This window comes from Xanthomonas sacchari (genome assembly GCF_024266585.1).
Taxonomy (GTDB): domain Bacteria; phylum Pseudomonadota; class Gammaproteobacteria; order Xanthomonadales; family Xanthomonadaceae; genus Xanthomonas_A; species Xanthomonas_A sacchari_C.
This window is the reverse complement of record NZ_CP100647.1, coordinates 657,094-713,153: the sequence shown is the minus strand read 5'-3', so window position 1 is coordinate 713,153 and position 56,060 is coordinate 657,094. Positions and strand designations below refer to the sequence as shown.

Below are 56,060 nucleotides of genomic sequence, written 5' to 3'. Positions count from 1 at the left end.
GGCGGCGCAGGCGGTGGCCGCCGAGGCCGGCGTTCCTGTGGTCTCGGTCGCGCATCTGGGCGACCTGCTTGCATTCATCGACGGAAACGCAGACCTTGTCGGCTTCCGCGAACCGCTGCTGGCCTACCGCGCCCGCTACGGTTGCGCTTCGTCTGGCTGACAGCAGGGGGCTGCCACGATGCCGATCCCGTCACGCAATCGCGTCCTGCCGGCGCTGTTGGCGCTGCTGACCGTGCCGGCCGCCGCGCAACAGGCGCCGGCCCCGTCCAAGAAGCTGTATTGCTGGAACCAGGGCGGGCAGCGCACCTGCAGCGACGCGCTGCCGCCGGAGGCGGTGAACCAGGCACGCGACGAGTTCAACGCCAGCAGCGGCATGCGCAGCGCCGCTGTCGGGCGTGCGCTGAACGCCGAGGAACGCGCCACAGCCGCCGCCGATGCCGCGCAGCAGCGCGCCGACCAGGCCGCGCTGGAGACCCGCAAGCGCACCGACCAGGCGATGCTGCTGTCGTACCAGACCGAGGACGAGCTGCGCCGGGTGTTCGCCGAGCGCATCGGCATCATCGACAACAACATCAACACCGCCCGCTACAACGTCGACAGCCTGCGCCAGGGCCTGGTCGGCCTGCTCGCCAGCGCCGGCGCGCGCGAGCTGACCGGGCAGAGCGTGCCGGCCAAGACCACCGACGACGTGCAGCAGCGGCATCGCGCCTTGCTGTGGCAGTTGCGCATGCAGAAGAACTTCGAACAGCAGCGGCTGGGCCTGGATCAGGAGATCGAGGACGCGCTGCAGCGCTACCGCGCGGCCAGGGGCGCCGGCCCGGCAGCGGCGGCGACCACCGCCGGCGGCTGAGGCGGCGCGCAGCCCCGCGCCTGGCCGAGGCCGGGCGCGTGAGCCCCCTCAGAAGGTCGGCGCCAGGCCCGGCAGCAGCGCCTGCAACTGGGCGCGGAACAGCGCCTTGATCCGTTCCAGCGCCGCCGCCGTGTCGGCCTCGAAGCGCAACACCAGCACCGGCGTGGTGTTGGAGGCGCGCACCAGGCCCCAGCCATCGGGGAAATCGGCGCGCAGGCCGTCGATGGTCAGCAACCGCGCGCCGGCGAACGGCGAGTCCTCCTGCTGCGCCTGGGCGACCAGGTCGGCGACCAGCGCATGCGCGTCCTGCCCGTCCACCGGCAGCTTGATCTCCGGCGTGGCCACGCTCTCGGGCAGTTCGGCCAGCACCTCCGAGGGCGCCTCCTCGCGCTGGGCCAGGATCTCCAGCAGCCGCGCCGCCGCGTACAGGCCATCGTCGAAGCCGTACCAACGTTCCTTGAAGAAGAAATGGCCGCTCATCTCGCCGGCCAGTTCGGCGTCGGTCTCGCGCATCTTCGCCTTGATCAGCGAGTGCCCGGTCTTCCACACCAACGGGCTGCCGCCGTTGCGCAACACGTAGTCGGACAGCTTGCCGGTGCACTTGACGTCGTAGATCACCAGCGCGCCGGGATTGCGTTGCAGCACGTCGGCGGCGAACAGCATCAGCAGGCGGTCCGGATAGATCACCGCGCCGTCCTTGGTGACCACGCCGAGGCGGTCGGCGTCGCCGTCGAAGGCCACGCCCAGGTCGGCGTCGAAGCGCCGCACGGTCTGCACCAGGTCCTCCAGGTTGTGCGGCTCGCTGGGGTCGGGATGGTGGTTGGGGAAGGTGCCGTCGACATCGCAGTACAGCGGCACGACCTCGGCGCCGATCGCCTCCAGCAGCCGCGGCGCCAGTTCGCCGCCGACGCCGTTGCCGGCATCGGCCACGACCTTGAGCGGGCGGTCCAGCTGCACGTCGTCGGCGATGCGCTGGATGTAGTCGTCGCCGACGTCGCGCTGCTGCAGCCGACCCGGTTCGTCGGCCACCGGCAGGCGGCCGGCGCTGATCCGCGCATGCAGGTCGGCGATGGCCGCACCGGACAGGGTCTCGCCGCCGACCACGATCTTGAAGCCGTTGTAGTCGGCCGGGTTGTGGCTGCCGGTCACCGCCACGCAACTGCCGGCGCGCAGGTGGTAGGCCGCGAAGTACACCACCGGGGTCGGCGCCAGGCCGATGTCGGTGACATGGCAGCCGGCGCGGCGCAGGCCTTCGATCAGCGCGGCCGACAGCTCCGGCCCGGACAGGCGGCCATCGCGGCCGACCACCACCTCGTTTAGCCCCTGCTCCTGCATCACCGCGCCGATCGCCTGGCCGATCAGCGCCGCGACCTGCGGGCTGAGGTCGCGGCCGACCACGCCGCGGATGTCGTAGGCGCGGAAGATCCCCGGCGCCACCGTGAACGTCGGCACCGGCCTGGGCGGCGCGGCCTCCTCGGTGGCCGGTGGCGGCGGCGGGGGCGGCTCCTGGCGTTGCAGGCTCTGCTGCAAGGTGTGCTCTTCGACGGCCGCCGCGCCGGCGCGGCGCACCCGCGGCTGCGGCAGGCGCCCGCGCGCGGCCAGCAACAGCAGCGCGCCCAGCACCGCGCACAGGCCGGCGACCAGCAGGCAGGGCAGCGCGTCCAGCCCCAGCGGACCGGCTTCGGTATCCGGCAGCGAGGCGACCATGCGCAGGCCGCTGTCGCCGACCGGGCGCGACAGCGCGTCGGCGCGGTCGTGCAGCGCAGTGTTGCCAGCGGCAACCACGTCGTAGTTGCCCTGGCGCAGGGCCAGGTAGCCGGTGCCGGGCACCGACGCCTGCGCGACCGGGTCGGTCAGCAGCGCCAGCGGCAGGCGCAGGTAGACCACCCCGGCGTTGTCGCCCAGCGACACCGGCGCAGCCAGCCCCAGGCGCGGGCCGCCGCCGTCGCGGATCACCGCGCTGGCGAGCTTGTCGGTCAGCAGGGCCTGCTCCAGCAGCGCCAGGCGGCCGTAGCCGAAGCGCGGCGCATCGGCGTAGCCCGGCTCCAGGTCAGCCGGCAGCACCTGCGCATCCTCGGCCTGCGGCCAGTCCGCACGCAGCGCCTGGGCGGCGGCCGCGGCGTCGCCACGGCGCAGGGCCGCCTGCACGGCCGGCTGCTGCAGGCGCTCGGACAGGCGTTTGCCCACGCCCGCCAGCGCCTGCTGGGTCTGCGCCACCGCCGCATCGCGGGCCTGCTCCAGCGTGGCGGCGGCCTGCTCGGCCCGCCATTGCTCGACCCCGCTCCAACCGAACCAGACGACCAACAGCACCAGCAGCACCGTCAGCAGAGGCGCCACCTTGCGCAAACCGTGCGGCACCGGCCGCGCTTGTGTTGCCTCGCTCATGCAGACGATCCCCTGTCAGCGCACTCCGGTATGGCCGAATCCACCCGATCCCCTGGCGCTGTCGGCGAAAGTATCCACCACCTGCAGGGCGACGCGCACAACCGGCATCACCACCAGTTGCGCGATGCGATCGCCGGGGGCGATGGTGAAGTCCTCGCGGCCGCGGTTCCAGACGCTGATCAGCAGCGGTCCCTGGTAATCGGCATCGATCAGGCCGGTGCCGTTGCCGAGCACGATGCCGTGGCGGTGGCCCAGGCCCGAGCGCGGCAGCACCACCGCGCACAGCTGCGGATCGGCAATGTAGATGGACAGGCCGCTGGGAATCAGCGCGGTGTCCCCCGGGGCCAGGGTCAGCGGCGCCTCGGTGGCCGCGCGCAGGTCGAGTCCGGCGCTGGCTTCGGTGGCGTAGTCGGGCAGCGGCCAGCTGTCGCCGAAGCGCGGATCGAGCAGCTTGACCTGCAGCGGATAGGGCGTGGGAGTGCTCATGCGTGCAGCCTCTGCGCGATCAGGTCCAGCAATTGTTCGGCCAGCTGCGTCTTGGAGACCGCCGGGAAGTCGCGTTCGCCGTCCTGCCAATAGGCGGTGGCCGCGTTCTGGTCGCTCTCGAAGCCATTGCCGGCCACCCCCACCCGGTTGGCCACGATCAGGTCCAGGTGCTTGTCGGCGAGTTTGCCACGGGCGTAGCGCTCGATGTCGTGGGTCTCGGCGGCGAAGCCGACCACCAGCTTCAGCGCCTGGGTCTGCGCGGCGACCTCGGCCAGGATGTCCGGGGTCCGGGTCAGCTCCAGGGTCAGGGTCTCGCCGCTCTTCTTGATCTTCTGCGCCGCCACGTGTTTGGGCGTGTAATCGGCGACCGCGGCGGTGCCGATGTAGACGTCCGCCGGCAGCGCGCCGAGCACCGCCTCGCGCATCTGCGCGGCCGAGCGCACGTCGATGCGCTGCACGCCGTCGGGCGTAGACAAATGCACCGGGCCGCTGACCAGCACCACCTCGGCACCCTGCCGGGCCGCGGCCGCGGCCAGCGCGTAGCCCATCTTGCCGCTGCTGCGGTTGCCCAGGTAGCGCACCGGATCCAGGTCTTCGTAGGTGGGGCCGGCGCTGATCACCACGCGCAGCCCGCGCAAGACGCCGGTGCCGGTGCCGGTGCCGGAACGCGACGGGACGGCGGCGGTGGTCGGCGTGGCGCGCTGGCTCGCGCCGCCCGCCAGCGCGGCGACGATCTGCTCGGGTTCGGCCAGGCGGCCGGGGCCGGACTCGCCTTCGGCCAGCGGCCCGTCGTTCGGGCCGACCACCTGTGCGCCGCGCGCGCGCAGGGTGGCGATGTTGGCCTGGGTGGCCGGGTGCAGCCACATGCGGTGGTTCATCGCCGGGCACAGCGTCAGCGGCGCGGTGCTGGCCAGGCACAGCGTGCCCACCAGGTCGTCGGCCAGCCCATGGGCCAGCCGCGCCAGCAGGTCGGCGGTGGCCGGCGCCACCACCACCTGCTCGGCCCAGCGGGCCAGCTCCAGGTGGCCCATCGCCTGCTCCGCCCCGCTGTCCCACAGCGTGGTGCGGGTGAGCTGGCCGGACAGCGCCTGGAAGCTCAGCGGAGTGACGAACTGCTGCGCGCCGGCGGTCATCGCCACCTGCACTTCGGCGCCGGCCTCGCGCAGGCGCCGCACCAGTTCCAGCGCCTTGTAGGCGGCGATTCCCCCGCCGACGCACAACAGCACACGTCGCCCCTGCAGGGGCCTCTCGAAAATCGGGGTCACGTCGGGAATGTCCTACCCATACAAGGACGATTAGCTTACCCGATGGCTTTTGGCGGCCTGATACCGTTGCGCCATGTCGGCCGGCACCCTGGCGATATGCACATCTCCGACTGGCCCTGCGAAGAACGTCCCCGGGAAAAACTGCTGGCGCGCGGTCCCCGGGCCCTTTCCGACGCCGAACTGCTGGCGATCTTCCTCGGCTCCGGCCTGCCCGGCAGCGACGCGGTGCGCACCTCGCGCGAGCTGCTGCACCGGCACGGGCCGCTGCGCACCCTGCTGGACCTGTCGCCCGGCGACCTGGTGCGCCTGCCCGGGCTGGGGCCGGCGCGGGCCTGCCAGCTGTCGGCGGCGCTGGAACTGGGCCAGCGCCACCTGGCCGCGGAACTGCAGCGCGGCGACACCCTCAGCAACCCGATCACCGCCGGCCGCTACTTCGCGCAACGCCTGCGGTCGCGGCCGTACGAAGTGTTCGCCGCCTTGTTCCTGGACACCCGGCACCGCTGGCTGGCCTTCGAGGAACTGTTCCAGGGCACCCTGGACGGCGCCGAGGTGCACCCGCGCGAGGTGGTCCGGCGCGCGCTCACGCTCAACGCCGCGGCGGTGATCATCGGCCACAACCATCCGTCCGGAAACCCGGAACCCTCGCCCGCCGACCGCGCGGTCACCCAGCGGCTGAAACAGGCGCTGGACCTGATCGACGTGCGCCTGCTCGACCACTTCATCGTCGGCGACGGCGTGCCGGTGTCGATGGCGTCGCGCGGCTGGGCCTGAACGGGTGCGCATGGCGGGCCGTGCCGGGGGGGCGCCGGTCCCGGCAGGGCCGGCCCCGGCCCGCGCAGGCGCAGGCGCAGCGGGCCCCGGAGCCGGGCGGGGCCGGCGCGGCGCCACGGCTGAGGTCGGGCTGAACCCGGGACGGGCCGGGAGGCGGCGGGTCGGGTAAAATCGCCGGTTCCGCGCTTCAAGCAGAGATCTCGTGAAATCCCAACTCCGCGCCCTGATCGGTCAAGGCATCGAAGCCTTGCGCGCCAATGGCACCCTGCCGGCCGACACCCTGCCGCCGGACTTCGTGGTCGAGCGGCCCAAGACCCGCGAGCACGGCGACTTCGCCACCAACGCGGCGATGCTGCTGGCCAAGGCCGCGCGCACCAATCCGCGCGCCCTCGCCCAGCAGCTGGTGGACGCGCTGCCGGCCAACGACGACGTGAGCCAGGTCGAGATCGCCGGCCCCGGCTTCATCAATTTCCACCTCGGCCCCGGCGCCTACCAGCGCGAGGTGCTGACGGTGCTCAAGCAGGGCGAGGACTACGGCCGCAGCCTGGTCGGCAACGGCCGCACCGTGGGCGTGGAGTACGTCTCGGCCAACCCGACCGGGCCGCTGCACGTCGGCCACGGCCGCGCCGCGGCCATCGGCGACTGCCTGGCGCGCCTGCTAGAGGCCAACGGCTGGAACGCCAAGCGCGAGTTCTACTACAACGACGGCGGCAACCAGATCGAGAATCTGGCCCGCTCGGTGCAGGCGCGCGCCCAGGGCAAGACCCCGGACAGCCCGGACTGGCCGGAGGAAGGCTACCGCGGCGACTACATCCAGGACGTGGCCGACGCCTACCTGGCCGGCGCCGCAGTGGACCTGGAGGGCCACGTGGTCACCGGCGCCAGGGATCCGCAGGACCTGGACGCGATCCGCCGCTTCGCCGTGGCCTACCTGCGCAACGAGCAGAACCACGACCTGGCCGCGTTCGGCGTGGATTTCGACATCTACTTCCTGGAAAGCTCGCTGTACCGCGACGGCAAGGTCGAGGAGGCGGTGCAGAAGCTGATCGCCTCCGGCCACACCTACGAGGACGGCGGCGCGCTGTGGCTGAAATCCACCGATTTCGGCGACGACAAGGACCGGGTGATGCGCAAGTCCGACGGCACCTACACCTACTTCGTGCCGGACGTGGCCTACCACCTGAGCAAGTGGCAGCGCGGCTACGTGCGCGCCATCACCGAACTGGGCGCCGACCACCACGGCTCGCTGGCGCGGGTGCGCGCCGGCCTGCAGGCGATGGACCTGGGTATCCCCAAGGGCTGGCCGGAGTACGTGCTGCACCAGATGGTGACGGTGATGCGCGGCGGCGAGGAAGTGAAGCTGTCCAAGCGCGCCGGCAGCTACCTGACCCTGCGCGACCTGATCGAGGAAGCCGGCCGTGACGCCACGCGCTGGTTCCTGATCGCGCGCAAGCCCGATTCGCAACTCACCTTCGACATCGACCTGGCCCGCCAGCAGAGCAACGACAACCCGGTGTTCTACGTGCAGTACGCGCATGCCCGCGTGTGCAGCCTGCTGCGCCAGGCGCAGGAGAAGAAGCTGGACTACGACCAGGCCGATGGCCAGGCGCAACTGAACCGGCTGAACGACGCGACCTCGCTGGAACTGATGCAGGAACTCTCGCGCTACCCGGAAGTGGTGGAGAATGCGGGGCATGCGCTGGAGCCGCACCTGATCGCGCAATACCTGCGCGAACTGGCCACGGCCTTCCACACCTGGTACCACGGCACGCCGGTGCTGGTGGACGACGCCGGCGAGCGCAACGCCAAGCTGACCCTGGCGGTGGCGGCGCAGCAGGTGCTGGCGAACGGTCTGAATCTCCTGGGCGTTTCGGCCCCGGAAAAAATGTGAGTGGAGAAGCGGTAAATGGCAGCACGACGCGGTAAGACCCAGGCTCGACGCAACACCGGCAACGGCACGCCCGGGTGGGTGTGGCTGATCGCCGGCGCGGCGATCGCCGCGGTGGTGTTCCTCGGCGCGCCGGGCCTGTTCAAGAAGGACGGCGACTTCCTGCGGGTCAGCGGCCCGCGCGCCAATCCGGACGCGCAACCGGCGCCGGTGGCCGATGCCGACGTCGATGCGGCCCCGGACCTGCCCAAGCCCGCCGCCAACGCGGCCGGCAGCACCAAGCCGGAGGCGAAGAAGGACGCGCAGACCCAGTACGACTTCTACACCCTGCTGCCCGGCAAGGAAGTGCAGATGTCCGACGCCGAGCTGGCCGCCAGCGCGCGCGCGGAAGCGGCCCGCCAGGCCAAGGCGCAGGCCGCGGCGGGTGCGACTGCCGCCGCGACCGGCACCACGCCGGCGGCGGCCACGGCCGCGCCGACCGCGACCGCGGCCAATCCGACCCCGCTGCCGGAAACGCCGAGCGCGGTCGCCGGCACCAGCGCCGCGGCGGCCGCCGCCAAGCCCTCGGCCGCCACGGCAACGCCGGTCGCGACCACCGCCCCGGCCGCTGCAGCGGCGGCCGCCGCACCCGACACCGCGCGCTACATCCTGCAGGCCGGCTCGTTCGGCGCCTCCGGCGACGCCGAGTCGACCAAGGCCAAGCTGGCGATGCTGGGCCTGTCGGCACGGGTGGAATCGGCGCAGATCAGCGGCAAGACCGTCTACCGCGTGCGCATGGGGCCCTATGGCACCGCCAGCGAACTGGCCGAGGCCAAGCAGAAGTTGAACGGCAGCGGGCTGTCGGCGATCGCGATCAAGGCGCAGTGAGGCTGGGAGTCGGGAATCGGGAGTCGGGAATGGGAGAAGCGGGATCCGTGCCGCTTTTGCCTTCGCGTGCATGCGCGACGTCGCCGCTGACGTTGCGCTGCGCCGCCTTGCCAGGGCGCTGCAGGTCACCGGCGCTGTGCTGCCAGTGATCGCGAGCAGGGTGCAGTAGCGCCGGGAATCGGGATTCGGAAATGGGAGAAGCGGGATCCGTGCCGCTTTTGCCTTCGCGTGCATGCATGCGGCGTCGCCGCTGACGTCGCGCTGCGCCGCCCTGCCAGGGCGCTGCAGGTCACCGGCGCTGTGCTGCCAGTGATCGCGAGCAGGGCGCAGTAGCGCCGGGAATCGGGATTCGGAAATCGGGAATGGGAAGAGCGAGTGCTCGCCCGTTCCCTGAGGCGTGCGGGTGCGGGACCGCGCGTGGCGGGTGCGCGCGATGCCGCCGCAGCGGCCGTGATCGCGCGCATGCGGTGATCCTCGGCGAGCGCAAGGCGGTGTCGACACCCTGCCAGCGCATTTGCTTTTACCATTCCCGATTCCCCCTCCCGATTCCCGGCCCCCCAATGACCCAGACTGCCCTGATCACCGGCGCCACCTCCGGTTTCGGCGCTGCCGCCGTGCGCCGCTTCGTCGACGCCGGCTGGCGCGTGATCGCCACCGGCCGCCGCGCCGAGCGCCTGCAGCCGCTGCTGGACGCCTTCGGCGCCGAGCGCGTGCACATCGCCGCCTTCGACATCCGCGACACCGCGGCGCTGGACGCGATGCTGGCGGCGCTGCCCGAGGCGTTCCGCGGCATCGACCTGCTGGTCAACAACGCCGGCCTGGCGCAAGGCACCGCGCCGGCGCAGGCCGCGCAGCTGGACGACTGGCGCACGATGATCGACACCAACATCACCGCACTGGTGACGCTGACCCATCGCCTGCTGCCGACGCTGATCCAGCGCCGCGGCGCGATCATCAACATCAGCTCGGTCGCCGCGCTGTATCCCTACCCCGGCGGCAACACCTACGGCGGCACCAAGGCCTTCGTCAGCCAGTTCTCGCTGGGCCTGCGCTCGGACCTGCACGGCACCGGCGTGCGCGTGACCGCGATCGAACCGGGCATGGCCGAGACCGAGTTCACCCTGGTCCGCACCCATGGCGACCAGAAGGCCTCGGACACGCTCTACCAGGGCGCGCAGCCGATGACCGCCGAGGACATCGCCGAGCAGATCTTCTGGGTGGCGACGCTGCCGCCGCATCTGAACATCAATCGGCTGGAAATCATGCCGGTGACGCAGTCCTTCGCCGGCTTCCAGGTCGCGCGGCAACCGGCCTGAACGGCCGCGGGGCCGCCACGCCCGGCCCCGCCACGTCCCTGCGCTCCCACGCCCTCGCGGCAAGAAGATCCCCTGCCGCCGCACGGCGGAGGCCGGCGCCGCTCGCACCGGCCGAGTGGCGATTCCGACATTTCCTTAACGAAATGATATAACATTACTTCACTGGAGCCGGGTTCGTGGATCGGACCGCGCACCACCCGCTCGCCTGCAGCCCCGCCGCTGCCGCCAGCCTCCCGCCCCCTTTGCCTGCAGACACCATGAAGACCTACACCCATGCCCTCGCCGTGCTGGCCGGGCTCGCGGCCGGCGACGGCGCCGCGCAGACGTCGACCGACACCACCACCACCCTCGGCACCGTGGAAGCGCGGCGCCACAGTGCCGCCTCGCTGTCCACCCGCAACATCCTCAGTTCGGTCGACGTGCTCGGCAGCGAGCAGATCGGCGACAAGAACGTCATGAACAGCTGGGAGCTGCTCGGGCAGATGCCCGGCATGCAGCTCACCGAAACCCGGCAGGGCGCCGAGTCCGGCAAGGTCACCTTCCGCGCCTTCAACGGCGAGGGCTACATCAACGGCATCAAGGTGCTGATCGACGGCATGCCGAGCAACGTCAACAGCGGCAACCAGCGCTTCATCGACATGATCTTTCCGCTGGAGATCGCCTACATCGAGGTGGTGCGCGGCACCAACGATCCGCGCTACGGCCTGCACAACATCGGCGGCAACCTCAACATCGCCACCCGCCAGGGCGGCGACTACCAGGACCTGCGGCTGAGCTACGGCAGCTTCGCCACGCGCGAGCTGCAGTACGCCGTCGGTCACGAGGCCGACGGCCTGGCGCAGAACTATTTCGTCGGCGCGCAGGCCGCGCACGGCTATCGCGCGCACGACACCTCGCGCAAGTACACCCTCGGCGGCAAATGGTTCTACGGCGAAGACGACGATGCCGCGCGCATCGGCCTGATCGCCCGCGCCTACCATCACGAGGCCGACGAACCGGGCTTCCTCACCGCCACGGAACTGGCCGAGGACCGCGAGCAGTCGCCGCCGAAGAACGCCAACGACGGCGACGACCGCGACATGCGCCAGGCCAGCGTGCATGCCGACTTCAAGCTCGGCGACGGCCTGCACCTGCGCAACACGCTGTACGTCAACCGCTATGAGGACGACCGCCGCGTCACCTTCACCAGCTACCCGGTGGGCAACGCGCCGCGGCAACGCCGGCAATGGGACGAGACCCAGACCGGCCTGCTCAGCACCGTCACCTGGCAGGCCAGCGAGCTGCTGAGCGTGGAAGCCGGACTCAACGCCGAGCACCAGGACAACCGCTATCGCCGCTATCGCTACGCCTACGCGGTGCCGACCGATTTCTGGAGCGCGCCGGCGCGCGTGCAGAACGACGACCGCTACACGCTGAACAACCTCGGCCTGTACCTGCAGGCGGTGCTGCAGCCGACCGACGCGCTGAAGATCGTGCCGGCGTTCCGCGCCGATCGCTTCTCCGGCGAGACCGCGCTGCCGGGCGGCGTCCATGCGCCGCTGCAGCGCTACGGCTGGATCGACCAACCCAAGCTCAGCGTGATCTACGCCCTGACCCCGCAGCTGAGCGTGTATGCCAACTGGGGCCGCACCTTCCAGATCCTCACCGGCTCCACCGCGCCGGCCTACCTGACGCCGGGCCAGCCGGCGTTCCGGCCCTCGATCAATACCGGCAAGGAACTGGGCCTGAAACTGCAGCCCGTCGCCGGCACCGAGGCGCGGGTCGCGGTCTGGCGCCAGGACGCCACCGACGAAGTGGCCAACATGCCCAGCACCGGCACCACGGTCGGCCTCGGCCAGACCCGCCGGCAGGGCGTGGACCTGCAACTGAGCACGCAACTGGGCGAACGCTGGACGGCGTGGATCTCGCACGCGATCCAGGAAGCCAAGGTGGTCAGCGCCTACACCGCGGCCGGCGAATCGCTGCGCGGGCGCGAGGTGTTCTCCACGCCGCGCTACATCAGCAACGTCGGCCTCGACTACCGGCCCGATGCGCGCTGGAAGCTCGGCGTGCAGGCGCGCGCACAGGGCGACTACTACATCGACGAGCGCAACGCCCAGGGCAAGTACGGCGGCTTCCGCGTGGTCGACGCCAGCGTGCGCTACCAGTTCAGCCCGCGCACAAGCCTCGACCTGCAGGTCAAGAACCTCACCGACGCCCGCTACGCCTACGTCTGGTACGACAACTTCTTCTGGGGCGGCAACGACCAGCCGATGTTCTCGCCGGCGCCGGGCCGCTCGGCCTACCTCGGATTCGAACTGCGGCTGTAGCGAGCGCCAGCGACGCCCGGTCCGCCGCGGCCGCGCCAGGGCGTCTGCCTGCGCGGGGGAGCGGCCCTCTGCACACGCCGCTCCCCCGCGCATCGGTGCGCGCGGACAGGTGGCGCGGACAGCCGCGATTTTCCCAGCGAAATCGCTTAACATCGCCTTCACGGAGCGACGTACGCCCAGCGTACCGAACAAGCAAGCCCCGCAACCTCGCCGTTGCCGCCAGCCCTCCGCTGTCCCCACTTGCTTGCAGGCCCCATGAAGATCGATTCCCTTGCCCTGGCCGTGTTGGCCGGGCTTGCCGCCGGCCATGCCGCCGCGCAGACCCTGACCTCCGAGACCACCACCACCCTGGGCACCGTGGAGGCGCGGCGCGCGACCGCCGCCTCGCTGTCCACCCGCAACATCCTCAGTTCGGTCGACGTGCTCGGCAGCGAACAGATCGGCGACAAGCAGGTCATGAACGGCTGGGAGTTGCTGGGCATGATGCCCGGCGTGCAGCTCACCGAGATCCGCCAGGGCGCCGAATCCGGCAAGGCCACCTTCCGCGCCTTCAACGGCGAGGGCTACCTCAACGGCATCAAGATCCTGATCGATGGCGTGCCGAGCGATGCCAACAGCGGCAACCAGCGCTTCACCGACATGATCTTCCCGCTGGAGATCGCCTACATCGAGGTGGTCCGCGGCACCAACGACCCGCGCTACGGCCTGCACAACATCGGCGGCAACCTCAACATCGCCACCCGCCAGGGCGGCGACTACCAGGACCTGCGGCTGAGCTACGGCAGCTTCGCCACCCGCGAATTCCAGTACGCCGTCGGTCACGAGGCCGACGGCCTGGCACAGAACTATTTCGTCGGCGCGCAGGCCTCCAACGGCAGCCGGGCGCACGACAGCGCGCGCAAGTACACCCTCGCCGGCAAGTGGTTCTACGGCGGGGACGACGACGCCGCGCGCATCGGCCTGATCGCCCGCGCCTACCATCTCGAGGCCGATGCGCCCGGCTTCCTCACCGCCGCGCAACTGGCCGAAGACCGCGAGCAGTCGCCGCCGCAGAATGCCAACGACGGCGGCGACCGCACCCTGCGCCAGGCCAGCGTGCACGCCGACTTCAAGCTCGGCGACGGCCTGCAGCTGCGCAACACGCTGTACGTCAACCGCTACGACGAAGAACGCCGGGTCACCTTCACCAGTTACCCGCTCGGCAACGCGCCGCGGCAGCGCCGGCAATGGGACGAAACCCAGACCGGATTGCTCAGCACCGTCACCTGGCAGGCCAGCGACCTGCTGAGCGTGGAAGCCGGACTCAACGCCGAGCACCAGGACAACCGCTATCGCCGCTATCGCTACGCCTACGCGGTGCCGACCGATTTCTGGAGCGCGCCGGCGCGCGTGCAGAACGACGACCGCTACACGCTGAACAACCTCGGCCTGTACCTGCAGGCGGTGCTGCAGCCGACCGACGCGCTGAAGATCGTGCCGGCGTTCCGCGTCGACCGCTTCTCCGGCGACACCACGCTGCCGGGCGGCATCCATGCGCCGCTGCAGCGCTACGGCTGGATCGACCAGCCCAAGCTCAGCGTGATCTACGCCCTGACCCCGCAGCTGAGCGTGTATGCCAACTGGGGCCGCACCTTCCAGATCCTCACCGGCTCCACCGCGCCGGCCTACCTGACGCCGGGCCAGCCCGGCGTGCGGCCGTCGATCAACACCGGCAAGGAACTGGGCCTGAAACTGCAGCCGACGGCCGGCACCGAGGCGCGCGTGGCGGTGTGGCGCCAGGACGCCACCGACGAGGTCGCCAACAACGTCAGCTCCGGCACCACCGTGGGCCTGGGCCAGACCCGGCGCCAGGGCGTGGACCTGCAACTGAGTACGCAACTGGGCGAGCACTGGACGGCGTGGATCTCGCACGCGATCCAGGAAGCCAAGGTGGTCAGCGCCTACAACGCCTCGGGCGAATCGCTGCGCGGACGCGAGGTGTTCTCGGTGCCGCGCTATATCAGCAACGCCGGCGTCGATTACCGGCCCGACATGCGCTGGACGTTCGGCGTGCAGGCCCGCGCGCAAGGCGACTACTACATCGACGAGCGCAACGCCCACGGCAAGTACGGCGGCTTCCGCGTGGTCGATGCCAGCGTGCGCTATCAGCTCAGCCCGCGCACAAGTCTCGATCTGCAGGTCAAGAACCTCACCGACGCCCGCTACGCCTACGTCTGGTACGACAGCTTCTTCTGGGGCGGCAATGACCAGCCGATGTTCTCGCCGGCGCCCGGGCGTTCGGCCTATCTCGGGTTCGAACTGCGGCTGTAGCGCGCCTCGACTCACCTGCATCCGCCACAGCCTGCTGCGTAGGAGCGGCTTCAGCCGCGACCGGCTTGACCGGGGCCGCCCCCGTCGCGGCCGAAGCCACTCCTACGGGACCATCCCGGAATGATGAGAGGTGCCCGGTAGCGGCGTTTGCATGGCCAAGATGGCCGCGCAGTCGTCGGACGCGACGTCTTCGCTGCATGTGGTACGGTTCCAGGCGTCGCCAGCCATCGCGCAAGCCTCCCGCTCGTTCACCGGAGTGCCTTGCGATGCTCTCTCCTTCTCCGCTCGACCACGTCGCCCTTCCCTTGCGGGAGCCGCGGCGATGACCGACTTCATCACCGACGCGGCACAGCTGCAGGACTGCGTGGGCCGCCTGCCCGGCCCGCGCGACATGAAGGTGATCGACCACCTGGATGTGCACGCACTGCGCTGGCTCGCCGCCAGTCCTTTGCTGTTCGCCGGCGTTGCCGGCCAGCGGCTGACGCTGAGCGCCGGCAGCGGCGCGCCCGGCTTCGCGCGCGGCGACACCCCGCATCTGCTGTCGATTCCGCTGCAGGCGCTGGACGCGGCGGACACCCAGGTCGGGGCCGGCTTCGGTTCGCTGTTCCTGGTGCCCGGCCTGGGCGAGACCCTGCGGATCAACGGCCGCATCGCCGGCGACGACGGCGCGCGGTTGTTCGTCGCCGTCGAGGAATGCTATCTGCACTGCGCCAAGGCGCTGCTCCGCGCCGACTGGTGGCGTGCCGCGGACCCGCACGAGGATGCGTCGGCGGACACGGTCGAGCGGTTTCTCGCCAGCTGCCGGCTGCTGGTCCTGGCCACCGCCGATGCCGAAGGCCGCGTCGATGTCAGCCCGCGCGGCGATCGCGCCGGGGCCTTGCTGCAGGCCCACGGCGATGCCTGGTGGTTCGCCGACCGGCCGGGCAATCGCCGCGTCGACAGCCTGGGCAATCTGCTATCGCAGCCGCAGATCGCGCTGCTGGCGCTGCGCCCGGGCAGCGCGCGCTGCGTGCGCATCGAAGGGCTCGCCCGCCCCAGCACCGACGCGGCGATCCGCACCGCGCTCGCGGTCGATGAACGCGTTCCGCATCTGGCGGTGCGGGTGCTGCCGGCGGTGCTCGACGACACCCACAGCCCCGCGCTGGGCCGCTTCGACAACTGGCCGCCCGCCGCCATCGCACACGAGCTGGACCCGCCGGCGATCTTCCGCGACCACGTCAGGCACAGCGGCGAGCGCGGCGCCCAGGCCACGCTGCTGCGTGCGGCGGTCTCGGTGCCCGGCGTGGTCCGCAAGGGCCTGCAGACCGACTACAAGAAGAACATGTACTGAGCGTGCAACGCCGCCGCCGGCTCACCCGGCAGCGGCGATCGCGCCAGGTACGCTGAGGTGATGCACGGCATAGCGCTGTGCCTGGTCCTCTGCCGCCGGCGGGTCGCGCCACAGGCGAAACCGCAGCCGCGTCCATCCCTGCGGTTCGTAACCGCGCACCGTGGCCAGCAGGTGTTCGCTCGGCGCGTGCCCGTCGTCGGTGTCGTGCTCCAAGGCAAGCGAGGGTGCCTCAAGCTCACGGGTGGCGTAACGCGCCGTACGCAGCGCCGCCGACGTCCACGCCGTCCCGACCATCCACGACTGCACCGCCGGGCGGCCGAAGGCCTCGCACAACGCGGCGAACGCGGGACCGGCGAGGAACGCATGCATCGCCGCCGCATCGCGCCACAGATAGAACGGCGCATACAGGTTCTGCCGGCCGGGCAGGACCGGATCGCGGCGATCGGCGACCAGGTAGGCCTTGAACCCCAGCCCCGGCAGCGTGTCCAGCAACGGCCCCTTGTCGGCGATGCGGCGGCGGATGATCGCCATGTCGTAGTCCGCCGGCAACGCGATGCTGTACTGCATGGCGATCATGCCGGCGCTCCGCTGGCGGCGATGCCGGCGCGACCGCCGCCGAAGGACCAATCCTGCGCGTCGGTGGTGACGATGGTGACCATCACGTCCTCCGGCGTGATCCCCGGCGCGATCGCCAGCAGCTCGACCAGGCGCCGGTAGAACGCCTGCTTGCAGGCGGCGCTGCGTTCGCGGCCGGCGGTGATGGCGATCAGCACGAAGCCGGCCGAGCGCGGCCCGCCCAGGTAGTGGCGGTCGAACACCAGTTCGTCCGGGTCGTGCTGGTGGATGACCTGGAAACAGTCGCCGGCCGGCACCTCGAAAGCCTCGTGCATGGCCTGGTAGAGGCTGGCCGACAGCGCGCGCAGGTAGGCGGGCGTGTTGCCGCGCAGCAGCGAAACGCGGGCGTACGGCATCAGCGCGCCTCCGTCGTGGCCGGCCGCGCCGCGGCGGCGGCGCGCAGCAACGGCAGCGCCGACGCCGCGCACGGCCAGCCGGCGTAGAAGGCCAGATGGGTGATGGCTTCGGCCAGGGCCTCGCGGTCGAGCCCGTTGTCCAGCGCGCGCGCCAGGTGAAACGGCAACTGCTCCAGCCGATACAGCGCGACCAGCGCGGCCACCGTGACCAGGCTGCGTTCGCGCGGCGACAGCCCCGGGCGCTGCCACACCTGGGCGAACAGCACCTCGTCGGTCAGGCGGGCGAACGCCGGCGCGATGTCGCCGAACGCGGCCTGGGGAGAGGGAAACGGCGTGCTGGGGTCGGACATCGGGAAGGCCTCGCATGGGGAACGGGCACAGCCTAGTCGCGCACAATCTTCCGAAAAATCGGAAAATATCGAAACGACCATCCGGAAAAGCAGGATCGACCGATGCGCCCCACCACCTTCGACCTCGACGCGCTGCGCAGCTTCGTCGCCGGCGTGGAGCTGGGCAGCTTCGCCAAGGCGGCCGACCGCCGCGGGCGTTCCACCTCGGCGATCAGCGCGCAGTTGAAGAAGCTGGAGGAGCAGGCCGGGCAGCCGGTGCTGCGCCGCCAGGGCCGCGGCCTGGCCCTGACCGAGGCCGGCGAAGCGTTGCTGGGCTACGCGCGGCGGCTGCTCGAGCTCAACGACGAGGCGGTCGTGGCCCTGCAGGACACCGCGCTGCAAGGCTGGGTGCGGCTGGGGCTGCAGGAGGACTTCGGCGAGCACATGCTGCCGGACGTGCTGGGGCGTTTCGCCCGCGCCCACCCGCAGGTGCGGATCGAAGCGCGCATCGCCCGCCACCAGGAGCTGCTGGCGCGGGTGGAGGCCGGGCAACTGGACCTGGCCCTGGCCTGGGAGTCCGGCGCCGCGTCGGCGCACTGTCAGGCGCAGGCGCCCTGGCCGCTGCGCTGGATCGCCGCCGCACCCGGCCTCTCGTCCGCACTGGCCTGGAGCGGCGACGCGCCGCTGCCGCTGGTGATGCTGGAAGCGCCGTGCCTGTTGCGCAGCGCCGCGACCACCGCACTGGACCGCGCCGGCATCCCGTGGCGCATCGCCTTCACCAGCGCCAGCCTCGCCGGCGTGTGGGCCGCGGTCCGCGCTGGCTTGGGCATCACCCTGCGCACCCCGGCCGGCGTGCCGGCCGCACTGACCCTGCTGGCGCCCGGCGCCGGCGGCCTGCCGACGCTGCCGGCGCTGGGGCTGACCCTGCACCGCGCGGTCGCCACGCCGCCGCCGGCGGTGGCGCGACTGGCGGAGATCGTGCAACAGCGCCTGCAGGCCGCGCATGCGGCACTGGCAGCGCGCGGATGAGGACGTAGCGGCCGGACGTCAGCTTGCGCGCAGCGCGACCGGCGCGGGAACGCTGCGCCGCGCGCGCAGGCGCAGGAACGGCCGCTCCACCGCGTAATACAGCACCGCCGCGAACGCCAGCGCCATGCCGGCATAGACGGCGAAGGCGAGCGGCCCGCGCCCGTCCAGTTGCGCACCGAACCACACCTGGGTCAGATGGAACGCGGCCTTGTGGCTCAGGTACAGGCTGTAGGACACCGCGGCCAGCCAGGCCACGCCCGGCACCCGGCAACGCCCCAGCCATCCCTGCGTGGAGGCGCCGGCGCCGACCAGCAGCGCCAGCCCCAGCGACAGCACCGGCCAGCCGATCGCATTGGCGAGCAGGCCGGTCCGGTCGCGGAACAGCCACGTCGCCAGCGCGCAGACCGCGATGCCGGCCAGCGCCACGGCGCTGGCGTGGCGCTGCAGGCGCTGCCAGTGCTGCGGCCGGAAGGTCTTCAGCACCGCCAGCACCACGCCGGCCAGCAGGCCGTCCAGGCGGTTCCAGGTGGGGTAGTAGAGATCCTCGATGAACCAGTTGCGCTGCAGCCCGGCGCCGATGCGATGCAGCGCGCTGTCGTGCAGCCAGATGGCGCTGCGCAGGGCGATCCCACCGACCACCACGGCCACGCAAAGCGCCACGAAACGCGGCGCCGACGGCCGCCGCAGCATCCACGCCGCCAGCAGCGGGAACACCAGGTAGAAATGCTCTTCCACGCACAGCGACCAGGCATGCGAGAACGCCTGCTGGTTGGCGTAGTCGATGCCGAGGTTGAGGGTGAAGCTGGCGAACAGCCACCACGGCGCGATCCCGGGCGCTTCGCGAAAGCCCGGCCAGGCCAGGTACAGCGCCAGCACCACCGCGTACGCCGGCAGGATGCGATAGGCGCGGCGGCGGTAGAAATCGCCGTAGCGCAGCCGCTCGCCACGCGCCAGCGGCGCCAGCACCTGGCCGCCGATCAGGAAGCCGCTGAGCACGAAGAACAGGTCCACGCCCATCCAGCCATCGCGCGACAGCCACTGCCAGTCCGGGCCCAGCCCACCGACCACGAAGGAGTGGAACAGCATCACCCAGACGATGGCGATGGCGCGCAGCAGGTCGAGGCCGGGATAGCGCATCGCGGGAAGGTGGCGGCGGGAAGCGCGCAGCTTACTGGCTGCGCCGCCATCTGCGGCGGACGCGGTGCACCGGCGCCCGTGCGATCGCGCCTGAAGGACGCAGCCGCGGCGCCAAGCGACCAACCCCATGCTCGCGTGCGCGGGACGTCCCCTCACCCCACCCCCTCTCCCGAGGGGAGAGGGGCTTACTGGCGGACGCCGGCGCTGGCGCCAGTCCCGCGCGCACTCAGCCCAGCGGTTCGTCCGACAGGTAGGTGTAGCCGGTCAGGCCGGCCTCGAGCGCGTCGGCCAGTTGCGCGGCCTGCGCGGCCGGCAGCTGCGCGGCGGCCACGCGTTCGGCGTAGGCCGCGCGCAGCTCGTCCAGGCGGTAGCCGACGTAATCCAGCATCACGTCGGTGGTGTCGCCGCGGCGCTGCTGGGCGATGCGGTAGCCGTCGCCGTCCACCGCCACTTCCACCGCGTCGGTGTCGCCGAACAGGTTGTGGATGTCACCCAGGATCTCCTGGTAGGCGCCGACCAGGAAGAAACCGATGCGGTAGCTCTCGCCCGGGCGCAGCGCATGCAGCGGCAGCGAGCTGTCCAGGCTTTCGTTCTCGACGTAGGTCTTGACCATGCCGTCGGAATCGCAGGTCATGTCGCAGACCACGCCGCGCCGCGCCGGCGCCTCGTTCAGGCGCTCGATCGGCACGATCGGGAACACCTGGTCGATCGCCCACACGTCGGGAATCGATTCGAACACGCTGAAGTTGACGAAGTACTTGTCGACCAGGCGCTCGTTGAGCTCGTCGAGCACCGGGCGGTGGCTCTTTTCCTCGTGGCTCAGCCGCGCCCGCACGCCATGGGCGATGGCGTAGAACAGATCGTCGATGCGCGCGCGATGGGTCAGGTCGATCTGGCCCAGGGCGTAGCCGCTGAGGCCTTCGGCATGGAAGTGCTGCGCCTCCTGGAACAGTTCCACCGCCGGGCGCTGGTCCAGTTCGGCATGGATCTCGCGCAGGTGGCGGATCGCCGCCGGTTCGTCGTCGTGCGCGTCCGGCACGCGGCCTTCCGGCGCCTGCTCCACCTCGGACACGTTGGCGATCAGCACCGCGTGGTGCGCGGTCATTGCGCGTCCGCACTCGGTGACGATGCGCGGCGGCGCCAAGCCGTGCTCCTCGCAGGCGCCGGCCAGCGGCTGCACGATGTTGCTGGCGTAGGAATGCAGGCCGTAGTTGATCGAGCAGTAGCTGCGCGAACGGGTGCCTTCGTAGTCGATGCCCAGGCCGCCGCCGACGTCGACGTGGCTGATCTTCGCGCCCAGCTTGGAGAGTTCGACGAAATAGCGGGTGGCCTCGCGCATGCCGTTGGCGATGTCGCGCACGTTGGAGATCTGCGAGCCCATGTGGAAGTGCAGCAGGTTCAGCGCGTCGGCGTACTCGGTGTCGCGCAGGGTCTTCCACAGGTCCAGCACCTGCCGCGGCGACAGCCCGAACTTGGCCTTGTCGCCGCCGCTGTTCTGCCACTTGCCCGCGCCCAGCGAGGCCAGCCGCATGCGCACGCCCAGGCCCGGCTTCACGTCCAGCGCGCGCGCCTCCTCCAGCACCAGCGTCAGCTCCGACGGCTTCTCGATGACGATGAAGGTCTGCAGCCCGAGCTTGCGCCCGATCAGCGCCAGGCGGATGTATTCGCGGTCCTTGTAGCCGTTGCACACGATCAGCCCGCCCGGCCGCGACAGCGCCAGCACCGCCATCAGTTCCGGCTTGCTGCCCGCCTCCAGGCCGAAGCCCTCGCCCTGGTGGCTGGCCAGGGTGCCGGCCACGCCGCGGTGCTGGTTGACCTTGATCGGGTACACCGCGGTGTAGCCGCCGGCGTAGTCCCAGTCGGCCTGCGCCTGGGCGAAGGCGGCCTGCAGCTTGCCCAGGCGCTCGCCGAGGATGTCGGGGAAGCGCACCAGCATCGGCAGCTTGGCGCCGGCCGCGCGCGCGGCGTCCACCACCTCCGGCAGCGCGATCGCCACGCCGTCGGCGCCCTGCGGCCGCACCACCACCCGGCCGGCCGCGTCCACGTCGAAGTACCCGTCGGCCCAGTGCGGGATCGAGTAGGTCTTGCGGGCTTGGTCGAGGGACCAATCGCTCATCGTGGCGGCTCGGCTGAGGGAAAAAGGGCGTGGATTGTAACCCCTGCTACGCGTGGGGTCCGTTACAATCCGCGCCGTTCCGACGCCCTCGGCTCCGGCTGGAGCCGGGCCGGGTGCGCGGGCGCCTGGCGCGGTCCGACTGCACCAGGCTGCGCCCGATCCTGATCTCATCCGGAGAGGGGGTGGCAACAGCGTCGCGTGGCTTGGCTACACGAGGCTGCGCCCGACCCTCATCCGGAGAGGATCTGGTAGCAGCGTCGCGTGGCTTGGCTACACGAAGCTGCGCCCGACCCTCATCCGGCGCTTCGCGCCACCTTCTCCCGGGGGGAGAAGGAAACGCTGCATTCTTCATTGCTTTCCTAGGACATTCCGCATGAGCGCCAACGACAACTGGTACATCGAACACTTCCAGCCCACCGGCTCGGCCATCGGCTACCGCATCACCGGCAAGCTGGACGAGGTGCAGTCGCCGTTCCAGAAAATCGAGATCTACGACACCACCGACTGGGGCAAGCTGATGGTGATCGACGGCGCGGTGATGCTGACCACGCGCGACAACTTCTTCTACCACGAGATGATCAGCCACCCGGCGCTGTTCACCCACGCCGCGCCCAAGCGCGTGGTGATCATCGGCGGCGGCGACTGCGGCACCCTGCGCGAAGTGCTCAAGCACCCGGGCGTGGAGAGCGCCACCCAGTGCGACATCGACGAGCAGGTCACGCGCATGGCCGAGAAGTACTTCCCGGAGCTGTGCGAATCCAATGCCGACCCGCGCGCCGAGCTGCTGTTCGACGACGGCGTGGCCTACATGGCCAACTGCCCGGCCGGCAGCGTGGACATCGTCATCGTCGACTCCACCGACCCGGTCGGCCCGGCCGAAGGCCTGTTCAACAAGGCCTTCTACGAGAGCTGCTTCAAGGCGCTGAAGGACGACGGCATCCTGGTGCAGCAGTCCGAATCGCCGCTGGCGCTGCTGGACCTGATCAAGGAAATGCGCGCGGAGATGGGCAAGGCCGGCTTCGCCAGCTTCCACACCGTGCCGTTCCCGCAGCCGTGCTACCCGACCGGCTGGTGGAGCGTGACCATGGCGCGCAAGCAGGGCGGCTTCGACTTCCGCCAGGACGACGCCGCGGCCAAGCCGTTCGCCACCCGCTATTACAGCGCGCACCTGCACACCGGCACCCAGGTGCTGCCGCCGTTCGTGGCCGAGGCGCTGGGCGCCTAAGGCGAGGCCCCTGGCATCGGCGCGCATGGCCTGCGCCGATGCCTCGGATCGCCGGCGCTGTCCGGGCCTTCGGCAAGGCGTCGCGCGCACCGTTGCCGCTGCCGTCCAGCCGCGCGACGATCGTCGTGGCGGCGCCGGTGGTGGTGGCGACGTTCTGGCTCACCCTCGGCCGCGGCTACGTTGGCGCCTGAGCCGGCGCCTGGCGCACGCGTCCTTGGCCCATCCAACGGGTCCGCCACGCGGCGGCAGCCTCCGACAGGCATGAAACCCACGCCTGTAGGAGCGGCTTCAGCCGCGACGGGCTTCACCGGGAACGCCCCGTCGCGGCTGAAGCCGCTCCTACAGGACACGTCCCGAAGAGATTGGAGGCACCCTTCCGTCGCGATGGGCCTTACCGGTGAGATCACGTCGCGGCTGAAGCCGCCCCTGCACCGCGCCCATGCCATGCCGACGCAGGTGCGGCGAGCGCGCTACAGCGCGTCCGCATCCAGTTCGCCGGTGCGGATCCGCACCACTGTGCCCAGGTCGTAGACGAACACCTTGCCGTCGCCGATCTTGCCGGTAGCGGCGGCCTTGACGATGGCCTCGACCACGCGCTCGACCTGGTCCTCGCTGACCGCCACTTCCAGCTTCACCTTGGGCAGGAAATCGACCACGTACTCGGCGCCGCGGTACAGCTCGGTATGGCCCTTCTGCCGGCCGAAGCCCTTGACCTCGGTGACGGTGATGCCGGCCACGCCCTGCGCGGCGAGCGCTTCGCGCACATCGTCGAGCTTGAACGGCTTGATCACGGCCATGATCATCTTCATGCGGCGTTCTCCAATCACAATGGCCTCAGGATAGCGCGGTTGCGCGATCGGCGGCCGTCGGGTTCAATGGCCGCGCGCCCCCAACGCCGGAATTTTCCGACAGCGCGCCGCGTCCGATCCCGATGGTCCCGACCTGCCGGGTGCCGCAGTCTGACGCCACCTGCCGGAGCACAGCCATGATCGACCTCAACCATCTCGACGACCTCGCCCGCCGCCTCAGCGACCTGGTGCCGCCGGGTCTGCGCCAATCCCGCGACGAACTGCAGAGCACCTTCAAGAGCGCGCTGCAGGCCGGGCTGGGCAAGCTCGACCTGGTCACCCGCGAGGAGTTCGAAGTACAGCGCGCGGTGCTGCTGCGGACCCGCGAGAAGCTCGAAGCGCTGGAGCGCAGCGTCGCCGCGCTGGAAGCGGCGCGCAACGGGCAGACGCCCAGCCCCACGCCCTGATCCACCCGCCACCATGAGCCTGGCGCTGGTGCACAGCCGTGCCCGCGCGGGGGTGCTTGCGCCTCCGGTTCGGGTCGAAGTCCATCTGTCCGGCGGCCTGCCGGCCACCCAGATCGTCGGCCTGCCCGAGGCGGCGGTGCGCGAGTCGCGCGATCGGGTCCGCGCCGCGCTGCTGTGCGCGCAGTACGAATTCCCGGCACGGCGGATCACCGTCAACCTGGCCCCGGCCGACCTGCCCAAGGAGGGCGGCCGCTTCGACCTGCCGATCGCGCTGGGCATCCTCGCCGCCGCCGGCCAGCTCGACCCGCAGGGGCTCGGCCAATACGAATTCCTCGGCGAACTGGCCCTGACCGGCGAATTGCGCCCAGTCGACGGCGTCCTGCCGGCCGCGCTGGCCGCGGCACAGGCAGGACGTACCCTGATCGTGCCGGCCGACAACGGCGCCGAGGCCGCACTGGCGCAACACGTGCAGGCGTTCACCGCGCGGACCCTGCTGGAGGTCTGCGGGTTGCTCAACGGCAGCAAGACCCTGCCCGCGGCGACGGCACCGCCGGCCGTCGCCGCGCCCTTTCCCGACCTGAGCGACGTGCGCGGCCAGGCGCAGGCGCGGCGCGCCCTGGAGATCGCCGCGGCCGGACATCACCACCTGCTGCTGATCGGCAGCCCCGGCTGCGGCAAGACCCTGCTGGCCTCGCGCCTGCCCGGGATCCTGCCCGCGGCCAGCGAGGCCGAGGCGCTGGAGAGCGCCGCCATCGCCTCGGTCAGCGGCCGCGGCCTGGATCCGGCGCGCTGGCGGCAACGCCCGTACCGCGCGCCGCACCACACCGCCAGCGCGGTGTCGCTGGTCGGCGGCGGCACCCATCCGCGCCCTGGCGAGATCTCCCTGGCGCACCACGGCGTGCTGTTCCTGGACGAGTTGCCCGAGTGGAACCGGCATGCCCTGGAAGTGCTGCGCGAACCGCTGGAGTCCGGCCAGGTGACCGTGTCGCGCGCGGCGCGCAGCGCCGAGTTTCCCGCGCGCTTCCAGTTGGTGGCGGCGATGAATCCCTGCCCCTGCGGCTGGGCCGGCGACCCCAGCGGCCGCTGCCGCTGCAGCGAGGAGGCGGTGCGGCGCTATCGCGCGCGCATCTCCGGCCCGCTGCTGGATCGCATCGACCTGCACGTGGAAGTGCCGCGGCTCCCCCCGCAGGCGCTGCGCGCCGATGCGCCGCCCGGCGAAACCAGCGCCGCCGTGCGCGAGCGCGTCGAGCTGGCGCGGCAGCGGCAACAGCGCCGGGCCGGCCGGCCCAACGGCCAGCTCGGCCACAGCGAGACCTTGCGCGACTGTCGCCTGCAGCCGCGCGACGAGGCCTTGCTGGAACAGGCCATCGAGCGCCTGCGGCTATCGGCACGCTCGCTGCACCGCATCCTGCGCGTGGCGCGCACCATCGCCGACCTGGACGCCAGCGATGCCATCGCCACTGCGCACCTGACCGAAGCCATCGCCTACCGGCAACTGGATCGCGGCGAGCCGGCGCCGGTGGCACGTAGCGCCTAGGACCGTCGCCCCTCTGGTATTTGGACCGAATGGATGCGGGCAATGTGGGGGTACCGCCCGCACCACGTCCGACGCACTCACTCCTCTGCGAACTCAAGCCGCAGGGCCGGCGGCCTGTCGTCTGGGAATGGCTTCAGAGCAGCCCGAATAACGACGGGAAACAAGTCGTAGGAGCGGCTTCAGCCGCGACAGGACGTTCCCAGTAAAGCCTGTCGCGGCTGAAGCCGTTTCCACACGGCAACCTGGATCCGGCTTGCGTGTGGCGAAAGCAGGTGATCAGAGGCGCCCTCCCGCCGCGACGGACATTCCCGCGGAAGCGTGTCGCGGCTGAAGCCGCTTGTGTCAAATGAGGGTCTATCGTTATAGGTGAGAGCGGAGTGCGGCAGGCCGTTTAGCCGCAGTGCCAGCAAGCACGAGTAGGAGTCAGCGCCGCCGCACCCCGTATCTCCTGCCTCATCAGCCCGAACAGTTGCCCGAGTCGCGAGCTCGAACTCCACAAGCATGGGCATCGGCAGGAGTGCTCTCGTTCCTGAGTCTACTGCGGAGAACGTCTATGCGGCGCTATGTCGGGATCGATGTATCCAAGGCCGAACTGGTCATTCATGTCCTGCCGGACGAGCAGGCCTGGACCCAACCCAATACGCCACAGGGGCAGCGTGCGCTGGCCCAACGCCTGGCGGCGCTGGGCTGCGAGCGGATCGTGCTGGAAGCCAGTGGCGGCTACGAACATGCCGTGCTGCAGGTACTCCGAGAGGCGGACCTGCCGGCAGTGCGGATGGCCGCCGATCGTCCGCGCAAGCTAGCCCAAGCCTTGGGCCTGCAGGCCAAGACCGACGCCCTGGACGCGCGCCTGCTGGCCATCGCCGCCCAGCACATCCCGGCCACGCCCACGACCGTGGTGCCCGAGCATCTTCAGTCCCTGCGCGAACTGCTGGACCTACGCGCCACCCTGGTGGGCCAGCGCGATGCCCATCGGCGGCGCCTGGAGCACATCACCAGCGCCAAGGTGCAACGCCGCTGCCGAGAGGTGGTCGCCCTGCTGAACCAGCAGATCCAGACATTGACGCAGGAGATCGAGCAGCAGGGCAAGACCTGCTCGAGCTTGCCCAAGGTGCCTGGGCTCGGCACGATCCTGCGCGCGGTCCTGGCCGCGCGGTTGCCAGAGCTGGGCACGCTGCCGCCACGCAAGCTCGCCGCCCTGGTCGGGCTGGCCCCGTTCAATCACGACAGCGGCTGCTGGAAAGGCCAACGTCGCATCAAAGGCGGCCGTGCCGACGTGCGAGGCGTGCTGTACATGGCCACCTGGGCCAGCATCCGCGCCAAATCCCCCTTGGCCAACACCTACGCGCGCTTGCGCGCGGCCGGCAAGCCGGCCAAGGTCGCCATCGTCGCCTGCATGCACAAGTTCCTGCGCTGGCTCAATGCCATCGCGCGCGATCAGGCCCCGTACGCTCCTCCGGTTATCGCTGGGGCATGACAGTTGACTCCTACAACTGGCCCCAAGCAGCCCGGCACGACGCGGGGAACACCGCCGTTCCTGCGAGATCGCGCACGTGCCCCTGGCACTACATCGCACCTGTCCTGCCCCACCTGCGCAATCGCGAGGCGGCGGCCGCATCCTCTGCCAGCACCGGCGTGGCCATGGCCGCGTCATGTACCAGCACCACTGCCGACGTCACACACGCCGCTGTTCCAGGCGGATGTCTCCGCCTGGAACAAGGTTGCTGCGGCTACATCGCGGCGTTCAGGGCAGCGACGTGTACGGCTGCCGCCACGGATTGACCTCGACGTAGCTGCGGCCGGTGACGTCGTTGCCGTTGAGGGTGCCGACCACCTGCGAGGCGCCTTCCCAGTACGTGCGGTGACCGGTCCACAGCATCTCCTGGTCGTCGACCAACGGGGTGATGAGCAGATTGCCCTCGGGCAGGATCACGTTCCACTTCGACTCGTAGGTGTAGCCGGAATTCGGGCTGGTCCAGGTCGCGAGCCGCTGCAGGTCCATCTCGCTGCCGGACACCGGCGTCGCCACGCCCTTGGACACGCGCGTGCCGAACTTGTTGGTGATGGCGCCGGTGTTGGGATCCTGCAGGTAATACAGCATGTACTGCGTGTCGTTATCGAGCTGGATGGCGAACCAGTTCCAGCCGCCGCCGAAGAACGAGCCGTTCTCGTCGGAGGCCATGCCCTTGACGAACCACTGGCGGTCCTGCCACGAGGTGCCGACGATCTTGATCGGCACGCCGTTGTCGTAGACCGTGCCTTCCGTATCCAGCGCCGTGGACGAGTAGTAGGCCGAGGTCTTGGCGATGGGCCGATAGTCCACCACGCCGTTGCCGTTATGCAGGACGAAAGGCATGTCGCTGCTGGTCTTGAGGTCGATGGCGAAGCGCCCGTCGCTGAGCGCGCCCTTGATCGCATAGTTCTGCTGCGACCCGCTGATCGACCAGCCGTCGTTGGTGAAGTTGAACGATCCCTGCTGGTCCGGGATCTGTTCGGAGACGACGCGCTCTTCCACCTTGTGCAGCTTGTTGTTCACGTCGGTGACCGCGAAATGCCAGGAGTAGGTGGCCGGCCCGGAGCCGATCGGCCACAACTGGAACACGGTGACCTCGTAACCGAATTCGCGCTTGGCGCCGCTGGGATCGACGCCGTACAGATGGCCGACGAAATACCACCATTCCAACTGGCTGTGGTGCGGGCCTTCGTCGCGCGGCAATTGCACCGGCGCAGGTTCTTCGAAGACTTGCGCCGCCGCGGGCGCGGACGAGAGCCCGCACACGATGACCATGGCCGCGGCGAGCCAGCCACGGAAGCGCCCGAACGTTCTTGCAGAGAGATTCATTGTGATTTCCTCGAATGAATGACGGATGTCGTACTGATTGGATGCGATGCGGCGAGGTCAAGGCAGGATGCGCGCGCCCCACTCCACGCCCCAGGGATTCATTTCCGCGAACGCCTTGCCGGTAATGGATTTTCCGGCCAGGGTGCCCGCCACCTTGGCGGGTCCTTCGAAATAGAACTTCTGCGTGGCCGGCGCATACAGTTCGGCGTCCTGCAGCATCGGGGTAATGGTGATTGCGCCGTCGGGCAAGGTGACCTTCCACTGCGCCGGATAGGTGTAGCCGGTATGCGGACTGGTCCAGCTGCCGATCCGCTCAAGCTTGAGCGCGGCGGGATCGACCGGCGCGTAGTGGCCGTCGGCGGTCTTGACGGCGAGCGCCTGATCCACCGTGCCGTCGCCCTTCATGAAGAAACTGATGTTGTACTGGCTGTTGTCGTCCAGCGAAACGCCGAACCAGGTCCAGCCACTGTTGGCGTCGCCGGGAATGCCGTTGGCCCATTCGTGGTCGTACCAGGAGGTCCCGGTGACCTTGACCGGCACGCCGTGGTCCCACACCGTGCCGCTGGTGGCATTGACGTTGAAGGAATAATACGGAGAGATGAAATCGCCGTAGGTTTCCACGCCATTGGTACCGTTCAAGGTCGGTTTCTGCAGCGCCTGCGTGCTGAGGTCGATGGCGTAATCCAGATCGGCGGGCGCGGCCTTGGCGTAGTAACTGCCCATCGATCCGCCCATCTGGAAGCCGGCGACATCGAGATCGAAACGGTCGGTCGAGGTGGTGAACGGACCGGTGGTCACCTGCTTCTTGAAGCGGAAATCGCCGCGATCCAGATCCGAGATCGCAAAATGCGCATCGTAGACCGGCGGCGTATTGGCCACGCCATCGATCTGAAACACGACCATTTCGTACGCGTACGAATGTTTTCCGCCGGACGGGTCGGTACCGTCCAGAAAGCCGGTCATATACCACCATTCGGCCGGCTGGCGGTGCGCGGCCTCATCGTGCGGAAGCGAAATACTGGTTTCGATCGGCGGAAACGTGCCGATCGCCTGCGCCACCGCATCTGGCGCAAGCAGTGTGGCAGGAAACGCGAGGGCGGCGATCGCTAAAGCATGCACGCGTGCGTGCATCCGGATCATGTTCATGACGGAATCCCCTGAGCTGATTTGAGAAAGTGGCAACTGCGGCTGTTGGTCGTGCGTGGAACGCGATGGCGTCTTGTGTAGCGCGGCGATAGCGCGTTCGACACCAACCTCATCGACCGCGCAGTCACTGTCAACGCTTGAACTTTAAATAGTTCCATCCTGCAACGCGCGTCTCATCGTGACCGTGCGTAACGCTTCACTCGAGGTTCGCGGAAAAGCGATTTATAACCGGTTTCTGACAGGCCCCAGCAGGCCCTGCGCAAAACTCAAAACGTTTCCCGGTCATTTTCCGAACATCCGCGAAACGAATAGAGCCAGGATAAATATTAGCGGGTCACGCTTCTTGTCTAGATAATCGACCAGCGCCCAATGTTCCACGCCGCGGCGCCGCGGGACGGCGCGTTCAAGACCCGCTTTCGGCAGCGGCAATCGCGTCGGCGATCAGCCCATTGCAGCGCCGCGCGTGGGTAAACGTCATGCCGTGGGAGGCGCCGGCGAGTAACTGCAACTGCGCATCCGGCAGCCACCCGGCCAGGGCCGCGGCGTTGTCGTGGTACTGCGCCGGACTGTGCTCGCCGGCGACCAGCAGCACCGGCATCGCCAGCGCCGCCGCCTGCTCGGGCCGGTACGCCGGCAGCGCATCGGCGATCTGCGGCACCAGGGTCTGCGCGTTGTCGCGGACCATCTGCCGGAAGCTCGCGCTGCTGCGTGCCCAGGCGCCGGGCTGGCTGACCGAGTCGACGAAGCATGCCAGGCCGGCCTCGACCTGGCCGTCCTGCAGCAGCGCGATCGCCTGCGCGCGGACCGCCTGCACCTCCGGCGACAGGCCCTGCGGTTGCGGACCGCCAGGATCGAACAGGGTCAGGCTGGCGATGGCCTCGGGCCGCAGCAGCGCCGCCTGCCAGGCCACGGCGGCGCCGCGGGAGTGGCCGACCAGATGCACCGGGCGCGGCTCCTCGGCAATGAAGGCGGCAAGCTGCCGGGCATGCCAGCGCCAGCCGAACGCATGGCGCGCCGCCGACGGCAGCCGAGGGTAGTACTGGCCCAGGCTCAACGCACTGAGCTGGAAACGATCGGCCAGGCCACGCAGCTGCGGCGCCCAGTAGCGGTAGTCGCACAGCGCCCCGTGCACCAGCAGCACCGGCGCGCCCTCGCCCACCCGCAGATAGGCCAGCGCGTCGTCCGCGCCGAGCCGGCGCACGGCCGGCTTGGGCAGGGGCGCCCGAGGACTGGCGGTGCGTTGCATGGTCATGCCCGTGCGCGGATCTGCGCCACCCGCCCGACGCGCGGGCACGGGTCGCCGATGCCGACCTCTGCCGCGCAGCAGGCGGCGGAATGGGCAGGCCCAAGAGCAGGAATGGGGAAGACGAGCGCAGGCATGCGCATACGATAGCCGTGCCGCTGGCATGCGCGCTGCGGCGTCAGCGGATCTGTTTGCCGGGCACGCGATCGTCGGAAAGACGGTGCGGAGGAAGCAGGGAGCAAGACTGGATGGCGCGCCCGGAGGGATTCGAACCCCCGACCAATGGCTTCGGAAGCCACTACTCTATCCGGCTGAGCTACGGGCGCAACGGACGCGCATTCTAACGGCATTCGTCGGCCGCGTCTCCCCCGGGCGCAACTCCCTGCGGCAGCGCCCCCGCGGGCGTTCCGACCAGGCCGCGCCGCTCGTAGGCAAGACGTGCGCGACGCACAGGCGACGCCGGGGCCGACCATGCCCGGCCCGGGGGGAGCATCCACAGGCTGGCGCCGGACAGACTGCCAGAGCGCATCTGTAGACCTGCAAGCGGCACCGACACCTCGCGCTCCCGCAGCTACCGCGCGGAGCGCAGGCCAACGGCACGACATCGCGTGCTGCCGTCCACACGATGCGGCTGCTACCCTTGCGCGATGGGTTACGAACGCTACGAGACGCCTGCCGCGCTGCCGCCGCGCGCGCGCCTGGGCCAGTACTGGAAGCTGCTGCGCGGCGACCGGCCGATCGGCGCGCTGCTGCTGCTGTGGCCGACCTGGTGGGCGCTGTGGCTGGCCGCCGACGGGGTGCCGCCGCTGTGGACGCTGTGCGTGTTCACCGCCGGGGTCTGGCTGACCCGCTCGGCCGGCTGCGTGATCAACGACTATGCCGACCGCTGGCTGGACCCGCAGGTCGAGCGCACCCGCAGCCGGCCGCTGGCCACCGGTGCGGTCAGCGGCCGCGAAGCGCTGGCGGTGTTCGCGGTGCTGATGCTGGTGGCGTTCGCGCTGGTGCTGACCATGAACGCGCTGACCATCGGCCTGAGCGTGATCGGGCTGCTACTGGCCGCCAGCTATCCCTACCTCAAGCGCTACACCTACCTGCCGCAGGTCTACCTGGGCATGGCCTTCGGCTGGGGGATCCCGATGGCCTTCGCCGCGGTGCGCGGCGAGGTGCCGGCGCTGGCCTGGCTGCTGTACGCGACCAACATCCTGTGGGCCACCGCCTACGACACCTGGTATGCGATGGTCGATCGCGAGGACGACCTGCGCGCCGGCTCCAAGTCCACCGCGATCTTGTTCGGCGAACTGGATCTGGTCATCCAGGGCGTGCTGTACGCGCTGATGTTCGTCGCCCTGGCCTTCGTCGGCCAGCGCGCGGACCTGGGCATCTGGTACTGGGTCGGCCTGGGCGTGGCGGCACTGCTGGTGGTCGCCGAGTTCCGCATGGCCCGGCACCGCGAACGCGCGGCGTGCTTCCGCGCCTTCCTGCACAACAACTGGGTCGGCCTGGCGGTCTTCGCCGGCATCGCCGTGGCGCTGGCGCTGCGCGCAGCCTAGGGCCTGTCATCGATCACGCGCAGCGCGCGCCGAAACGTGCCCCAAGCCCCCGCAACGGGCCGGCACCCCAACGCGCAGTGCCGACATGGCCGCGTCCAGGCGCAGCCCGCGCAGGGCCAGGCCAGGATGTGGCATCGGCCGCTCCCCATCTCACCAGCGCGTTCTAGCGCTTGGCATCCTGCGCTGGTGCGGCCGCGGCCGGCGCGTGGGTCAACAACGCCAGCACCCGCTGCTGCTCCTGCATGTCCTGCAACCCACTGATCCGCAGGCTGTCCCCCGGCAGCGGCGCCATGATCGTGGCCACGGTCAGCACCTGGCCGTCGGCCAGCAGTGCGATCGGCTTGCCGACGTTCTGCTCGGTGGCCCGGGTCAGGCGCTGGCCATGTCCAGGAAAGCGCAGATCCAGCGCTGGCTGGCCATCGCCGTTGTCGGCGGGCGCGACGGTCGCCGCCTCCTCGACGACCAGCAACGCCTGCGGCGCCAGGTACACAGGCTGTCCGTGGTAGTCGGCCTGGACAGCGTCGGGGGTGGGCGCATGGCTGGCCAGACGCCATTCGATCTTCGCCTTGACCGGGATGGCGGCGGCGACATCCGGTGCCTTGCCATACCCGCACCCGGCGACAGCGAAGACACACAGCGTCATCGACAGACCCAAAGCCTTCCAGCGCATCGCAAGCTCCTTCATTGTTGGCCTCGTCACGATCATAAGGCCGGGGGCGCCTGCGGACCGTTCATGCGCGCAGCCCCCTGCCGGATCGCCGCTGCGGCAGGTCGGCCGATGCGCACGCAACGCGGCGCGTCCCGCCATGCCTCGCGCGACAGGCAGCGCGCCCTGACGCGCGCGCTTTCCGGCCGAGCCGAGCCGTCTGCACCCGCGTGCGATAGACGCAGCACGCTCACGGCACCCGCGCCACCACCCACGCATCGACCCGTTCGACGCCGGCACGGCGCAGCGCCTGTGCCGCGGCGTGCAGGGTCGCGCCGGTGGTCATCACGTCGTCGACCAGGGCCACGTGCGCCGGCAGCACCGCCGAGGCCGGCACCGCGAACGCGCCGCGCAGATTGCGCCGACGTGCGCGGGCGTCCAGTTCGGACTGCGCCGCGGTCGCCCGCACCCGCTGCAGGTCCAGGCACAGCGGCAGCGCCAGTGCGCGCGCCAGCGGCTTCGCCAGTTCCAGGGCCTGGTCGTAGCCACGCTGACGCAACCGGGCCGGATGCAGCGGCACCGGCAGCAGCGCCTGCGGCCGCGGCAACGCCGCGCAGCGTGCCTGCAGCAGTGCGGCGAGCAGGCGCCCGGCCGCCAGGTCCTGGTGGAACTTGAAGCGGCGCAACAGCCCATCGACCGGTGCGGCGTACACGCAGGCGCTGGCGACCCGCTCCAGCGGCGGCGGCCGGCGCTGGCACGCGCCGCAGGCCTGCTCGGCATCCAGCGCCGGCAGCGGCAGTGCACAGCGGCAGCAGGCGGCCGCATTCCACGGCACGCCGTCGCGACAGGCCACACACAGGTCCAGGCCCGGCACGCCGGGCTCGCCACAGACCAGACAGCGTTCCGGCAACAGGCGGCGCTGCAGCCACCGCCAGCCGCCGTCAACCAAACAAGCGCCCATGAAGTTGACAGGACTTTGCATGCTCACCAGACTGCCCGCTTTCCCAGCCGCTGACCGTCAGGAAACCCCCATGTCCGCTGTCGTCCGACACGACTGGCAACGCCAGGAATTGCTCGCCCTGTTCGATCTGCCGTTCCCGGAGCTGCTGCACCGCGCCGCCGCCGTGCACCGCGAGCACTTCGATCCGGCGCAGGTGCAGGTCTCGACGCTGCTGTCGGTGAAGACCGGCGGTTGCCCGGAAGACTGCGCGTACTGCCCGCAGGCGCAGCGTTACGCCACCGGCGTGGAAGCGCAGAAGCTGATGAGCACCGAGGCGGTGCTGGACAAGGCGCGCCAGGCCAAGGCCGCCGGCGCCTCGCGGTTCTGCATGGGCGCGGCCTGGCGCTCGCCCAAGGACCGCGACATCCCGAAGGTGGCGGAGATGATCCGCGAGGTGAAGGCGCTGGGCCTGGAGACCTGCGCCACCCTGGGCATGCTCGACGGCACCCAGGCGCAGGCGCTGAAGGCGGCCGGGCTGGACTACTACAACCACAATCTGGACACCGCGCCGGATTTCTACGACTCGATCATCCACACCCGCCAGTACCAGGACCGCCTGGACACGCTGACCCATGTGCGCGACGCCGGCCTGAAGACCTGCTGCGGCGGCATCGTCGGCATGGGCGAGTCGCGCGACCAGCGCGCCGGCCTGCTGCAGGCGCTGGCCAACCTGCCGGTGCATCCGGATTCGGTGCCGATCAACCGCCTGGTGCAGGTCGCCGGCACCCCGCTGCACGGCACGGTCGAGCTGGACCCGTTCGAGTTCGTGCGCACGATCGCGGTGGCGCGCATCGCGATGCCGCGGGCGATGGTGCGGCTGTCGGCCGGGCGCGAGAGCATGAGCGACGAGCTGCAGGCGCTGTGCTTCTGCGCCGGCGCCAACTCGATCTTCTACGGCGAGAAGCTGCTGACCACCGGCAACCCGGACACCGCGCGCGACCAGGCGCTGTTCGCGCAGCTGGGGCTGCGGCCGATGCAGGTGATGGTGGACGCCGATGCGCACGACCATCCCGGCACCGTGCATGCGGACATCACCGCCCCGCCCACGCCGGCGATCGCCGCCGCCCTGGTCTGAGTCCCCGCCGCGCGTCCGTCCGCCGATCCGGCCGTCCATCGCCGGCGGCGCCCGGCCCGGCCGGGGACGCGCTACGCTAACCGGCCCGTTGCCCGTCCCGCGCCCATGGCCCGTCCCGACCTGCACGACCGCATCCAGTCCGCGCGCGCCTTGCGCGACGCGCAGGGGCGCCTGCGCGTGCGCCGCAGCGTCGGCCGCCGCGACGGCGTGCGCCTGGAAGTGGACGGCCGCTGGCTGACCGGCTTCTGCAGCAACGACTACCTGGGCCTGGCGCAGCAGTTCGAAGTGGTCGCCGCCCTGCAGGACGCGGCCGCGCGCGAGGGCGCCGGCGCCACCGCCTCGCACCTGGTGTGCGGCCACCACGCGCTGCACGAGGCGCTGGAACGCGAGATCGCCGACTGGCTCGGCTATCCGCAGGCGCTGCTGTTCGGCAGCGGCTTCATCGCCAACCTGGCGGTGCAGCAGGCGCTGTTGAGCGAGGAAGAAGACGTGTGCGTGCAGGACCGGCTCAACCACGCCAGCCTGCTCGACGCCAGCCGCCTGGCCGGCTGCCGCCTGCGCCGCTACCCTCACCTGGATGCCGAAGGCGCGATGCGCCAGCTCAAGCACGCCGCCGACGGCGCGGCGATGCTGGCCACCGATGGCGTGTTCAGCATGGACGGCGACAGCGCGCCGCTGCGCTCGCTGGCGCTGGTGGCGCGCACGCAACAGGCGCTGCTGTACGTGGACGACGCGCACGGCGTCGGCGTGGTCGGTCCGCATGGGCGCGGCAGCGTCGCCGAGGCCGGCCTGGGGGTCGACGACATCCCGCTGCAACTGGTGACCCTGGGCAAGGCGCTGGGCGGCTACGGCGCCGCGGTGGTCGGCGATGCAGCGCTGGTCCGGCATCTGGCCGAAACCGCGCGGCCGTATCTGTACACCACCGCGCTGCCGCCGGCGCAGGCCGCCGCGTCGCTGGCGGCGGTCAAGCTGGCGCGGCGCGACCAATGGCGGCGCGAGCGCCTGGTCGAACTGATCGCCCTGTTCCGCGGCGGCGCGCGTCGCCATGGTCTGGAACTGATGGCCTCGGACACGCCGATCCAGCCGCTGCTGTGCGGCGAGGAGCGCACCGCGCTGGCGTGGTCGGCGGCGCTGGAACAGGCCGGCTACCTGGTCTCGGCGATCCGCCCGCCGACGGTGCCGGAAGGCAAGTCGCGGCTGCGCGTGACCCTGTCGGCGCTGCACACGCCGGCGCAGGTGCAGGCGCTGCTGGATGCGCTGGCGCTGGCCCGCGATCGCGTGGCCGCGCATCCGCCCGGCCTGCCGGCGTGAGCGACGCCGGACTCGCGGCGCGGCGCAAGGTGTGGGACGCGCTGTCGGAGTTGTACCTGGACACAGCGGTGCACGCGCAGCATCCGCACATCGCCGCCGTGCTCGCCGCCTCGCCGTTCGCCACCGAGGCGCTGTGGCAGATGCTGCGCGACGACGTGCATCCGCGGCTGGCGCCCAACCTGCTGACGCCGGCCGGCGCCTGGCAGGGCATCGACGGCGACTGGCTGAGCGCGGCGATCCAGCAGCGCCGCGGCGCGCATCGCTGGTCGGCCTGGCGTACCCGCGACTATCCGCGCCGGCAGTGGCGCCTGCTGCTGCCGCAGGTGCTGGCGCGGCGCGCGGCGCACTGACGCGGCGGCCGACGCCGCTCTTTCCGGTTTCTTCGCGACGACGGACGACGATGCATATCGACACCCTGGGGCAGGGCCCCGATCTGGTCCTGCTGCACGGCTGGGCGTTGAACGGCGGCATCTTCGCGCCGCTGGTGGAGCGCCTGTCGGCGCAGTACCGCCTGCACCTGGTGGACCTGCCCGGGCATGGCCACAGCCGCGGCGACGACACGCCGTTGGCGCTGCCGCACGTGGTCAGCGCGATCGCCGCGGCCACGCCGCCGGCGGTGTGGCTGGGCTGGTCGTTGGGCGGGCTGTTCGCGCTGCACGCCGCCGCCACCCAGCCGCAGGTGCGCGGGCTGGCGATGCTCGCGGCGACGCCGCGTTTCGTGCGCGGCAGCGACTGGCCGCACGCAGTAGAACCGCAGGTGTTCGAACAGTTCGGCCGCGATCTCGCCGAGGACTACCGCGGCACCCTCGAACGCTTCCTGGCGCTGGACACGCTCGGCTCGGCGCATGCGCGCGCCGAACTGCGCAGCCTGCGCGCCGCGCTCGACGCCCGCGGCGCGCCCGACCCGCACGTGCTGCAGGATGGCCTGACCCTGCTGGAGCGCACCGACCTGCGCCGCGCCCTGCCCGGCCTGCGCGTGCCCAGCCTGTGGATCGGCGGCCAGCGCGACCGCCTGGTCCCGCCGGCGGGCATGGACGCCGCCGCGGCGCTGGCGCCCAACGCACGCGCGCTGACCATCGCCGGCGGTGGCCACGCCCCGTTCCTCGGTCATGCCGACACCGTCGCCGAGGCGCTGCGCGGATTCCTGGCGACGCTGAACTAGCGGCGTCGCGCCGCGCGTTCCACGATGCTGTCGTAGGAGCGGCTTCAGCCGCGACGCGCCCGTTGCGTCGGGTCGCGGCTGAAGCCGCTCCTACAGGCGCTTGCGGCGAGCCCGCCGGGTGCACTGTGGGAGGGACTTCAGTCCCGACGCATTGCGCCATCGGAAAGCGCACACCGTCTCGTGCGTCGCGCGCTACATGACAGTTGACTCCCACAACGCATCACGCGACCCGCACCGACGTCAGAAAGACGCAAGCGTCTCCGCCCTGGGACTCAACTGTCGTGCCGCCGCGACAAGCGAAGCAGAAAGCCGGCCGACACCCTCCGTCGTCGGGACTGAAGTCCCTCCCACGAGGATGCCCGGCCCATCCCGTGGGAGCCACTCCAGTCGCCACGCATGGCAGCCAAACACAGCGCAGCGAACTCGCTCCTGCACTTGTCCTGCGCGCGCAACTGTCCTGCAGTCGCGGTGTGACGCTGGCCGCCGCAGCCACGATGTCCGATCATCGCGGCTCCTTCGAACCGGAGTGCAAGCATGGACCTGGGAATCGCCGGCAAATGGGCGCTGGTCTGCGCCGCGAGCAAGGGGCTGGGACTGGGCTGCGCGCAGGCGCTGGCCCGCGAGGGCGTGCACGTGACGATCGTGGCGCGCGGCCAGGCCGGGCTGGATAGGGCGGCGGCGCAACTGCGCGCGCTCGACGGCGGCGGCGAGGTGGTCGCGGTGGCGGCGGACATCGCCACCGAGGCCGGACGCGCCGCCGCACTGGCCGCCTGTCCGCAGGTCGACATCCTGATCAACAACGCCGGCGGCCCGCCGCCCGGCGATTTCCGCGAGTGGGAACGCGAGGACTGGCTGCGCGCGCTCGACGCCAACATGCTGGCGCCGATCGCGCTGATCCGCGCCACCGTCGATGCGATGCAGGCGCGCGGTTTCGGCCGCATCGTCAACATCACCTCGGCGGCGGTGAAGGCGCCGATCGACAGCCTGGGCCTGTCCAACGGCGCGCGTGCCGGCCTCACCGGCTTCGTCGCCGGGCTGGCGCGGCGCACGGTGGCGCACAACGTCACCATCAACAACCTGCTGCCGGGGCAGTTCGACACCGACCGGCTGCGCGGCAACATCGCCCACGCCGCACAGCGCGAGGGTATCGACCCCGCCGCGCTGGCCGAGCGCAAGCGCCGGCAGATTCCGGCCGGGCGCTTCGGCACCGCCGAGGAATTCGGCGCGGCCTGCGCCTTCCTGTGCAGCGCACAGGCCGGCTACCTGAGCGGGCAGAACCTGTTGCTCGACGGCGGCAGCTATCCGGGGACGTTCTGAAGCGCCGGGATTGGGGATTGGGGATTGGGGAGTCGGGATGCGCAGCCGCAGCTGCGCCACAGGTCGGCGCGAGGTGCGGAACGCGGTGATCCGCGTCCCACCGCTGGCCGCGGCGGGACGCGCGCGGCGATAATGCGCCGATGGATCCTTCCGCGTTCGACTCCCAGCACATCCGCCGCGCGTTCGCCCGTGCCGCCGCCAGCTACGACGCGGCCGCGGCCCTGCAGCGCGAGGTGCAGGGGCGCTTGCTGGAATCGCTGGACTACCTCGGCGACCGCGTGCCGCAGGTGGTGCTGGACGTGGGCAGCGGCCCGGCGCATGCCGCCGCGGCGATGAAGAAGCGCTGGCCGCGCGCGCAGGTGATCGCGCTCGACCAGGCCCTGCCGATGCTGCAGCAGGCCAAGCGCCAGGCCGGCTGGTGGAAGCCGTTCGGCCGCGTCTGCGCCGACGCGCGCGCGCTGCCGCTGGCCGAGCACAGCGTCGATGTGATCTTCAGCAATCTGTGCCTGCAGTGGGTCGAGGACCTGCCGGCGGTGTTCGCCGGCTTTCGCCGCGTGCTGCGCCCCGGCGGCCTGCTGCTGTGTTCCAGCTTCGGCCCGGATACGCTGATCGAGCTGCGCGAGGCCTTCGCCCAGGCCGACCGCACCACGCCGCACGTGAGCCACTTCGCGCCGATCGCGCAGTTCGGCGATGCGCTGATGCTGTCGGGCTTCCGCGATCCGGTGCTGGACCGCGACGTGTTCAACCTGACCTATCCGGACCTCGCCGCGTTGATGCGCGAACTGCGCGCGATCGGCGCCACCAACGCGCTGCAGGCGCGCCGCCACACCCTCACCGGGCGCGGCCGCTTCGCCGCCGCCAGCGCCGCCTACGAACCGCTGCGCCAGGCCGACGGCACCCTGCCCAGCACCTGGGAAGTGATCTACGCGCATGCCTGGGCGCCGCCGCCGGGTGCGCCGATCCGCGAGGGCGGCGGTGAGATCGCCGCGGTGCCGCTGTCAGCGATCCCGATCCGCCGCCGCGGCGACTGAGCCGGGCAGCACCCGGAACAGCACCCGCCCCTGGTAGGGCGTCCCCAGCGCCTGCGCCCGCGCGCCCTGCGCGGCGATGCGCGCGGCCACCTGCGGCCAGGCGTCGTCCTTGCACACCCACACGCGGTCGGCGCGGGGTTGCCGCAAGACCGTGGTCAGGTCGGCGTCGTACTCGGGACCGAAGCGCGGCGCATCGGGCAAGGCGTCCAGGCGGATCTTGCGCACCTGCGCGCCCAGTTCCAGGCGCAGGCCGTAGCGCGCCATGTCCTCGACAAACACCACCTCGCGCACCGGCGCGCCGGCACGCTGGGCGATCGCCTGCGCCCAGGCGCCGGCGTCCTTGTGCGTGGGCAGCAGCGCCAACGCCAGCGCGAGCGCCAGCAGCAGCCCGCACCAGCCCAGCAGCCACGGCCAGCGCCACGGCGCGCGGCCTTCCTGCGCGCGCTGCCACGCCGCCAGCAGCGCCAGCGGCACGAACAGCGGCAGCACGTACAGCGGCAGCCGCGAGCGCGACAGGCACAGCACCAGCAGCGGCAGCAGCAGCCACAGCGTCAGCAGCAGCGGCGCGGCCTGCTGCAGGCGCTGTGCCGGCGTGCACCACCACTGCCGCAACTGCCGCGGCAGTTGCCAGGCCCAGCGCGCCAGCGCCGGCGTCCACGGCAGCGTGCCCAGGACCAGGATCGGCGCATACGCCACCGCCCAGCCATACCACTGCGCGTTGCGCCCGAACGCATCGCTGGCCACGCGCTTGACCACCTCGTCGCCGACGAAGTACTGCAGCAAGCCGGGATGGCCATGGATCACCGCCAGGTACCAGGGCAGCGCCAGCACCGTGAACAGCGCGATGCCGGAGAGTTGCAGCGCGCGCCGTGGCGGCCCCGGCGTCACCGCGTTGAACAGCAGCAGGGCCGGCAACGGCAGCAACCCGGGCGGTCCCTTGGTCATGAACGCCAGCGCGAAACCGGCCCACATCGCCGCGATCCAGCGCTTGCCCTGGCCGGGCGGATGCGCCCGCGCTTCGACGAAGGCCCACACCGCCAGGGTCTCGCAGGCGGCGAGCAGGAAATCGGTGGAAATCCATTGCGCCGCGCCGAACGGCGCCAGCATGGTCGCGTAGAGCAGCGCGGCCTGCGCCGGCAGGTCGGGGCGCTCGGGGAACAACCGCGCGGCCAGGCGCCAGGCCAGCAACACGCACAGCAGGTAGGCCAACGCCGACGGCAGCCGCGCCGCCCACGGCGACGGCCCGAACACGGCGACGCTGGCGGCGATCGCCCAATAGGTCAGCGGCGGCTTGGTCCATTGCGCCACGTCCTGGCTGCGCCGGGGCGTGAGCCAGTCGCCGCTGTGCAGCATGTTCAGCGCGACATTGGAGTAACGGCCTTCGTCGGCGTCCCAGATCCCGCGCATGCCCAGCAGGGCCAGCGCGAGCGTGCAGGCCAGCAGCGCCACCGCGACGGCCGGGGAACGAAACAGCGCGCGCATCGGCGGTCCTCTCACTCGACGCGGCGACCATAGCCACCGCGCCTGCGGCCACCGATGACGGCGCGCGGACAGTTTTGCGACAGCGCGAACGCACCGGCCTCAGGCCGGCGCGCGGCTCAGGCGGAGACCTGCGCGATCCAGTCTTCCAGGTTGTAGTAGTTGCTGACCCGGGCGATCTTGCCGTCGCGAATGTCGAAGAACGCCCCACCCGGCAGCACGTAGCGCTGGCCGCGCGCCTCCGGCAGGCCGGTGTCGGTGTGGTGGTACTCGCCATGCACCACGTACTCGGCGGCGGCGCGGCGGCCGTCCTGCGCGGCCAGCACCACGATGTCGTGCAGTTGCTCGCGGTAGCTGGCGTTCATGCGCTGCAGAAAGGCGGCGAACGCGTCCTTGCCGGTCTCGCGCGCGCCCTGGTTGAGGTCGTGGGCGACGTCGTCGCTGAGCATGCCCAGCATGCCGTCCCAGTCGCCGCGGTTGAACGCCGCGTAATAGGCCTGGACCAGGGCGATGGCCTGGTCCTGCGCAGGAACTCCGTGGTTGCTCATGGCGGTCGCCCCTCCAGTCGTGGAAAGGCCCAATCATACGGGCTCGCCGCAACGCTCAGGCGGCCTGCTCCAGCAGGTCGCGATGGAAGAAGTACAGCTCCTGCAGCAGGAAGCGCCAGCGGGTCTGGAAGCTGCGGAAGCGGCTGCTCGGGGTCGACGACGCCAGCGCGTCGATCTGCAGTTCCTGGCACAGCCGCAGCGCCCGCGCCATGTGCAGCGGATCGCTGACCACGATGACCCGGTGCAGGCCGTGTTCGCGCATCAGCCGGCGCGCCTCGATCAGGTTCTGCCGGGTGGTGCGCGACACCGTCTCGATCAGGATCGCGTCGGCCGGCACGTCGTGGCGCAGCGCGTAGCGCCGGGCCACCTGCGACTCGGCGAAGCGCGCGCCGTTGCCGAAGCCGCCGGTGAAGATCAGGGTCGGCGCGTAGCCGCGCTGGTACAGGTCCAGGCCGTGGCGGATGCGCTCCTCGAACACCGGCGACGGCTTGGCGTCGTAGGCCGCCGCGCCAAGCACGATGATCGCGTCCGCCGGCGCCGCCTGGTCGCGGTCGCCGACCCAGACGATGTAGATCGCCACGCCCAGCAGCCACAGCCCCAGCAGCGCCGCCAGGCGCAGCAGCCAGCGCAGCCAGCGGAACCCGCCCCGCGCGCTCATGCCGCGCCCCACGGCAAGGCATCCAGGTCGACGTTGCCGCCGGACAGGATCACCCCCACCCGCCGCCCGGCGAAGCGCGCCGGCTGCGCCAGCACCGCCGCCAGGGCGATCGCCGAGGACGGCTCCACCACCTGCTTGAGCACCTGCCACAGCAGCCGCATCGCCGCCACGGTCGCCGCGTCCTCGACCACCATCACCTCGGCATGGCCGTGCAGCAGGGCGAAGTTCGGCTCGCCCAGGCTGCCGCGCAGACCGTCGCAGACGGTGTCCGGGACCATGTCCACGCGGCGCTCGCCGGCGGCCAGCGAGCGCGCGGTGTCGGCGGCGCCGGCCGGCTCGGCCAGCAGCAACTGCGCCTGCGGCGCCAGCGCCGACAGCGCCAGGCGGCTGCCCGCGGCCAGGCCGCCGCCGCCGACCGGCACCACCAGCAGGTCCAGTCCGCCGCTGGCGTCGAGCAGTTCCAGCGCCGCGGTGCCCTGGCCGGCGATCACCGCCGGATCGGCATACGGATGCACCAGGGTCGCGCCGGTGTCGCGCTGCACCCGCGCACACATCGCCTCGCGCGCGGCGATGGTCGGCGCGCAGCGCCACAGCGTGGCGCCGTGGCGGGCGATGTTGGCGAGCTTGGCCGCGACCGCGCCTTCGGGCACCACCACATGACAGCCGATGCCGCGGGTGCGCGCGGCCTGCGCCAGGGCCGCGCCATGGTTGCCTGAGGAGTGGGTGACGACCCCGCGGGCCGCCTGCGCCGGATCCAGCGCCCACACCGCATTGCAGGCGCCGCGGAACTTGAACGCGCCGCCGCACTGCAGGTGTTCGGCCTTGAAATACAGCTGCGCGCCGGTGGCGGCGTCCAGCGCCTGCGAACGCAGGACCGGGGTCGGCCGCGCATACGCGGCGATGCGTGCGGCGGCCGCCAGGACGTCGCCGAACTCGGGCAGAAAACGTGAGACCATGCGCGAAAGGGTAGCGTATCGTCGCCAACGTGCAGCGCCCGCGACCGGCGCAGGTGCGCCGCCGTTGCGCGCGACTTAAGCGTTCAAGTGCGGCGCGGGAAGTTAAGGGGGGATTCAATGCAACGGACCGAACCTGTCAGCCAGCCTGATGGAGGGCAAATGCCATGAAACTGAGCCTGATCTGCGCCGCTGGACTGCTGGCCGCACTGGGCGGCTGTGCCACCTACGATTACGCCGGAGGCGGCGACGGTGGCTACTACCGTGGCGCGCCCTCGGTCGAATACCGCTATCCGCCCGGTTACTCCGAGTACTACTCGCCGTACGGCGCGGTGCCCTACTACGGTTACGGCCCGGCGTATTACGGCTACTACGGCTACGGCGTGCCGTATTACTACTATCGCGGCTACGACGGCCCGCGCCACCGTCCACCGCCGCGCCCGCGGCCGGACGACGGCGGTTCGTCGCCGCCACCGCCCAGCGTGGGCGGTCGGGTGCCGACGCCGTGGCGCGACCTGGACCGCCTGCGCCGTCCGGATGCGCTCAATTCGGCGCCGCGGCCGCAGTCCATGCAGCCGCCCCGGCCGGTGATGCAGCGCCCTGAGGCGATGCCGCGGCCGCCGGCGCCCCGCCCCGGCAACATGGGGCGCAGCAATGGGACACGTCGCACACTCGAGCCCTGAGAAAGGGCTTGCGTTCGCCTGTCACAGCAAGCACTCTACGTCCTACGGGGTGACCGCCTGCGTCGCTTTATGACCCGAAGGGGTTGACCCCACCGTCTATGTCGATGTCCGACAGGGAAATCTGGATCCCCCCTGTTCCGGCCCTGTCGGGCGTCGGCGCCTCACAACGAAAAGCCCCGGTCCGCCGGGGCTTTTCGCGTTGGGGCCTTGTCGTTGCTGGCGCGCGCGCCGGCCGGCGGCGGAAAACGGGCATAAAAAAGGGCCGGTAGTCCCCCGACTACCGGCCCCCAGCTCCCCCAACGTGCGCGTGACTGGCCCCTGTTCCAATTCCAGTCATACGCCCCTGACGCATTGCCACGTTGGGTGCAGTGGGAATATCTGCAGATTGCGTGCCAACTTGAGGCCCAAATCTGCAATTTGTGATGCAACCGCTAAAATTCATGTCCACGCCCAGGGCGACCCCCGCCCGCAGCCCCCTGCCGCCGGTCCCGTGCCGGCCGACGAGACCCCGATGAGCGACTCCTTCTACCGCTATGACGTGATCGTGATCGGCGGCGGCCACGCCGGCACCGAAGCGGCGCTGGCGTCGGCGCGTGCCGGCGCGCGCACCCTGCTGCTGACCCACAACGTGGAGACGGTGGGGGCGATGAGCTGCAACCCGGCCATCGGCGGCATCGGCAAGGGCCACCTGGTCAAGGAGATCGACGCGCTGGGCGGGGCGATGGCCCAGGCCGCGGACCTGGCCGGCATCCAGTGGCGCACGCTCAATGCCTCCAAGGGCCCGGCGGTGCGCGCGACCCGCTGCCAGGCCGACCGCAGCCTGTACCGCAGCGCGATCCGGCGCCTGGTCGAGGCGCAGCCGAACCTGACCCTGTTCCAGGCGGCGGTGGACGACCTGGTGATGGACGGCGAGCGCGTGCGCGGGGTGCTGACCCAGACCGGGCTGCGCTTCGAGGCGGCGGCGGTGGTGCTGACCGCCGGCACCTTCCTGGCCGGCAAGATCCACATCGGCCAGACCCAGTACGCCGGCGGCCGCGCCGGCGATCCGCCGGCCACCGCGCTGTCGCAGGCGCTGCGCGACGGCCGCTTCGGCGTGGACCGGCTCAAGACCGGCACCCCGCCGCGTATCGACGGGCGCAGCCTGGACTACGCGGCGATGGAGGAGCAGCCCGGCGACGATCCACTGCCGGTGATGTCGTTCCTGGGCGAGGTCGCCCAGCATCCGCGCCAGGTCTCGTGCTGGATCACCCACACCACCGAGCGCACCCACGCCATCATCCGCGGCGCGCTGGACCGCTCGCCGCTGTACACCGGGCAGATCGAGGGCATCGGCCCGCGCTACTGCCCCTCGATCGAGGACAAGGTGGTGCGCTTCGCCGAGAAGGCCAGCCACCAGATCTTCGTCGAGCCGGAAGGCCTGGACGTGGTCGAGATCTACCCCAACGGCATCTCCACCTCGCTGCCGTTCGACGTGCAGCTGGAGCTGGTGCGTTCGATCCGCGGCTTCGAGCGCGCCCACATCACCCGCCCCGGCTACGCCATCGAGTACGACTTCTTCGACCCGCGCGGGCTCAAGGCCTCGCTGGAGACCAAGGCCATGCCCGGGCTGTTCTTCGCCGGGCAGATCAACGGCACCACCGGCTACGAGGAAGCGGCCGCGCAGGGCCTGATCGCCGGCCTCAACGCCGCGCGCCAGGTGCGCGGGCTTGAGCCGTGGTCGCCGCGCCGCGACCAGGCCTACATCGGCGTGCTGATCGACGACCTGATCACCCACGGCACCAGCGAGCCGTACCGCATGTTCACCAGCCGCGCCGAGTACCGGCTGCAGCTGCGCGAGGACAACGCCGACGCGCGCCTGACCGGCATCGGCCACGACCTGGGCATCGTCGACGAAACGCGCTGGGCGCGGTTCCAGGCCAAGCAGGAGGCGGTGGCGCGCGAGAACGAGCGCCTGCGCGGGCTGTGGGCCACGCCGGGCAACGCACTGGGCCGCGAGGTCGCGGCCACGCTGGGCGTGGCGGTGAGCCGCGAGACCACCGTGCTGGACCTGATCAAGCGCCCGGAACTGGACTACCCCGCGCTGATGCGGGTGCCGTCGCTGGGCCCGGGCGTGACCGATGCGCAGGTGGCCGAGCAGGTGGAGATCGGCATCAAGTACGCCGGCTACCTGGACCGCCAGCGCGAAGAGATCGCGCGCCAGCAGCGCCACGAGGACACCCCGATCCCGGCCGCGTTCGACTACGCGCAGGTGCGCGGGCTGTCGGCCGAAGTGCAGCAGAAGCTCGAGCGGGTGCGTCCGCAGACCGTCGGCCAGGCGCAGCGCATCCCCGGCATGACCCCGGCGGCGATCTCGCTACTGCTGGTGCACCTGGAACGCGCGCGGCGCAGCCGGGTGGCGTGATCGGTCGCGAACGCGCAGCGAGCGCAGCACTCGCGTAGGAGCGGCTTCAGCCGCGACCCGGGGTGCGTATCGGCAATGCCCCGTCGCGGCTGAAGCCGCTCCTACGGATGCGACGGACGCATGGTTCCAGGCGAGGCAGCGCGTGCCACCACCGGCGGCGATTGCCGGGAGGTGGTACGCGCTGCGATGGGGCTCAGTCCTGCGCGGGCACCGGCAGCAGGCGCTGGCGCAGCAGCAGCGCGGCCAGGTCCAGGGTTTCGCCGGCCACGCGCAGCACGCCGCCCATGTTGATGAAACCGTGGATCATGCCCGGGTAGATGCGCACCAGGGTTTCCACGCCCGCCTCGCGCAGGCGCTGCGCGTAGTGCAGGCCTTCGTCGTGCAGCGCATCGCGCTCGGCCAGCACCACCAGCGCCGGGGCGACGCCGGCCACGTCCGGCGCCACCACCGGCGAGATGCGCCAGTCCGACGCCAGCGACGGGTCCGGCAGCAACTGGCGGTCGAAGTAGCGCATCGCCGCCTCGGTCAGCGGCGGGATGCCGGCGTTGTGCACGCGCGAGGGGAAGGGGTTGTCCGGACGCACGTCGGTCAGCGGGTAGATCAGGACCTGGCAACGCAAGGCGATGCCGGCATCGCGCGCATCCAGCGCGGCGCTGGCGGCCAGGGCGCCGCCCATGCTGTCGCCGGCGATCGCCAGGCGCTGCGGATCGGCGCCGACCTCGCCCGGGTGCGCCGCCAGCCAGCGCAGCACCGCGATCACGTCCTCGATGCCGGCCGGCGCCGGGTGCTCGGGCGCCAGCCGGTAGTCCACCGCCAGCACCTGGCAGCCGGCGCGCGCGGCCAGTTGCCGGCACACGTCGTCGTGCGAGTCGAGGTCGCCGACCACGCCGCCGCCGCCATGCGCGTACACGCAGGTCGGGGCCGGACCGGCGTCGAGGCCGTGCGGGCGGTACAGGCGCAGCGGAACCGGCGCGGCCGGACCCGATGCCTGCAGGTCGCGAACCTCGGCCATCTCCGCGCGCGGGAAACCGAACTGCGCGGCGACGCCGCGCATCATCGCCCGCGCCTCGGGCAAGGGCAGTTCCTCCATCGGCGGCTGCCCGGACTGCTGCGCCAGGGCGAAGAAACGGACGACGTCTGGATCGAAATACATGGGTGGCCCTCCCGGGGCAGCTGCGCAAGCGGCGTCGAGCAAATTGTTATTGCCAATAACCATTTCCGCAAATAAGCGAACTGTAACGCGCATCACTACGCCTGGCGGGTCGGCGGCAGATGGCTGGTCGCACGTGCGCAGGCGCGCGCGCAATGCAGGCGTGGCAAGGCTTCGCGCGGTTTGCGGCGCGCGGTGGCCGGTGTCGCAAACGTGACTGCGCCGCATTGCAGCGCAACATGGGCGTGCGCGAAAGCGACTTCGCGCCAGGGTCTGTCGGCTGTTCCCGAGAGTGCGCCGGCATCCGCTGGCGTTCGCGGGGCGGGACGACAGCCCTAGTCGTCCTGCGCAGCGGCCTCTCGGCCCTGCTGGCGGATGATGGCTTCCTGCCGCGCGTCCTCGATCGAGGCGCGCACCGCGCGCACGTCGGCGCGGCGGGTGTCGAAGGTGAAGCGGCCGCTGAGCGCGCTGTCCGGGCGCAGCGTGCCCTTCTCGTACAGCGCCCACATCTCCTCGCCGTAGTGGGTGGCGTTGAGCTCGGGGGCGAAGCGGCCCAGGCAGTCGCGCAGGTTGTGCACATCGCGCAGCAGCATGGCGCGGGCGGCGTTGTTGCCGGCGGCGCTGACCACCTGCGGGAAGTCGATCACCACCGGGCCGTCGGCGCCGACCAGCACGTTGTATTCGGACAGGTCGCCGTGGACCAGGCCCAGGCACAGCATCCTGACCACGTCGCCGACCAACTGCGCATGAAAGGCCTGCGCCTGCGCCGGTTCCAGCTCGACTTCGCTCAGCCGCGGCGCGCTCTGCCCGTCGGCGTCGGTGACCAGCTCCATCAGCAGCACGCCGTGGAAGTAGCCGCGCGGCTGCGGCACGTGCACGCCGGCGTCCACCAACTGGTACAGGGTGTTGGCCTCGGTGTCCTTCCACGCCGCCTCCTGCTCGCGGCGACCGAACTTGCTGGCCTTGCCGATCGCCCGCGCCTGGCGGCTGCCACGGACCTTGCGCCCTTCCTGGTACTGCACGCGGGCCTGGAAGCTGCGCTGCGCCATGTCCTTGTAGACCTTGGCGCAGAGCACGTCGTCGCCGGCCTGGACTACATAGACTGCGGCCTCCTTGCCGCTCTTGAGCGGGCGCAGCACGCCGTCGATGACGCCATCGTCGATCAGCGGCTGCAGGCTCGGGGGGATCTTCATCGGTTGCGGCATACCTAGAGTGAGTCGCCGCGATTATGGCCCAAGCCTGGCGCGCTGCCCGGCGCGCTGGGGCGGTGTCGAGGGTGTCGCCAAGGCGCTGAAGAGGCGCCCGGGGCGTGCCTGCGGCCAGTGCGATGAAGGAGATGCGGCGCGCAAGCGTCCGGTATTTGTCTACGACGCCCGCCGAAGCATACCGCTACGTTCAGCTATGAAGATGGCGGCGTGAGGCTGGTCGTGGCGTGTGCCGCGGGGGCGCGCACGAGGCGTCGCCGGGGTCGGTGGTTGGAGAGCCGTCCGAGTGCCGTCGCGTCGGGACTGAAGTCCCTCCCACAAGGGATGCCTCCTGCGCCGGGTCACCTGGCGTCGCATGCCGTTGCGGACAGCCGGGTCCGGGCATGAAAACAGCGGCGCGGCGGCTGGCCGTGTCGGGTACCACGGGGATGTCGCACAGGGCCTCGCCTTGGTCGACCGTTGGACAGCGTCCAACTGCCATGCGTCGGGACTGAAGTCCCTCCCACGGGAGAGCGTCGCGCGTGGCGACGCTCCTGCTCGCTCAGGTCTGCCTCAAGCAGGCCTCAAGCTCGCCTCAGGCCTGCCTCGGTTCCAGCTCAGGGCGCGGCCGCGGCCTGGGCCTGGGCGTCGGCACCGCCGCCGAGCACCTGGTACAGGGTCACCCGGTTGCTGGCGTCCTGCAGGCGCAGCGCGATCAGCGCCTGCTGCGCGGCAAACAGCGACCGCTGCGCATCCAGCACCGGCAAGTGACCGTCCAGGCCGGCGCGATAGCGCGCGTCGGCCAGGGTATAGCTGCGCTGGCTGGCGTCGACCAGGGCCTGCTGCGCGCTCAGCTGCGCCTGCAGATGGTCGCGCGCGGCCAGGGCGTCGGCCACTTCGGCGAAGGCCGACTGGATCGCCTTCTCGTACTGCGCCACGGCGATGTCCTTGCCGAGCTTGGACGCGTCCAGCGAGGCCTTCAGCGCGCCGGCGTGGAAGATCGGCGCGGTGATGCTGGGCACGAACGACCAGGTGCGGCTGCCGGCCGAGAACAGCGTCGACAGCGCATCGCTGCTGCGGCCGGTCGACGCGGTCAGGCTCAGCGAGGGGAAAAATGCCGCGCGCGCGGCGCCGATGTCGGCATTGGCCGCCTGCAGGCTGTGCTCGGCGGCGAGCACGTCCGGACGCTGCAGCAACACCGCCGAGGACAGGTGCGCCGGCAGCGGCGCCAGCACGACACTGTCCTGCAGCGCCTGCGCCGTCGGCAACAGTGCCGCCTCCACCGGCGCGCCGACCAGCAGCTGCAGCGCATCGCGCGCCTGCGCCAACTGGGTGGCGGCGCTGGCCACGGCGACCCGCGCCGACGCCACGCTGGTCTGCTGCTGCGCCAGGTCCAGCCCCGACACGCTGCCGACGCCATGCTGGCGCTCGGTCAGTTGCAGGGTCTGCGCCTGGCTGTCCAGGGTCTGCTGCGCCAGCGCCAGTTGTTCCTGGTCCGCGCCCACGGTCAGCCACGCCGCGGCGACCTGGGCGACCAGGCTCAGGCGCACGCTGCGCTGGTTCTCGGCGCTGGACAGCCAGTTCTGCAGGGCCTCCTGGTTGAGGCTGCGCAGTTGCCCGAACAGGTCCAGCTGCCAGCTGCTCAGGCCGACCTGGACGGCGTCGTTGGTGGAGAGCTGGGAGACGCCATCGTCATTGCTGGCGGCGCTGCTGCGGCCGCGGCTCATGCTGGCGCTGGCATCGAACGAGGGCAGCTGCGCGGCGCGCTGGATGCGGTACTGCGCGCGCGCCTTGTCGATAGACAGCATCGCCACGCGCAGGTCGCGGTTGTTCTGCAGGGCCAGCGCGATGGTCTGGCGCAACCGCGGATCCAGGAACACCTGCTGCCAGTCCGGCATCGCCAGGGTGTCGGTGGCGGCGCCGGCGGCCGGCGCCGCATCGGCCGCGGCCAGGTCGGCCGGCACCGGCGCCACCGGACGCTGGTAGGTCGGCGCCAGGGTGCAGCCGGCCAGGACGAGCAGCGTGGCCGCCGCCACGCTCATGCGCGAGACGGCGCTCATGCCTGCACCTCCTCGGTGGCGGCCGGGCGGCCGGGGAACAGCCGCCGCACGATCACGTAGAACAGCGGCACGAAGAACAGGCCCAGGGTGATCGAGGCCAGGGTGCCGCCGGTGACGCCGGTGCCCAGCGAGTGCCGCGCGGCCGAGCCGGCGCCCTTGCTGAACACCAGCGGCAGCACGCCGAGCAGGAACGCCAGCGAGGTCATCAGGATCGGCCGCAGGCGCATCTGCACCGCGTGCAGGGTGGCGGCCAGCAGGCTTTCGCCGCGGTGTTCGAGGTCGCGCGCGAACTCGACGATGAGGATGCCGTTCTTCGCCGCCAGGCCCACCGTGGTCAGCAGGCCCACCTGGAAGTACACGTCGTTCTCCAGACCACGCAGGGTCATCAGCAGCACCGCGCCGAACACGCCCACCGGCACCGCCAGCATCACCGCGAACGGGATCGACCAGCTCTCGTACAGCGCCACCAGGCACAGGAACACGAACAGCAGCGAGATCGCGTACAGCGCCGGTGCCTGGTTGGCCGACAGCTTCTCCTGGTAGGCCATGTCCGACCACGCGTAGCCGAAGCCGTGCGGCAGCTGCTTGCTCAGTTCGGCCATCTCGTCCATCGCCGCGCCGGAGCTGACCCCGGGCACCGCCTGGCCGGTCAGTTCCATCGCCGACACGCCGTTGTAGCGTTCCAGCGCGGCCGGCGCGCTGGTCCAGTGCGAGCGGGTGAAGGACGACATCGGCACCATGTCGCCGCCGCTGTTGCGCACCGTCCAGCGGTCCAGATCCTGCGGCGCCATGCGCGCCTGCGCATCGCCCTGGACGAAGACCTTCTTGATGCGGCCCTTGTAGATGAAGTTGTTGACGAAGTCGCCGCCGAGCGCGCTGTTGAGCGTGGCGTTGATGTCGCCCGGGTCCACGCCCAGCGCCTGCGCCTTGGCGTCGTCGATCTTCACCGCATACACCGGCGCGTCCTCCAGGCTGGCGTAGCGCACGTTCATCAGCTTGGGATCGTGCTGGGCCAGGCGCAGCAGCTTGTCGCGCGCGGCGACCAGGGCGGCATGGCCGGCGCCTTCGTAGTCCATCAGCTCGAAGGTGAAGCCGGAGGCGTCGCCCAGGCCGGTGATCGCCGGCGGCGAGGTCACGAACAGTTCCGCATCCGGCACGTCGGCCAGCGCCTTGTTCAGATGATCGGCGATGGTCGCCGCGTCGTCGTCGCGGTCGTCCCAGTCCTTCAGGCGGATGAAGGCCATGCCGACGTTCTGGCCGGCGCCGGTGACACTGAAGCCGGCCGAGGACAGCACCGAGCGCACGCCCGGGTCCTTCAGCGCGGCCTTGGTCAGCCGGTCGGTCACCGCCAGGGTCTGCTCCAGGGTGGAGCCGGCCGGCAGCTTGACCAGCACGTTGAGCATGCCCTCGTCCTCGTCGGGCAGGAACGCACCGGGCAGGCGCCACAGCAACAGCCCGGTGACCGCGAGCAGCAGCGCGTAGGCGATCAGGCCCAGCGCGCGCCGCCCCAGCACCCGCTCGACCAGCGCGCGGTAGCGCTCGGACAGGTGCCGGAAGCGGGTGTTGAACCAGACGAAGAACCAGCCCAGGCGGCCGTGCGAGCCGATCGGCGCCTCGCCCTGGTGCAGCGGCTTGAGGATGGTCACGCACAGCGCCGGGGTCAGGGTCATCGCCACCAGCACCGACAGGATCATCGAGGCGGCGATGGTGATCGAGAACTGCCGGTAGATCACGCCGGTGACGCCGTTGAAGAACGCCATCGGCACGAACACCGCGGTCAGCACCAGCACGATGCCGACCAGGGCGCCGCCGATCTGCTGCATCGAGCGCAGCGTGGCTTCCTTCGGCGGCAGGCCTTCCTGGCCCATGACCCGCTCCACGTTCTCCACCACCACGATGGCGTCGTCGACCAGCAGGCCGATCGCCAGCACCATCGCGAACATGGTCAGGGTGTTGATCGAATAGCCGAACGCGGCGAGCACGCCGAAGGTGCCCATCAGCACCACCGGCACGGCGATGGTCGGGATCAGCGTGGCGCGCCAGTTCTGCAGGAACAGGTACATCACCGCCACCACCAGCAGCACCGCCTCGATCAGGGTGATCACCACCTCCTTGATCGAGGTGGTGACGAACGGCGTGGTGCTGAAGGCGATGTGGTAGTTGTAGCCGTGCGGCCAGTACTGCTTGAGTTCCTGCAGGCGCTTCTCGATCGCCTCGGAGGTCTCCACCGCGTTGGCGTCGGAGTTGAGCTCGATGCCCAGCGAGGCCGAGGGCTTGCCGTTGAAGCGGGTGATGCTGTCGTAGGTCTCCGGGCCCAGACCGATGGTGGCCACATCCGACAGGCGCACGGCCGCGCCGCTGGCATCGCTCTTGAGCACGATGGCGCCGAACTGGGCCGGGGTCTGCAGGCGGCTGCGGGTGGTCACGGTGGCGTCCAGGCGCTGCCCGCGCAGCGCCGGCTGGCCGCCGATCTCGCCGGCGGACACGTCGGTGTTCTGCGACTGCAGCGCGTTCTCCACATCGGACGGCATCAGCGCGTACTTGCGCAGCTTCTCCGGGTCCAGCCAGATGCGCATGGCGTATTCCGAGCCCAGCGGCTGGATGTTGCCGACGCCGCTGACGCGGCTGATCTGGTCGTCGATGTTCGATTCCATGTAGTTGGCGACATCGAAGTTGTCCATGCTGCCGTCGTCGGAGGTGAACGCCACCACCTCGAACAGCGAGCCGCTGGACTTGGTGATGACCAGGCCGTTCTGCTGCACCGCCTGCGGCAACACCGACATCACCGACTGCAACTGGTTCTGCACCTGCACCTGCGCGGTGTCGGCGTTGGTGCCGGTCTCGAACACCAGGTTGACCTGCGCGGTGCCGTCCGAGGCGCTGGTGGAGGTCATGTACAGCAGGTGGTCCAGGCTCTGCTGCGACTGCTCGATCAGCTGGGTGACGGTGTTTTCCACCGTCTGCGCCGAGGCGCCGGTGTAGGTGGCGCGCACGGTGATGGTGGGCGGCGCCATGTGCGGATAGCGTTCGACCGGCAGCCCATGGATGGCCAGCATGCCGATCAGGACGATGACGATGGCCATGACCCAGGCCACCACCGGGTGGTTGACGAAGAAGCGCGACATGCGGGAGTCCTCAGTCGGCCTGGGCGTCGTCGCCCGGCAGCGCCGGCGCGGCATCGAGTTGGGCGGCGGTGACCGGATACGGCTGCGCCGGCTTGCCGAGTTCGGCGCGGCTGCCGTTGACCACGATCAGGCGCTCGCCCGGCTTGAGCCCGGACTCCACCACCCAGTCGTGGCCGATCGCCTCGCCGGTGCGGATGTGGCGCTCCACCACCTTGTTCTGCGCGTCGAGCAGCTTGACCAGCGGCTCGCCCTTGCTGTCGCGGGTCACCGCCTGCTGCGGCACCAGCACCGCGCCCTGGTCGGTGGCCATCGGCAGCACCGCGCGCAGGTACATGCCCGGCAGCAGCAGGTGCTCGGGATTGGGCACCACCGCGCGCAGGGTGACGTTGCCGGTGCCGGCGTTGACCTGGGTGCCGACGAACTCGAGGGTGCCGGCGTGCGGATAGGTGCTGCCGTCCTCCAATCGCACCTTGACCTGCGCCTTGCCGTCGATGGCGTGGATCTGCCCGGCATCGAGCTGGCGGCGCAGCGCCAGCATCTGCGTGCTGGACTGGGTGACGTCCAGGTAGATCGGGTCCAGCCGCTGGATGGTGGTCAGCGCCGCGTCCTGCGCGGCGGTGAGCAGCGCGCCGACGGTGTAGGCGGAGGTGCCGATGGTGCCGGAGATCGGCGCGGTGATGCGGGTGTAGTCGAGGTTGATCCGCGCCGCCTGCAGCGCCGCCTTGGCCGCGACCACCGCGGCCTCGTCCTGGCGCAGGGCGGACAGGGCGTCGTCGGCGTCCTGCTTGCTGGCCGCGTCCATGTCGGTGAGGGTGCGGGTGCGCTCGGCCTTGGGCCGCGCGCTGGCCAGCGCCGCCTCGGCCTGCACCAGGTTGCCGCGGGCGATGTCGTAGGCGGCCTGGTACGGCGCCGGATCGATCAGGTACAGCGGCTGCCCGGCCTTGACCTCCTGCCCCTCCTGGAACAGGCGCTGGCGCAGCAGCCCGCCGACCTGAGGGCGCACGTCGGCGGTCTCGTAGGCCACGGTGCGGCCGGCCAGGGTGCGCTCCACCGGCAGGGTATGCGCCCCCAGGGTCAGCACCCCCACCCGCGGCGGCGGCGCGGCCGCCGGCTTGTCGCCGGAGCAGCCTCCGGCCACGGCAATGGCCAGCAACAGGGCACAGCGAACGGGACGACGAGGCGCCATCAGGAGGTCGGACATGGGAGTGCGGCTGGGAAGAAACGCGCAACGCTACTCTACGGATGTGTCGCATCGCACCATCCCTGTAACGGTGCGTTGTACGGCCTTCACCAAGGTCGGAGAAACGTCGGAAGCGGCACGCAGCGTCGCGCCGGCGAACCGCGGCATTCGTTCTATTACCGAACACAAATGCGATAATCGCCCACGTTGTCGACGTGCTTCCGGGCCGCGGCATGCCATCGTGCGCACACCCCGTCCTCGCCGCCGTCGTGGCCGGCCGCGGGCGCCGCGCGCCTACCCTGCAGAGGATCGAAAACGTGCAAACCCAATCGGATGTGTCGGCCGGCGGCCGGATCGTGCTGTGGAGCGTCGGCCTGCTGCTGGCGCTGATCGGGCTGGCGCTGCTGGTCGGCGGCATCCGCCTGGCCACGCTCGGCGGCAGCGTCTACTTCCTGGCGATGGGCGCGGCCTGCGTGGCCGCGGCGCTGCTGGTGCTGCGGCGGCGCCCGGCCGGCGCCTGGCTGTACGCGCTGGCCTTCGTACTGAGCGTGGCCTGGGCGTACTGGGACGCCGGCCTGGCGTTCTGGCCGCTGGTGTCGCGGCTGATGATGCCGGCGGTGCTGGCGCTGCTGGTCGCCCTCGCCTACCCGACCCTGCGCCGCGCCCGCGGCCTGCCCGGGGGCCGCGGCGCCTATGCGCTGGCGGCGGTGCTGGCGCTGGCCTGCGCCGGCGGCCTGGCCGGCATGTTCGTGCCGCATCCGCCGGTGGTCGCCAGCGGCCCCGGACCGGCGCCGGTGCCGGTGACCCCGGCGCAGGCGCAACGCGACTGGAGCCACTACGGCAACACCGCCGGCGGCAGCCGTTTCGCCGCGCTGGACCAGATCGGCCGCGGCAACGTCGACCAGTTGCAGGTGGCCTGGACCTACCGCACCGGCGACAT

The 56,060-nt window shown here is 70.9% G+C and carries 48 protein-coding genes and 1 tRNA gene (2 of these 49 only partly in view); 25 read left to right on the top strand and 24 right to left on the bottom strand.

From position 1 onward, the window contains the following. Nucleotides 1-160, top strand: partial view of an orotate phosphoribosyltransferase gene (gene pyrE, locus NKJ47_RS02990; RefSeq protein ID WP_254460073.1) — the 3' end only. The gene continues 500 nt to the left of window position 1, outside the view; the window shows 160 of its 660 coding nt (coding positions 501-660); its start codon lies off the left edge, out of view; its stop codon occupies nt 158-160. An 18-nt stretch (nt 161-178) separates the two neighbouring features. After that, a complete protein-coding gene (locus NKJ47_RS02985; protein ID WP_254460072.1) occupies nt 179-850 on the top strand; it encodes a hypothetical protein in 672 nt (223 codons plus the stop codon). A 48-nt stretch (nt 851-898) separates the two neighbouring features. Here the strand turns inward: NKJ47_RS02985 and NKJ47_RS02980 are convergent, their stop codons facing one another. From NKJ47_RS02980 to coaBC, 3 genes are read right to left on the bottom strand one after another with little or no spacing between them, the layout of a single operon-like run. After that, nucleotides 899-3,235 (bottom strand): phosphomannomutase/phosphoglucomutase, encoded by a 2,337-nt coding sequence (locus NKJ47_RS02980; protein ID WP_254460071.1) that lies wholly within the window; start codon nt 3,233-3,235, stop codon nt 899-901. Nucleotides 3,236-3,250: 15 nt separating this feature from the next. Continuing rightward, nucleotides 3,251-3,721 carry a dUTP diphosphatase gene (dut, locus tag NKJ47_RS02975; RefSeq protein ID WP_254460070.1) on the bottom strand — a complete coding sequence of 157 codons (471 nt, stop codon included), beginning with the start codon at nt 3,719-3,721 and terminating at the stop codon, nt 3,251-3,253. Beyond that, complete coding sequence (gene coaBC, locus NKJ47_RS02970; RefSeq protein WP_254460069.1) at nt 3,718-4,986, bottom strand: bifunctional phosphopantothenoylcysteine decarboxylase/phosphopantothenate--cysteine ligase CoaBC; 1,269 nt, start codon at nt 4,984-4,986, stop codon at nt 3,718-3,720. The genes dut and coaBC overlap by 4 nt, the downstream gene beginning before the upstream one ends. Before the next feature lie 96 nt (nt 4,987-5,082). Here coaBC and radC point away from each other — a divergent pair, with 96 nt between their 5' ends. The 7 genes from radC (at nt 5,083) to NKJ47_RS02935 (ending at nt 15,777) form a co-directional block, all read left to right on the top strand. Beyond that, nucleotides 5,083-5,757, top strand: coding sequence for a RadC family protein (radC, locus tag NKJ47_RS02965; protein WP_254460068.1), 675 nt, complete (start codon nt 5,083-5,085; stop codon nt 5,755-5,757). A 202-nt stretch (nt 5,758-5,959) separates the two neighbouring features. Further along, the gene (gene argS / locus NKJ47_RS02960) at nt 5,960-7,648 is read left to right on the top strand and encodes an arginine--tRNA ligase (protein ID WP_254460067.1); all 1,689 of its coding nucleotides are present in this window, start codon (nt 5,960-5,962) and stop codon (nt 7,646-7,648) included. 15 nt (nt 7,649-7,663) lie between these two features. After that, nucleotides 7,664-8,512, top strand: a complete 849-nt coding sequence (locus NKJ47_RS02955) for an SPOR domain-containing protein (protein ID WP_254460066.1) — start codon at nt 7,664-7,666, stop codon at nt 8,510-8,512. A gap of 560 nt (nt 8,513-9,072) precedes the next feature. Then, nucleotides 9,073-9,828, top strand: a complete 756-nt coding sequence (locus tag NKJ47_RS02950) for an SDR family NAD(P)-dependent oxidoreductase (RefSeq protein WP_254460065.1) — start codon at nt 9,073-9,075, stop codon at nt 9,826-9,828. Between the two features lie 257 nt (nt 9,829-10,085). Then, nucleotides 10,086-12,137 (top strand): TonB-dependent receptor, encoded by a 2,052-nt coding sequence (locus NKJ47_RS02945; protein ID WP_254460064.1) that lies wholly within the window; start codon nt 10,086-10,088, stop codon nt 12,135-12,137. 255 nt (nt 12,138-12,392) lie between these two features. After that, entirely contained in the window at nt 12,393-14,447 is a 2,055-nt protein-coding gene (locus tag NKJ47_RS02940; protein WP_254460063.1) for a TonB-dependent receptor, read from the top strand. Nucleotides 14,448-14,769: 322 nt separating this feature from the next. Continuing rightward, entirely contained in the window at nt 14,770-15,777 is a 1,008-nt protein-coding gene (locus NKJ47_RS02935; RefSeq protein ID WP_254460062.1) for a pyridoxamine 5'-phosphate oxidase family protein, read from the top strand. Between the two features lie 21 nt (nt 15,778-15,798). Here the strand turns inward: NKJ47_RS02935 and NKJ47_RS02930 are convergent, their stop codons facing one another. Genes NKJ47_RS02930 through NKJ47_RS02920 form a run of 3 tightly spaced genes read right to left on the bottom strand, consistent with a single transcriptional unit; the run spans nt 15,799 to nt 17,098 of the window. Beyond that, entirely contained in the window at nt 15,799-16,353 is a 555-nt protein-coding gene (locus tag NKJ47_RS02930) for a DUF4865 family protein (protein ID WP_254460061.1), read from the bottom strand. After that, entirely contained in the window at nt 16,350-16,748 is a 399-nt protein-coding gene (locus NKJ47_RS02925; RefSeq protein ID WP_254460060.1) for a tautomerase family protein, read from the bottom strand. The genes NKJ47_RS02930 and NKJ47_RS02925 overlap by 4 nt, the downstream gene beginning before the upstream one ends. Continuing rightward, the gene (locus NKJ47_RS02920; RefSeq protein ID WP_254460059.1) at nt 16,748-17,098 is read right to left on the bottom strand and encodes a carboxymuconolactone decarboxylase family protein; all 351 of its coding nucleotides are present in this window, start codon (nt 17,096-17,098) and stop codon (nt 16,748-16,750) included. Before NKJ47_RS02920 ends, NKJ47_RS02925 begins: the two co-directional genes overlap by 1 nt. Nucleotides 17,099-17,200: 102 nt before the next feature. On the opposite strand from NKJ47_RS02920, the gene NKJ47_RS02915 reads away from it, so the two are divergent. Next, a complete protein-coding gene (locus NKJ47_RS02915) occupies nt 17,201-18,106 on the top strand; it encodes a LysR substrate-binding domain-containing protein (protein ID WP_254460058.1) in 906 nt (301 codons plus the stop codon). Nucleotides 18,107-18,124: 18 nt separating this feature from the next. Here NKJ47_RS02915 and NKJ47_RS02910 read toward each other — a convergent pair whose 3' ends face one another. Further along, complete coding sequence (locus tag NKJ47_RS02910; protein WP_254460057.1) at nt 18,125-19,243, bottom strand: acyltransferase family protein; 1,119 nt, start codon at nt 19,241-19,243, stop codon at nt 18,125-18,127. 226 nt (nt 19,244-19,469) lie between these two features. After that, nucleotides 19,470-21,359 carry an arginine decarboxylase gene (gene speA, locus NKJ47_RS02905; RefSeq protein WP_254460056.1) on the bottom strand — a complete coding sequence of 630 codons (1,890 nt, stop codon included), beginning with the start codon at nt 21,357-21,359 and terminating at the stop codon, nt 19,470-19,472. A gap of 373 nt (nt 21,360-21,732) precedes the next feature. Here speA and speE point away from each other — a divergent pair, with 373 nt between their 5' ends. Together speE and NKJ47_RS02895 are read left to right on the top strand one after the other, a co-directional pair. Continuing rightward, nucleotides 21,733-22,584 (top strand): polyamine aminopropyltransferase, encoded by an 852-nt coding sequence (speE, locus tag NKJ47_RS02900; RefSeq protein ID WP_254460055.1) that lies wholly within the window; start codon nt 21,733-21,735, stop codon nt 22,582-22,584. Between the two features lie 38 nt (nt 22,585-22,622). Continuing rightward, nucleotides 22,623-22,775 carry a hypothetical protein gene (locus NKJ47_RS02895; protein WP_254460054.1) on the top strand — a complete coding sequence of 51 codons (153 nt, stop codon included), beginning with the start codon at nt 22,623-22,625 and terminating at the stop codon, nt 22,773-22,775. 279 nt (nt 22,776-23,054) lie between these two features. Here NKJ47_RS02895 and NKJ47_RS02890 read toward each other — a convergent pair whose 3' ends face one another. Continuing rightward, nucleotides 23,055-23,393, bottom strand: coding sequence for a P-II family nitrogen regulator (locus tag NKJ47_RS02890; protein WP_010341856.1), 339 nt, complete (start codon nt 23,391-23,393; stop codon nt 23,055-23,057). A gap of 176 nt (nt 23,394-23,569) precedes the next feature. Between NKJ47_RS02890 and ubiK the strand changes: the two genes are divergently transcribed. The 3 genes from ubiK (at nt 23,570) to NKJ47_RS02875 (ending at nt 26,853) form a co-directional block, all read left to right on the top strand. Beyond that, nucleotides 23,570-23,839, top strand: coding sequence for a ubiquinone biosynthesis accessory factor UbiK (gene ubiK / locus NKJ47_RS02885; protein WP_254460053.1), 270 nt, complete (start codon nt 23,570-23,572; stop codon nt 23,837-23,839). 13 nt (nt 23,840-23,852) lie between these two features. Beyond that, nucleotides 23,853-25,376 (top strand): YifB family Mg chelatase-like AAA ATPase, encoded by a 1,524-nt coding sequence (locus NKJ47_RS02880; protein WP_254460052.1) that lies wholly within the window; start codon nt 23,853-23,855, stop codon nt 25,374-25,376. 553 nt (nt 25,377-25,929) lie between these two features. Further along, nucleotides 25,930-26,853, top strand: a complete 924-nt coding sequence (locus NKJ47_RS02875) for an IS110 family transposase (RefSeq protein ID WP_254458495.1) — start codon at nt 25,930-25,932, stop codon at nt 26,851-26,853. Nucleotides 26,854-27,120: 267 nt separating this feature from the next. On the opposite strand, the gene NKJ47_RS02870 is transcribed toward NKJ47_RS02875, so the two are convergent. The 4 genes from NKJ47_RS02870 to NKJ47_RS02855 all read right to left on the bottom strand — a co-directional run bounded on the left by NKJ47_RS02870 (nt 27,121) and on the right by NKJ47_RS02855 (nt 30,933). Next, entirely contained in the window at nt 27,121-28,218 is a 1,098-nt protein-coding gene (locus NKJ47_RS02870; protein WP_254460051.1) for a lipocalin-like domain-containing protein, read from the bottom strand. Nucleotides 28,219-28,275: 57 nt separating this feature from the next. Further along, nucleotides 28,276-29,364 carry a carotenoid 1,2-hydratase gene (locus NKJ47_RS02865; RefSeq protein WP_254460050.1) on the bottom strand — a complete coding sequence of 363 codons (1,089 nt, stop codon included), beginning with the start codon at nt 29,362-29,364 and terminating at the stop codon, nt 28,276-28,278. A gap of 403 nt (nt 29,365-29,767) precedes the next feature. After that, nucleotides 29,768-30,610, bottom strand: coding sequence for an alpha/beta fold hydrolase (locus tag NKJ47_RS02860; protein ID WP_343237532.1), 843 nt, complete (start codon nt 30,608-30,610; stop codon nt 29,768-29,770). A gap of 246 nt (nt 30,611-30,856) precedes the next feature. After that, nucleotides 30,857-30,933: transfer RNA gene (locus NKJ47_RS02855), tRNA-Arg, on the bottom strand. Nucleotides 30,934-31,254: 321 nt separating this feature from the next. On the opposite strand from NKJ47_RS02855, the gene ubiA reads away from it, so the two are divergent. Continuing rightward, on the top strand, nt 31,255-32,157 hold the full coding sequence (gene ubiA, locus NKJ47_RS02850; RefSeq protein ID WP_254460048.1) for a 4-hydroxybenzoate octaprenyltransferase: 903 nt from the start codon (nt 31,255-31,257) through the stop codon (nt 32,155-32,157). A 163-nt stretch (nt 32,158-32,320) separates the two neighbouring features. On the opposite strand, the gene NKJ47_RS02845 is transcribed toward ubiA, so the two are convergent. Next, nucleotides 32,321-32,842, bottom strand: coding sequence for a SecDF P1 head subdomain-containing protein (locus tag NKJ47_RS02845; protein ID WP_254460047.1), 522 nt, complete (start codon nt 32,840-32,842; stop codon nt 32,321-32,323). 211 nt (nt 32,843-33,053) lie between these two features. Next, on the bottom strand, nt 33,054-33,785 hold the full coding sequence (locus tag NKJ47_RS02840; protein WP_429002481.1) for a ComF family protein: 732 nt from the start codon (nt 33,783-33,785) through the stop codon (nt 33,054-33,056). 49 nt (nt 33,786-33,834) lie between these two features. On the opposite strand from NKJ47_RS02840, the gene bioB reads away from it, so the two are divergent. The 6 genes from bioB to bioC all read left to right on the top strand — a co-directional run bounded on the left by bioB (nt 33,835) and on the right by bioC (nt 39,699). Then, nucleotides 33,835-34,878 carry a biotin synthase BioB gene (gene bioB / locus NKJ47_RS02835; RefSeq protein ID WP_254460046.1) on the top strand — a complete coding sequence of 348 codons (1,044 nt, stop codon included), beginning with the start codon at nt 33,835-33,837 and terminating at the stop codon, nt 34,876-34,878. Between the two features lie 105 nt (nt 34,879-34,983). Beyond that, nucleotides 34,984-36,189 (top strand): 8-amino-7-oxononanoate synthase, encoded by a 1,206-nt coding sequence (gene bioF, locus NKJ47_RS02830; RefSeq protein ID WP_254460045.1) that lies wholly within the window; start codon nt 34,984-34,986, stop codon nt 36,187-36,189. Further along, the gene (locus NKJ47_RS02825; protein WP_254460044.1) at nt 36,186-36,539 is read left to right on the top strand and encodes a DUF7079 family protein; all 354 of its coding nucleotides are present in this window, start codon (nt 36,186-36,188) and stop codon (nt 36,537-36,539) included. Before bioF ends, NKJ47_RS02825 begins: the two co-directional genes overlap by 4 nt. Nucleotides 36,540-36,589: 50 nt before the next feature. After that, nucleotides 36,590-37,351 carry a pimeloyl-ACP methyl ester esterase BioH gene (gene bioH / locus NKJ47_RS02820; protein ID WP_254460043.1) on the top strand — a complete coding sequence of 254 codons (762 nt, stop codon included), beginning with the start codon at nt 36,590-36,592 and terminating at the stop codon, nt 37,349-37,351. 534 nt (nt 37,352-37,885) lie between these two features. Then, nucleotides 37,886-38,668, top strand: a complete 783-nt coding sequence (locus tag NKJ47_RS02815) for an SDR family oxidoreductase (RefSeq protein WP_254460042.1) — start codon at nt 37,886-37,888, stop codon at nt 38,666-38,668. 140 nt (nt 38,669-38,808) lie between these two features. Next, nucleotides 38,809-39,699 carry a malonyl-ACP O-methyltransferase BioC gene (bioC, locus tag NKJ47_RS02810; RefSeq protein WP_254460041.1) on the top strand — a complete coding sequence of 297 codons (891 nt, stop codon included), beginning with the start codon at nt 38,809-38,811 and terminating at the stop codon, nt 39,697-39,699. On the opposite strand, the gene NKJ47_RS02805 is transcribed toward bioC, so the two are convergent. The 4 genes from NKJ47_RS02805 to NKJ47_RS02790 all read right to left on the bottom strand — a co-directional run bounded on the left by NKJ47_RS02805 (nt 39,667) and on the right by NKJ47_RS02790 (nt 43,340). Next, complete coding sequence (locus NKJ47_RS02805) at nt 39,667-41,181, bottom strand: ArnT family glycosyltransferase (RefSeq protein ID WP_254460040.1); 1,515 nt, start codon at nt 41,179-41,181, stop codon at nt 39,667-39,669. The two genes, bioC and NKJ47_RS02805, sit on opposite strands and share 33 nt — an antisense overlap. A gap of 116 nt (nt 41,182-41,297) precedes the next feature. Then, nucleotides 41,298-41,726 (bottom strand): ketosteroid isomerase-related protein, encoded by a 429-nt coding sequence (locus NKJ47_RS02800; protein ID WP_254460039.1) that lies wholly within the window; start codon nt 41,724-41,726, stop codon nt 41,298-41,300. A 55-nt stretch (nt 41,727-41,781) separates the two neighbouring features. Continuing rightward, a complete protein-coding gene (locus NKJ47_RS02795) occupies nt 41,782-42,396 on the bottom strand; it encodes a YdcF family protein (protein ID WP_425612900.1) in 615 nt (204 codons plus the stop codon). Further along, nucleotides 42,381-43,340, bottom strand: coding sequence for a pyridoxal-phosphate dependent enzyme (locus NKJ47_RS02790; protein WP_254460037.1), 960 nt, complete (start codon nt 43,338-43,340; stop codon nt 42,381-42,383). The genes NKJ47_RS02795 and NKJ47_RS02790 overlap by 16 nt, the downstream gene beginning before the upstream one ends. Nucleotides 43,341-43,504: 164 nt before the next feature. Between NKJ47_RS02790 and NKJ47_RS02785 the strand changes: the two genes are divergently transcribed. Beyond that, nucleotides 43,505-44,020, top strand: coding sequence for a hypothetical protein (locus tag NKJ47_RS02785; RefSeq protein WP_254460036.1), 516 nt, complete (start codon nt 43,505-43,507; stop codon nt 44,018-44,020). 511 nt (nt 44,021-44,531) lie between these two features. After that, nucleotides 44,532-46,421 carry a tRNA uridine-5-carboxymethylaminomethyl(34) synthesis enzyme MnmG gene (gene mnmG / locus NKJ47_RS02780; RefSeq protein ID WP_254460035.1) on the top strand — a complete coding sequence of 630 codons (1,890 nt, stop codon included), beginning with the start codon at nt 44,532-44,534 and terminating at the stop codon, nt 46,419-46,421. Between the two features lie 193 nt (nt 46,422-46,614). On the opposite strand, the gene NKJ47_RS02775 is transcribed toward mnmG, so the two are convergent. The 5 genes from NKJ47_RS02775 to NKJ47_RS02755 form a co-directional block, all read right to left on the bottom strand. Next, a complete protein-coding gene (locus NKJ47_RS02775) occupies nt 46,615-47,574 on the bottom strand; it encodes an alpha/beta hydrolase (protein ID WP_254460034.1) in 960 nt (319 codons plus the stop codon). 332 nt (nt 47,575-47,906) lie between these two features. Beyond that, nucleotides 47,907-48,764: a PA4780 family RIO1-like protein kinase gene (locus NKJ47_RS02770; RefSeq protein ID WP_254460033.1), complete on the bottom strand. Its 858-nt coding sequence runs from the start codon at nt 48,762-48,764 to the stop codon at nt 47,907-47,909. A gap of 608 nt (nt 48,765-49,372) precedes the next feature. After that, nucleotides 49,373-50,815 carry an efflux transporter outer membrane subunit gene (locus NKJ47_RS02765; protein WP_254460032.1) on the bottom strand — a complete coding sequence of 481 codons (1,443 nt, stop codon included), beginning with the start codon at nt 50,813-50,815 and terminating at the stop codon, nt 49,373-49,375. Beyond that, nucleotides 50,812-53,940 (bottom strand): efflux RND transporter permease subunit, encoded by a 3,129-nt coding sequence (locus NKJ47_RS02760; protein ID WP_254460031.1) that lies wholly within the window; start codon nt 53,938-53,940, stop codon nt 50,812-50,814. Before NKJ47_RS02760 ends, NKJ47_RS02765 begins: the two co-directional genes overlap by 4 nt. A 10-nt stretch (nt 53,941-53,950) precedes the next feature. After that, on the bottom strand, nt 53,951-55,141 hold the full coding sequence (locus NKJ47_RS02755; protein WP_254460030.1) for an efflux RND transporter periplasmic adaptor subunit: 1,191 nt from the start codon (nt 55,139-55,141) through the stop codon (nt 53,951-53,953). A 296-nt stretch (nt 55,142-55,437) separates the two neighbouring features. Between NKJ47_RS02755 and NKJ47_RS02750 the strand changes: the two genes are divergently transcribed. Then, nucleotides 55,438-56,060: the beginning of a membrane-bound PQQ-dependent dehydrogenase, glucose/quinate/shikimate family gene (locus tag NKJ47_RS02750; RefSeq protein WP_254460029.1), read on the top strand. The gene runs 1,807 nt beyond the window's last position; only the first 623 of its 2,430 coding nucleotides appear in the window; its start codon is at nt 55,438-55,440; its stop codon lies beyond the right edge, outside the window.

What these genes read in the sequence shown, in the direction of transcription:
- ubiA (WP_254460048.1), top strand. Translation starts at nt 31,255, where the DNA reads ATGGGTTACGAACGCTACGAGACGCCTGCCGCGCTGCCGCCGCGCGCG.
- bioF (WP_254460045.1), top strand. Translation starts at nt 34,984, where the DNA reads ATGGCCCGTCCCGACCTGCACGACCGCATCCAGTCCGCGCGCGCCTTG.
- radC (WP_254460068.1), top strand. Translation starts at nt 5,083, where the DNA reads ATGCACATCTCCGACTGGCCCTGCGAAGAACGTCCCCGGGAAAAACTG.
- NKJ47_RS02805 (WP_254460040.1), bottom strand. Translation starts at nt 41,181, where the DNA reads ATGCGCGCGCTGTTTCGTTCCCCGGCCGTCGCGGTGGCGCTGCTGGCC.
- NKJ47_RS02765 (WP_254460032.1), bottom strand. Translation starts at nt 50,815, where the DNA reads ATGAGCGCCGTCTCGCGCATGAGCGTGGCGGCGGCCACGCTGCTCGTC.
- NKJ47_RS02785 (WP_254460036.1), top strand. Translation starts at nt 43,505, where the DNA reads ATGAAACTGAGCCTGATCTGCGCCGCTGGACTGCTGGCCGCACTGGGC.
- NKJ47_RS02870 (WP_254460051.1), bottom strand. Translation starts at nt 28,218, where the DNA reads ATGAATCTCTCTGCAAGAACGTTCGGGCGCTTCCGTGGCTGGCTCGCC.
- NKJ47_RS02760 (WP_254460031.1), bottom strand. Translation starts at nt 53,940, where the DNA reads ATGTCGCGCTTCTTCGTCAACCACCCGGTGGTGGCCTGGGTCATGGCC.
- NKJ47_RS02865 (WP_254460050.1), bottom strand. Translation starts at nt 29,364, where the DNA reads ATGAACATGATCCGGATGCACGCACGCGTGCATGCTTTAGCGATCGCC.
- NKJ47_RS02880 (WP_254460052.1), top strand. Translation starts at nt 23,853, where the DNA reads ATGAGCCTGGCGCTGGTGCACAGCCGTGCCCGCGCGGGGGTGCTTGCG.
- NKJ47_RS02985 (WP_254460072.1), top strand. Translation starts at nt 179, where the DNA reads ATGCCGATCCCGTCACGCAATCGCGTCCTGCCGGCGCTGTTGGCGCTG.
- NKJ47_RS02845 (WP_254460047.1), bottom strand. Translation starts at nt 32,842, where the DNA reads ATGAAGGAGCTTGCGATGCGCTGGAAGGCTTTGGGTCTGTCGATGACG.
- NKJ47_RS02980 (WP_254460071.1), bottom strand. Translation starts at nt 3,235, where the DNA reads ATGAGCGAGGCAACACAAGCGCGGCCGGTGCCGCACGGTTTGCGCAAG.
- NKJ47_RS02945 (WP_254460064.1), top strand. Translation starts at nt 10,086, where the DNA reads ATGAAGACCTACACCCATGCCCTCGCCGTGCTGGCCGGGCTCGCGGCC.
- bioC (WP_254460041.1), top strand. Translation starts at nt 38,809, where the DNA reads ATGGATCCTTCCGCGTTCGACTCCCAGCACATCCGCCGCGCGTTCGCC.
- NKJ47_RS02890 (WP_010341856.1), bottom strand. Translation starts at nt 23,393, where the DNA reads ATGAAGATGATCATGGCCGTGATCAAGCCGTTCAAGCTCGACGATGTG.
- NKJ47_RS02800 (WP_254460039.1), bottom strand. Translation starts at nt 41,726, where the DNA reads ATGAGCAACCACGGAGTTCCTGCGCAGGACCAGGCCATCGCCCTGGTC.
- NKJ47_RS02860 (WP_343237532.1), bottom strand. Translation starts at nt 30,610, where the DNA reads ATGCAACGCACCGCCAGTCCTCGGGCGCCCCTGCCCAAGCCGGCCGTG.
- NKJ47_RS02935 (WP_254460062.1), top strand. Translation starts at nt 14,770, where the DNA reads ATGACCGACTTCATCACCGACGCGGCACAGCTGCAGGACTGCGTGGGC.
- bioB (WP_254460046.1), top strand. Translation starts at nt 33,835, where the DNA reads ATGTCCGCTGTCGTCCGACACGACTGGCAACGCCAGGAATTGCTCGCC.
- NKJ47_RS02920 (WP_254460059.1), bottom strand. Translation starts at nt 17,098, where the DNA reads ATGTCCGACCCCAGCACGCCGTTTCCCTCTCCCCAGGCCGCGTTCGGC.
- NKJ47_RS02790 (WP_254460037.1), bottom strand. Translation starts at nt 43,340, where the DNA reads ATGGTCTCACGTTTTCTGCCCGAGTTCGGCGACGTCCTGGCGGCCGCC.
- NKJ47_RS02955 (WP_254460066.1), top strand. Translation starts at nt 7,664, where the DNA reads ATGGCAGCACGACGCGGTAAGACCCAGGCTCGACGCAACACCGGCAAC.
- NKJ47_RS02895 (WP_254460054.1), top strand. Translation starts at nt 22,623, where the DNA reads ATGCCTCGGATCGCCGGCGCTGTCCGGGCCTTCGGCAAGGCGTCGCGC.
- NKJ47_RS02910 (WP_254460057.1), bottom strand. Translation starts at nt 19,243, where the DNA reads ATGCGCTATCCCGGCCTCGACCTGCTGCGCGCCATCGCCATCGTCTGG.
- NKJ47_RS02940 (WP_254460063.1), top strand. Translation starts at nt 12,393, where the DNA reads ATGAAGATCGATTCCCTTGCCCTGGCCGTGTTGGCCGGGCTTGCCGCC.
- NKJ47_RS02840 (WP_429002481.1), bottom strand. Translation starts at nt 33,785, where the DNA reads ATGCAAAGTCCTGTCAACTTCATGGGCGCTTGTTTGGTTGACGGCGGC.
- NKJ47_RS02875 (WP_254458495.1), top strand. Translation starts at nt 25,930, where the DNA reads ATGCGGCGCTATGTCGGGATCGATGTATCCAAGGCCGAACTGGTCATT.
- speA (WP_254460056.1), bottom strand. Translation starts at nt 21,359, where the DNA reads ATGAGCGATTGGTCCCTCGACCAAGCCCGCAAGACCTACTCGATCCCG.
- NKJ47_RS02815 (WP_254460042.1), top strand. Translation starts at nt 37,886, where the DNA reads ATGGACCTGGGAATCGCCGGCAAATGGGCGCTGGTCTGCGCCGCGAGC.
- NKJ47_RS02775 (WP_254460034.1), bottom strand. Translation starts at nt 47,574, where the DNA reads ATGTATTTCGATCCAGACGTCGTCCGTTTCTTCGCCCTGGCGCAGCAG.
- NKJ47_RS02930 (WP_254460061.1), bottom strand. Translation starts at nt 16,353, where the DNA reads ATGATCGCCATGCAGTACAGCATCGCGTTGCCGGCGGACTACGACATG.
- NKJ47_RS02915 (WP_254460058.1), top strand. Translation starts at nt 17,201, where the DNA reads ATGCGCCCCACCACCTTCGACCTCGACGCGCTGCGCAGCTTCGTCGCC.
- bioH (WP_254460043.1), top strand. Translation starts at nt 36,590, where the DNA reads ATGCATATCGACACCCTGGGGCAGGGCCCCGATCTGGTCCTGCTGCAC.
- ubiK (WP_254460053.1), top strand. Translation starts at nt 23,570, where the DNA reads ATGATCGACCTCAACCATCTCGACGACCTCGCCCGCCGCCTCAGCGAC.
- NKJ47_RS02770 (WP_254460033.1), bottom strand. Translation starts at nt 48,764, where the DNA reads ATGAAGATCCCCCCGAGCCTGCAGCCGCTGATCGACGATGGCGTCATC.
- speE (WP_254460055.1), top strand. Translation starts at nt 21,733, where the DNA reads ATGAGCGCCAACGACAACTGGTACATCGAACACTTCCAGCCCACCGGC.
- NKJ47_RS02925 (WP_254460060.1), bottom strand. Translation starts at nt 16,748, where the DNA reads ATGCCGTACGCCCGCGTTTCGCTGCTGCGCGGCAACACGCCCGCCTAC.
- NKJ47_RS02950 (WP_254460065.1), top strand. Translation starts at nt 9,073, where the DNA reads ATGACCCAGACTGCCCTGATCACCGGCGCCACCTCCGGTTTCGGCGCT.
- NKJ47_RS02755 (WP_254460030.1), bottom strand. Translation starts at nt 55,141, where the DNA reads ATGTCCGACCTCCTGATGGCGCCTCGTCGTCCCGTTCGCTGTGCCCTG.
- mnmG (WP_254460035.1), top strand. Translation starts at nt 44,532, where the DNA reads ATGAGCGACTCCTTCTACCGCTATGACGTGATCGTGATCGGCGGCGGC.
- dut (WP_254460070.1), bottom strand. Translation starts at nt 3,721, where the DNA reads ATGAGCACTCCCACGCCCTATCCGCTGCAGGTCAAGCTGCTCGATCCG.